This is a genomic window from Sinobaca sp. TMA16-18, from assembly GCF_059510535.1.
Map to the genome: position 1 here is coordinate 57,672 of NZ_JCAKFM010000009.1, position 54,274 is coordinate 111,945.

Consider the following 54,274-nt stretch of genomic DNA (forward strand, 5'->3'; position numbering starts at 1 on the left):
GACGGCGTCCAGGTCGGTCATCTTGCGTTAACCTCTTTCGGAGAGAGTACGGCTTCTGAATTTGAAGAACAGCTTGCCTCCCTGGAAGAAGAAGGCATGGAGGCGCTCGTTATCGATGTGCGCGGCAACCCGGGCGGCTTTTTAAATGCCGTGGAGGAAATAGGTGAGCTCGTTATCGCAAGCGACAAGCCGCTCGTGCAGATTGAAGACCGCAATGAGCAGGTGGAGGAATTTACGAGTGATCTTTCCGAACCGAAAGACTATCCAATTGTCGGGGTGATTGATGAAGGAAGCGTTTCTGCTTCCGAGATTCTGGCAGGTGCCTTAAAAGAAGCCGGCGGCTATGACCTGGTCGGCCAGAAGACGTACGGAAAAGGAACCGTTCAGCAGTCGATGGAGCTTGGGGACGGCAGTCAGCTGAAGCTGTCGATGTTTAAATGGCTCACACCTGACGGAAACTGGGTGGACGGCGAAGGCGTAGAGCCGACAATCGAAGCCGAACAGCCTGATTACTTTACTTCTGCGGCACTTGATCCGGAGAATCCATTGGAACCCGACCAGGTAGGCGAAGAAATCGAAACCGCCCAGTCGATGCTGCAGGGACTCGGCTATGAGCCGGGCCGCTCCGACGGGTATTTCAATGAGGAAACCGAAGCAGCCGTACAGGCTTTCCAGGAGGAAGAGGATCTGGAAGCAAGCGGCATTATTGATGAGGAGACAGCAGAAGCGCTGAACCAGGCCCTGCTCGAAAATATCCGTGATCCGGAAAACGACGATCAGCTTGAGCGTGCCCTGCAGGAAGCAGCCGAGCAGTCATCTGAATAAACAAACTGCAGGCAGGGCGTGTCCTGCCTGTTCTTTTCTTCATGAATACAGAAGGTTTACCAACTAAGTCAAAGGATAGGAAAGGAAGGTGCTTCATTGGACTGGACAATGTGGTTATGGGAAATAGCGAGGGCCATTGGCTGGTTTTTCGCCAATCCTCTTACATATGTGATTATCGGAGCGGCACTATTGATAGGTTCGAAAAGAGTAAAACAGGAACGGAAAGATTTTAAAACGAGGCTGTACCCACCGCTTTATGATGTGCTTGTTTCTGTCGGGCCGGGCATTCTTTACGGCCTGCTTATATCGGTGCTGATTCTTATTTCAGGGCTTTTCGTGCCATTGGAAGTACTTGTCCTGGCAGGGCTGTTATGGATTCTGTTTATTGTCACAGGTCTCCTGCGCTTTGCCACACCGGCTCACGTGTTTGGACTGAGCCTAATAGCCGCGTATGTGGTTCCGCTTGTCTGGAACCCGTCCAGCGGCTTCTGGGGCGGTGCAGTGTCGTCCCTGGAAGCAGCGGACCTGCGTCCGGTGCTCGTACTGATCGCACTGCTCGTTCTCGGAGAAGGGCTGCTTCTGCTTCGCACAAAGCGCCATCATACTTCTCCATATTTGTTTAAAACCCCGCGCGGAAAATGGCAGGGGGCCCACCGCTTAAAGCGTGTATGGCTGCTTCCTGCATTTATTCTCGTACCGGGAGACGCGCTTCAGGCCGCAGGCTGGTGGCCGTTGTTTCCTATAGAAGGAACCGGGCTGTCGCTGCTGTTGTTTCCGTTTGCTGCAGCCCTCAAGCTGAATATTATCGGAAGCGTTCCCCAGCAGGCGGTCCGCCGTACCGGCGGGAAAGTGCTGCTGTGGGGGTTTGTTCTTGCCGCCGCGGCCGGAGCCGGCTACCTGGTGGATTATCCGGTCTACATTGCCGCTGCAGCGGCGCTTCTCGGAAGAGAGTGGATTACCTGGTCCCAGAAGCGTCTGGAAACATCCAGCCGGCCGATTTATACCGTGCCGGACCGCGGCCTGCGCGTAGCGGGCATCCTTCCTTACTCCCCGGCTGAGAAAATGGATATCAAGCCGGGTGAAATTATTACGAGAGTAAACGGACAGACGGTTACGAATGAAAATGACCTGTATCAGGCAATTCAGCTCAATTCCGCCTACAGCAAAATCGGCGTCGTCGACCTGAATCAGGAGCTGCGCTATACGCAGATTGCCGTTTATGCAAACGAACATTATCTGCTTGGCTTATTGCTTGTAAAACAAGAGTAGGATGCTTATACTTTATAGAACCAGACGAAAAGACCATCTTCCGAAGATGGTCTTTTACGTCTTTAAGAAACGAACGTGCATTCGTTTTTTGCGTTTGGAAACCGCATATATGTGGTATAATAGAGCAGACTAATAGACGGGAAATAAAGAATAATATAGGAATATGGAGGCGGAGCACGCCATGAGCGAAGCATTTGAATTAGTATCCGAATACAAGCCGGAAGGCGATCAGCCGAATGCCATAAAAGCATTAAATGAAGGACTCCGTGAAGGGAAAAAGTATCAGACGCTGCTCGGAGCGACAGGAACGGGAAAGACATTTACCGTGTCGAATGTCGTGCAGGAGATTAAGAAGCCGACTCTGGTTATAGCCCACAACAAAACGCTGGCGGGCCAGCTGTACAGCGAATTCAAAGAACTCTTTCCGAACAACGCGGTGGAGTATTTTGTCAGTTACTATGATTACTATCAGCCGGAAGCCTACATTCCGCAGACCGATATGTTTATTGAAAAAGATGCCAGCATTAATGATGAAATTGATAAGCTCCGCCACTCCGCTACAAGCTCCCTGTTTGAGCGTGAGGATGTAATCGTCGTTGCAAGTGTGTCGTGCATTTACGGACTTGGTTCCCCGGAAGACTACCGGGAGCTTGTGCTGTCGCTACGCAAAGATATGGAAATGGAGCGCAATGAGCTGCTGCGCCGACTCGTCGATATTCAATACGACCGCAACGATATAAACTTTGTACGCGGAACGTTCCGCGTACGCGGCGATGTAGTGGAAATTTTCCCGGCGTCCCGTGATGAACAGTGCATCCGCGTGGAATTTTTCGGGGATGAAATTGACCGTATTACAGAAGTGAATGCACTTACAGGGGAAATCAACGGAGAACGCAGCCACGTCGCGATTTTTCCAGCCTCCCACTTCGTAACAAGAGAAGAAAAGCTTAACAAAGCGATTATCAATATAGAAAAAGAGCTCGAGCAGCAGCTGGCCGTATTCCGGTCCGAAGATAAACTGCTGGAAGCACAGCGGCTCGAACAGCGGACGAGGTACGATATCGAAATGATGCAGGAAATGGGATTCTGTTCCGGAATTGAAAACTACTCCCGTCACCTCACGTTCCGCAACCCGGGAGATTCACCGTATACCCTGCTTGATTTCTTTCCGGACGATTTTCTCATCGTTGTTGATGAGTCCCACGTCACGCTGCCTCAAGTGCGGGGCATGTACAACGGGGACCGGGCGAGAAAAGAAGTGCTCGTCAACCACGGGTTCCGTCTGCCGTCGGCCATGGACAACCGTCCGCTCAAGTTTGACGAATTTCAGGAACGCATTCATCAGGCGCTGTTTATCTCTGCGACTCCTGGAGCGTTCGAAGAAGAACATACGCCGGAAATGATTGAACAGATTATCCGTCCGACCGGTTTAATTGATCCGACAATCGACATCCGTCCGATTGAAGGGCAGATTGATGACCTGATCGGTGAAATCAACGAACGGGCTGCGAGGAATGAGCGCGTCCTGATCACAACGCTCACAAAGAAAATGTCGGAAGACCTGACCGATTATTTAAAAGAAGTCGGGATCCGCGTGAAGTATCTGCATTCCGATATAAAGACGCTGGACCGGATCGATATTGTCCGGCAGCTGCGCATGGGGCACTTTGATGCGCTCGTTGGGATTAACTTATTAAGAGAAGGGCTCGATATTCCGGAAGTATCGCTCGTTACCATTCTCGATGCAGATAAAGAAGGATTCCTGCGTGCCGAGCGTTCATTGATTCAGACGATGGGACGGGCTGCACGAAATGCCAACGGGCACGTCATCATGTACGCCAACCGAATTACGAAATCGATGGATATTGCTATATCCGAAACGAACCGGCGCCGCGAAATACAGCTGGCGTATAACGAAGAGCACGGCATTACGCCGAAAACGATCCAGAAATCCATCCCGGCATTAATTAAGGCGACTATTGTGACCGAAGATGGGGAAGAAGTGGAACAGGTACCAATGCTTTCGAAAATGAACAAAACCGAACGCCGGAAATATGCAGATGAGCTTGAGGCGGAAATGAAGCAGGCAGCAAGAGACCTGCAGTTTGAACGGGCCGCCGAGCTTCGTGACCTCGTTCTTGAATTAAAAGCGGAAGGATAGATAGAATGGCACTGGAAAATTTACAAATAAAAGGCGCACGCTCCCATAATCTAAAGAACGTGGATATTACGATCCCAAGAGATAAATTGATTGTATTTACAGGACTGTCGGGCTCAGGGAAATCCTCCCTGGCTTTTGATACGATATATGCGGAAGGGCAGAGACGTTACGTAGAATCGCTCTCCGCCTATGCCCGCCAGTTTCTCGGGCAGATGGACAAGCCGGACGTGGACTCTATTGAAGGGCTCTCTCCGGCCATTTCCATTGACCAGAAAACAACAAGCAAAAACCCCCGTTCCACCGTAGGAACGGTTACGGAAATTTATGACTACCTGCGGCTGCTGTTTGCCCGTATTGGCCGTCCGGTTTGTCCAAACCACGGGATTGAAATTGCCTCCCAGACTGTTCAGCAGATGGTGGACCGTATGATGGACTATCCGGAACGGACGAAAATGCAGATTCTCTCCCCGCTTATTTCGGGACGCAAAGGCGAGCATGTGAAAGTGCTTGAAGACCTGAAAAAAGAAGGTTATGTGCGTGTTCGTGTGGATGGAGAAATGCGTGAAGTCAGCGATGAGATTAAACTGGAAAAAAATAAAAAGCACAGCATCGAAGCTGTCATTGACCGGGTCGTTATTAAAGCCGATGTGGAAACAAGGCTTGCGGACTCGCTCGAAACGGCCCTTCGTCTCGGAGACGGCCAGGCAAAAATTGATGTCGTTGGGGAAGAAGAACTGTTGTTCAGCCAGCATCATGCCTGCCCGCAATGCGGATTTTCCATCGGCGAGCTGGAGCCGCGCCTGTTTTCCTTTAACAGCCCGTTTGGTGCCTGCCCGTCATGCGACGGCCTTGGAACAAAGCTGGAAGTGGACAGAGAACTGGTAATTCCCGATCCGGATCTGACGTTAAATGAGCATGCGATCGCCGCATGGAAACCGACCAGTTCCCAGTACTATCCACAGCTGCTTGAATCGGTATGCCGCCACTTTGGCATTAAGATGAACGTCCCGGTCAAGAAAATCCCGGAAAAGAAAATGGATATTCTGTTAAACGGAAGCACAGAGGAAAAAATGACGTTCCGGTATGAAAATGACCGGGGCGGGGTAAGAGAGCGCAAAATTTATTTTGAAGGCGTGCTGGAAAACATCAACCGTCGTTATCATGAAACAAGCTCCGACTACATCAGGGAGCAGATGGAACAGTACATGACGAGCAAGCCCTGCCCGACCTGCAAAGGCCACCGCCTCCGTAAAGAAAGTTTGTCGGTGAAAATTAACGATCACCACGTCGGCCAGGTAACCGATATGAGCATAAAGAACGCAATGGAATTTTTCGGCGAATCTCTTCATTTAACAGACAAAGAAAAAGAAATTGCGAACATGATTCTCCGCGAAATTGAAGAACGCCTCGGCTTCTTAAACAACGTCGGGCTTGATTACCTGACGCTGAGCCGTGCAGCGGGCACGCTTTCCGGCGGGGAAGCGCAGCGGATCCGCCTTGCCACCCAGATCGGTTCTTCCTTGATGGGTGTACTTTATATACTCGATGAGCCGTCGATCGGCCTTCATCAGCGCGATAACGACCGCCTGATTGCCACCCTGCAGCGCATGAGGGATCTTGGCAATACGTTAATTGTTGTCGAGCATGACGAAGACACGATGCTTGCCGCTGATCATATCGTTGATATCGGTCCGGGGGCAGGCATGCACGGCGGTTATATTATTTCGGAAGGCACGCCGGAAGAAATTATGGCAGACGAGAACTCCCTGACCGGACAGTATTTATCCGGTGCACGATTTATTCCGCTGCCGGCTGAACGCCGGAAGCCGCAGGACCGCTGGCTGAAAATTAAAGGCGCCTCCGAAAACAATCTAAAGCGGGTAAATGCTGACTTTCCGCTGGGGCTGTTTACCGCTATTACAGGCGTTTCCGGTTCCGGGAAAAGTACGCTGATTAATGATATCCTCTACAAATCGGTGGCTCAGAAGCTTTACAAAAGCAAGCACAAGCCGGGTGCCCATAAATCGGTGGAAGGACTCGACCAGCTGGAAAAAGTAATCGATATTGACCAGTCTCCGATCGGCCGTACCCCGCGTTCCAATCCGGCCACGTACACCGGTGTGTTTGATGATATCCGCGACGTATTTTCGATGACGAACGAAGCAAAGCTGCGCGGCTACAAAAAAGGACGCTTCAGCTTTAACGTGAAGGGAGGCCGTTGTGAAGCCTGCCGCGGCGACGGAATTATCAAAATTGAAATGCATTTCCTCCCCGACGTGTACGTGTCCTGCGAAGAATGCGAAGGCAGACGGTACAACCGGGAAACGCTTGATATTAAGTACAAAGGAAAAAACATTGCCGATGTGCTGGAGATGACGGTGGAAGAAGCCGTGGACTTCTTTGAAAACATTCCCAAAATTAAACGAAAGATCCAAACGTTATATGACGTCGGATTGGGGTATATAAAACTAGGGCAGCAGGCGACGACGCTCTCCGGCGGAGAAGCACAGCGTGTGAAACTTGCGTCCCAGCTTCATAAACGATCCACCGGCAAATCGCTCTACATTCTTGACGAACCGACTACCGGGCTGCACGTGGACGATATCGACCGCCTGCTGAAAGTACTGCAGCGTCTCGTAGACAACGGCGATACCGTCCTGGTTATTGAACACAATCTGGACGTTATTAAAACGGTGGATTATATTGTGGACCTCGGCCCGGAAGGCGGAGACAACGGCGGTATGATCGTCGCAAAAGGAACGCCGGAAAAAATAGCCAAAGTAGAGGAATCCTACACCGGCTATTATTTAAAACCGATTCTCGAACGGGAAGAAGAACGAATGAAAACCCGCCGTCTCCAGGCGGACCGGGTCGCAGAAACTTCTTCCTGAGTACCATCTTATTAAGATGAAACGTCCCTGCAGGTCTTTCGTAAATAAAGAATACAAGCCGTAAAGCTTCATTAATGAAAAGATACCTGAAAGGAAGGGTACAGCATGGAAGAAGAACGCAGACAAATATTACGCATGATTGAAGAGGGCAAGATTTCAGCAGAAGAAGGGGTCCGCCTTTTAGAAGCATTGTCCGCTGATAAAGGCAGCTCCTCCCGTTCCGGCAGAAAAAACGGCTCCACGCGGTTTAACCAGCGTTCCTCTGCCGGTTCCGGCTCTGATCCATTCAATATTTTCCGCGAGGCGGCCGGACGTGCGTTTCAGCGCAGAGACCGTCAGCCGCCATTCGACAGAGAGAAAAAAATGTTCCAGGAATGGTCGGACCAGGCAAGTTCCTTTGTAGATACAGCCGTTAAAAAAGTAAGGGAAATGGACCTTGATTTTAACTTTGGTCCTTATACAGAAGTAAGCCATACGTTTGAGCTGCAGCATCTAAGTGATAAAAACATCGAGTTTGCTCTTGAAAATGGTTCGTTTGAATGGAAAACATGGGACATGCCCGGTATTAAAATCGACTGCCGTGTGAAAGTGTATCAGGAGGAGTCGGAAGAACAGGCTTCCAGCCGCTTTCTAAACGATGCCGAATTTGGTTCGGAAGACGGCCGCCTGCTGTTCCGCACGAAATCCAAATCCATAAAAGTGGATGCGGTTGTGTATGTTCCATCCAAGCGGTACGAGTCTATTAAATGGCACACGTTTAACGGCCATTTAAAAGGGGAATCTATCGATACAGACCGCTTCTCCGCCAAGGCTTCAAACGGTTCCCTTTTCTTCCGGGACGTTCAGGCCTCCCGTATGTTTGTGGAAACGGGCAACGGTCCGATTACCCTTCAGGGAGGCAGTGTGGATCTTGCTACGCTGAAAACCTGGAACGGTTCTGTTATCTGCCGCGCAGAAGTTAAAGATCTCGAAGTGGAAGTGTTCAACGGTTCTGTTACCGGTATTCTTTCCTACAATGAAGATGCGAAAGCAGTCATTCAGGCCAAAACAGGCAATATTGATCTGGAGCTGGAACCTTCAGCCCGTACGGACGGCCATCTGGAAACAATGACAGGGACGTATCACAATGATCTAGCCGAAGTGGAAATACTGGAAGAACAAAAAGAGTTTGTCCAAAAATCAGTGCGGTTTATGTCGCGTCCAACTGCTTCTCCTACACTAAGGCTGGAGGCGTTGACGAAGACGGGCTCCATTACAGTGAAGCCAAAGGTATAACCCGCAGACAAGGAGATGTATGATGAAAAAATTGTATCGTTCCGAAACCGATAAAATGCTTGCAGGAATATGTGGGGGACTGGCGGATTATTTAAACGTTAATACGACCCTCGTGCGGGTCAGCACCGTCATTCTTTCCCTGCTCACGTCAGGGTTTCCTATTCTTATTATTTATATCGTATTAGCGTTCGTGCTGCCTAAAGAAGGAAGCCCGAGCTGATGCTGGGCTGTTTAACGCCTTTTCTCGTTAATACGCTGACGCTTATGGCAGTAGCGGGTATCTTTAATGGATTCCACCTTGAAGGTTTCGGCGCAGCGCTGATGGCGGGTATTATTCTGACGGTTGTTAACTTTTTCATCCGTCCGCTTCTCGTGCTGCTGACGCTGCCATTTACCGTTGTTACATTCGGTTTGTTTATATTCGTTATTAATGCGCTCATGCTTATGCTTACAGCCGCATTAATGGGCAGCGCTTTTGAAATTTCCGGATTCGGCATGGCCCTGCTCGCTTCTGTCATCATAGCCCTGCTGAACATGGTACTTTCCAATTTCATTGCGGATCCTTTAAGCAAAGGAAGCCGCCGCTGATATCCCTCTATACCTGACAGGATGCCGTCTTTCGGCATCCTGTTTTTCATAGGCAGGCAACGTTATCCTTTGCCTCCAAATCATGCTACAATGAAAAAAGTGACAGCGCCCGGATGGGCAAGAACGAGTGGAGGGAATAGCATGGCGAAGGTGACAGCAAAGGACCTGGTCGAGCATTTTGATTTTGAGGTGCTTGCCGGAAATGAAGGCGTGTATCGTGCAATTACAACAAGTGATATTTCCCGGCCGGGGATTGAGATGGCCGGTTATTTTACGTATTACCCTGCAAAACGGCTGCAGCTTCTCGGAAGAACGGAGCTTTCTTTTTACCAGCAGCTCAATGAGGAAGAAAAGCAGGAACGCATGGAAAAGCTGTGTACATATGATACGCCGGGCATTATTATTTCCCGGGATCTGACCGCACCGGATGAATTAATCAACAACGCCAATAAAGTCGGCGTGCCCCTGATGCGGGCAGACGTCACGACGACAAGGCTGAGCAGTCAAATCACCACGTTTTTGGAGACAAAGCTGGCCAAGTCAACAGCAATGCACGGCGTCCTGATGGACATTTACGGCATTGGCGTGCTTCTGACCGGAGCAAGCGGCGTTGGTAAAAGCGAAACAGCCCTGGATCTCGTGCGCCGCGGCCATCGTCTCGTCGCAGATGATTCCGTGGAAATCCGCCAGGAGCAGGGCAACACGCTCGTCGGACGCGCGCCTGATTTAATTCAGCATCTGCTGGAAATCCGCGGCCTCGGCATTATTGACGTTATGACTCTGTTCGGTGCCGGAGCGGTGCGTCCGTTTAAACGGATCGCGCTTACGATTAACCTGGAGCTCTGGGATGATAAAAAAGCCTATGACCGGCTGGGCATCGAAGAAGTAACGGTGAAAATTATTGATTCCGAAATACCAAGGCTGACTATTCCGGTCAGACCGGGAAGAAACCTCGCCGTTATCGTAGAGGTGGCAGCGATGAATTTCAGGTTGAAACGAATGGGAATAAACACCGCGCAGGAGTTTTCGGACCGCCTGACCGGTGTGATTGAAGAAGGCGACAAAGAAGATTTCTAAGAAGAGGTGACAAGCATTGTTATTTTCAATACAGCCCATCGACCGGACGGCCATTGAAATTGGGTCGCTGACGGTTTACTGGTATGGGATTATTATAGGACTCGGCGCTGTGCTCGGTTATATTATTGCCAACCGGGAAGCGAAAAAAAGAGGCCTGCCTGATGATATTATTGCGGACCTGCTTATCTTTGCAGTGCCGATCGCGATTATTTCCGCGAGATTGTATTACGTACTATTCAGCTGGGATTATTATTCGCAGAATCCCGGCAGCATTTTAGCCGTCTGGGAAGGCGGACTCGCCATTCACGGGGCGTTAATCGGCTCCGTAATCACAGCCGTTGTTTTTGCCCGCGTCCGGAAGATATCATTTTGGAAGCTGGCTGATATTACAGCACCAAGTATAATACTTGGTCAGGCCATCGGGCGCTGGGGTAACTTTATGAATCAGGAGGCCCACGGAGGCCCGGTAACGCGGGAGTTTCTGGAAGGCCTGTTTCTTCCCGACTTTATCGTAAACCAGATGTTTATAGATGGTATTTATTATCATCCGACCTTTTTATATGAATCCTTATGGAACCTGGCCGGGTTTGCAGTACTGATCTGGCTCCGCCGTTTCAACCTGCGCCGCGGGGAATTGTTCCTTTCTTATGTGATCTGGTATTCGGCCGGACGCTTCTTTATAGAAGGAATGCGCACAGACAGCCTAATGATCGGCGAGGTCCTGCGCACCGCTCAGGTAATTTCCATCGTGCTTATTGCAGCTGCATTTATTCTCATGTGGTACCGCCGTTGGAAAATGAACGTAACCGCGCACTATCTGGATGATGACGGCGGCGGCCTGGAAAAAGAAAAGCCGGCCGCAAAGAGTCCGTCGAAAAAACAAAAGAAAAAATAAGGAGGCTGACCATGGCCGTTAATACTATGCTGTTCGATTTGGACGGTACGTTAATTAATACGAACCCGCTGATTATTTCCTCTTTTGAATACACGCTGAATCACTATTATCCGGGGGCCTACAGCCGTGACGACATCATCGGAATGATCGGCACGCCGCTCCTGGAGAATTTCGAAGATATAGATGCCGCCCGTGCACCGGAGCTGGTAAAGACGTATCAAACGCACAATATGGAACATCATGATGCATTAATTGAAGAATATGCAGGAGTGAAAGAAGCGATTCACTCCCTTCATGAAAAAGGCTTCAAGCTGGGCATTGTGACAACTAAAAGACGGGAAGCGGCGCTTCGAGGCGCTGAAAAAATGGGGCTGCTTTCCTATTTCTCAACGATGGTGGCTATTGAAGACGTCGAGAACGCCAAGCCTCATCCGGAACCGGTTCAGCTCGCGATGGCGATTCTCGGTTCCGTACCGGAAGAAACGATTATGGTAGGCGACAGCCAGTATGACATTCTATCCGGACAGAATGCCGGCGTGAAAACGGCTGGTGTCTCCTGGACAATTAAGGGAGAAGAATGGCTGCAGATGTTTGAGCCGGACCATATGCTTCAGGATATGCGCGAACTGTTACGGCTTTATGATGGAGTGCATATCTAATGCGACGCACGGACCGTTACCCTGTTACTTCGTCGAACGCTCTGTGGCAGGTATACAAAACGGTGTCGTTCTGGAAAGTAATGAAAAATTTTATCGTCATCCAGATGGCCCGGTACACGCCGTTTCTTTCAATGAAAAACTGGCTGTACCGGACCTTTCTCGGGATGAGAGTCGGGGAGCAGACCGCATTTGCCCTGATGGTTATGGTGGATGTGATGTTTCCGGAAAAAATTACAATCGGGAAAAATACGATTATCGGCTACAACACGACGATCCTCACCCATGAATATTTAATTGATGAATACCGGCTCGGTGACGTGATTATTGGAAGCAATGTAATGATAGGGGCCAATACGACGATACTTCCCGGTGTCACGATCGGGGACGGAGCGGTCGTATCAGCTGCAACGCTTGTGTATAAAGATGTACCGGCTGGTGCGTTTGTCGGAGGAAATCCGATGGTCGAAATAAAGAAGCCATAAAGCCGGACACTCCGGCTTATAAAAAAAGATCCACACCCGCTGTTTTGCGGACAGCCAGAAGCTTCTTTTGCCAAAAAAGAAGCTTTTTTCTTTCCAGGTGGTTTTCTATTGACCCCTCCCTGAATTGTGTGTAAACTACAAAATATATTCTTTACCTTAGTAGTACATTAGCGAACTAAAGCAAATAGATGAGCAATTAAAGGAGAGTTACCATAAATGAGCCAGCCTTTTATGTTTGAAAAGCCCGTAGGAATGAGAGACAGGCTGCCTGGATATTTTCAGGCGAAAGATGCAATCCGCCGTTCGATTGCAGAAGAAATGGAAAAATGGGGATACTTAACCATCGAAACGCCGACGCTCGAATACTATGAAACCGTCGGAAATGCTTCAGCAATTCTTGATCAGCAGCTGTTTAAACTGCTCGATCAGCAGGGCGATACGCTTGTGCTTCGTCCGGATATGACAGCACCAATCGCAAGAGTGGCAGCTTCAAGCCTGCAGGATCAGGCGTTTCCACTCCGCCTTTCCTACCATACTAATTTATTCCGTGCCCAGCAGCGGGAAGGCGGCCGTCCTGCAGAATTTGAACAGGTCGGCGTCGAGCTGATCGGTGACGGCACGACGAGCGCCGACGGTGAAGTGATTGCCCTGATGGCAGCCGCACTGGAAGGAACCGGACTGAAAGATTTCCGCATTGCAGCAGGCCACATTGGATTTGTGAACGCACTGCTCGTGGATGTGCTTGGAAACGATGAGCGAGCAGATGAGCTGCGCCGCTTTTTATATGAAAAAAATTACGTAGGCTACCGCTGGCACGTAAAGCAGCTTCCATTATCGACAATTGATAAAAACAGGCTGCTCAGCCTCCTTAAGCTGCGCGGGGGAGAGTCCGTGCTCGAAGAAGCATCCGCCTTAAGCAGTCACCCGCAGGCAAAAAAAGCCATTGAAGACCTCCGCCAGCTGTTTGACGTGCTGAGAGCCTACGGCGTGAGCGAATTAGTTACGCTGGACCTTAATCTGGTCATGCACATGAGCTACTATACGGGCATCGTGTTTGAAGGATATGGCAGCAATCTTGGCGTACCATTATCAAGCGGCGGGCGCTACGATGAACTCCTGGAGAAGTTTGACCGTCCGGCCCAGGCAACAGGGTTTGGTATTCGCCTGGACCTTCTCGCAGAGGCGCTTCAGCCTTCTGAGAAATTTCCGGAGCCGTCGTGTATCGTGTTCAGCAAAGAGCGCCGCGCAGAAGCAATCGCAGAAGCAGTAAAGCGCAGAAAAAACGGAGAGCGTGTCGTGCTTCAGGACCTGCAGGGGGTAGAAAGCGTGGACCAGCTGAGTGAAGCTTACGCGGATCTGTATTATTACATTGGAAAAAAGAAAGAGGCCGGTACGCATGAGTGATTTTTTAACGATAGCAATGCCGAAAGGGCGTATCTTTGAAGAAGCAGTCGATCTGTTAAGAGAAGCGGGCTTTCCCATTCCGCCGGAGTTTGACGACTCCCGTAAACTAATTATAGACGCGCCGGAAGCGAATATGCGTTTTATTCTGGCCAAGCCGATGGACGTGCCCACTTATGTAGAGCACGGTGTCGCAGACCTCGGCGTAGCAGGGAAAGACACGATGATTGAAGAAGAGCGCGACGTATACGAAGTGCTTGATCTTCATATCAGTGCCTGCTATATGGCCGTCGCATCCCTTCCCGGCTATCAGAAAACAGATATCAACCCAAAAGTCGCGTCCAAATACCCGCACCTGGCAGCACAGTACTTCAAAAAACAGGGCGAACAGGTGGAAATTATTAAACTAAACGGTTCGATTGAGCTGGCTCCGATGATTGGGCTCGCCGACCGGATTGTAGATATTGTCTCCACCGGGCAGACGTTGAAAGAAAACGGCCTTGTGGAACTGGAAACGATTGTACCGATTACATCCAGACTGATCGTTAACCCGGTCAGCTATCGAATTAAAGACAAACAAATTGATGAAGTAGTGGAACGGCTCGCGAAAGTGGTAGAGGAGGAGTAATATGCAGATTCAGGAAATAGCCGGAAAGCCTCAGTTAAAGAGAGATGTGGAAACCGGAAACGAAAAGCAGCGTGAAGCGGTAGACGCGATTATTACACGCGTTCGTGAAGAGGGAGATAAAGCGCTCCGCGAACTGACCGAAATCTTTGACAATGTTGAAATAGACGAGCTTTTTGTTACAAAAGAAGAGATGGAGCAGGCGTATGAAGCCTTTGATCCGGAGCATCTGGCATCGCTGCGCCGCGCTATCGTCAACATCCGTGACTTCCATCAGCGCCAGGTGCAGCAGTCCTGGTTTGTCACAAAAGACGACGGAACGGTGCTTGGACAGAAGGTCACGCCGTTTGATTCTGCCGGCGTGTATGTACCGGGCGGAAAAGCGGCCTACCCATCGACGGTGATGATGAATGTAATCCCGGCCCAGACGGCAGGGGTAAGGCGTATTGTGATGGCCACTCCGCCGAACGAAGAGGGGGCAGTTTCTCCAACCGTTCTTGTCGTGGCAGCAGAGCTTGGCGTAGAAACAATCCTGAAAGCTGGAGGCGCCCAGGCTGTAGCCGCGCTTGCCTTTGGCACCGAGAGTGTGGAAGCCGTGGATAAAATTGTCGGTCCCGGCAATGTGTACGTAGCGCTTGCCAAACGCGCCGTGTATGGATGGGTCGATATCGATATGATCGCCGGACCGAGTGAGATTGTTGTACTCGCTGACGAAACAGCCCGCGCCGAGCTTGTCGCAGCCGATATGCTCTCCCAGGCTGAACACGATCAGATGGCCTCCTCCGTTCTCGTGACAACATCACGGGAACTTGCCGAACGAACGAAAGCAGAAATTGAAGAACAGCTTAAAGACCTTCCTAAAAAAGACATCGCCCAGGTTTCGATTAAAGACCACGGTGCGATTTATGTGGCTGATTCGATGGAGGAAGCCGTGCAGGCAGTAAATGATATTGCCCCGGAGCACCTGGAAATTATCACCGCTTTTCCATATGAAATCATGGGGAAAATCCGTCACGCAGGAGCTATTTTTCTCGGGCCTTACAGCCCGGAGCCGCTTGGCGACTATTTTGCAGGGCCGAACCATGTACTGCCGACAAACGGCACCGCCCGTTTTTCGAGTCCGCTCAGCGTGGATGATTTTGTGAAAAAATCAAGCGTTATTTCCTACAGCGAGCAGGCCTTTTTCAGAGATGCTGAAGACGTTACCGCTATTGCACGCATGGAAGGCCTGGAAGCGCACGCCCGGGCTGTGGATATACGTAAAAAGGGGGAGAAAGTCGAATGACGGAACGGAAAGCATCGATTACACGAAAAACAAATGAAACGAATATCACACTCGATTTTCAGGTGGACGGAACAGGAACGAGCCGGATCGAAACCGGCGTTCCTTTCATGACACATATGCTGGATCTGTTTACAAAGCACGGCCAGTTTGACCTGACCGTGGATGCAAAAGGCGACACCGACGTAGATGACCACCATACGACAGAAGATATCGGGATCTGTCTCGGCCACGTACTGAAAGACGCGCTCGGCGATAAAAAAGGCATCCGCCGCTACGGCAATGCCTTTGTACCGATGGATGAAGCGATGGCGCAGGTTGTTGTTGACCTGAGCAACCGGCCGCATCTGGAATTCCGCGGAGAATTTCCGGCTCAGAAGGTAGGAACGTTCGACGTGGAGCTTGTCCATGAATTTCTCTGGAAGTTCGCCCTGGAATCCAGAATGAACCTTCATGTAATTGTGCATTACGGATTTAATACGCATCATATGATAGAGGCTGTCTTTAAAGCATTGGCACGGGCGCTCGATGAAGCGACCCAGCTGGATGAACGCGTGAAAGGTGTACCTTCTACAAAAGGAATGCTGTAATAAACAATAGAGCCTGATTGATAGAAATAGACAAGGAGTGGACGTGCATGATTGGTATTATCGATTATGGAATGGGTAATCTTCACAGCGTAAGCAAGGCGCTTGAACGCCTGGACCAGCCTTACTTTATTTCCGAAGACCCCGAAGAGCTGAACAAAGCAGAAGGTCTGATCCTTCCAGGTGTCGGTTCGTTCAAAGATGCGATGACGCTGCTGAAAGAAAAAAACCAGGAAGACTTTATTAAAAAATGGGCGGCTGACGGCAATCCGCTGCTCGGCATCTGCCTTGGCATGCAGCTGCTGTTTGACGGCAGCGAAGAAAACGGCGATACTGCAGGCCTTGCCTTTCTTCCCGGCTATGCACGCCATTTTTCCAAGCGGAAAGACATGGATCCAGCTTTAAAGATTCCCCACATGGGATGGAATAAGCTCGAATTCCGACTGCCCGATCACGACGTGCTCCGGAATGTGGAAGAAGGCCATGTGTATTTCGTGCACTCCTATGTTATTGAGACAAAAGATGAGGACGTCCTGATCGCTGTTTGTGATTACGCAGGCGACGTGCCGGCTATCGTCGGACGCGGGCGCATTATCGGCACGCAGTTTCATCCGGAAAAAAGCAGTACAGTCGGCATGAGCATTCTTAAAAACTTCGTGACCGACGTAGCAAAGGGGCGGAACACGTATGAGTGATTTTGTATTATATCCGGCTATCGATATGAGAGACGGCAAATGTGTACGCCTTGTACAGGGCGATTACGATCAGGAAACGATTTACGGCGAATCGCCGGTAGATATGGCGCGCACGTTTGAGCAGTCCGGTGCCTCGTGGCTGCACATGGTGGACCTCGATGGCGCAAAGGCCAAAAAGCGGATCAATCATGAGCATGTGCTCCAGGCAGTGAAGCTGAGCATGCGTGTGCAGATCGGCGGCGGTATTCGTACAAAAGAAGATGTAGCCTACTACCTTGACCGTGGAGTCGACCGGGTTATTCTCGGAAGTGTAGCCATCAGCCACCCGGACTTTGCCAAAGAAATGCTTGCCGAATACGGAGAAAAAATTGCGATTGGCCTTGACGCAAAAGACGGCTATGTAGCGGTGAACGGCTGGCTCGAAACGTCTGAAATGACGGCGGTTAACGTTGGGAAAGAAATGGCCGCCCACGGAGCGAAAACGTTTATTTTCACGGACATTGCAAAAGACGGTATGCTATCCGGTCCGAACGTGGACGCCATAGCCGAGCTTGCCCGCGAAACCGGCCGGGAAGTGATTGCCTCCGGCGGTGTCAGCAGTATTGAAGATCTGCAGAAGCTCGCTTCGTACAAAGATAAAGGAATCAGCGGGGCTATTATTGGCAAAGCTGTCTACACAGGCCGGTTTACGATGAAAGATGCTTTAAGAAAGGTGGAGGGCTCATGCTGACCAAACGTATTATTCCGTGTCTGGATGTAAAAGAAGGAAGAGTAGTAAAAGGCATTCAATTCGTAGACCTCCGCGATGCCGGTGACCCCGTCGAACTGGCGGAGATATATGACGCCCAGGGAGCGGATGAGCTTGTTTTCCTTGATATTTCCGCATCGCATGAAGGACGTAAAACGATGGTGGAAGTAGTGGAGGAAGTCGCAGGGGCGCTCGCAATTCCGTTCACGGTCGGCGGGGGCATTCATACCCTCGAGGACATGCGCGCAATTCTACGGGCCGGAGCGGATAAAGTGTCAGTCAATACTGCCGCAGTCGATCGTCCAGAGCTGATCAACGAAGGCGCGGATCATTTTGGATCGCAGTGCATCGTGCTCGCCGTGGATGCCAAATACGAAGAAGCGCTCGGTTCCTGGCGTGTGTATACGCATGGCGGGAGAACACCGACAGACTGGGAAATTCAGGACTGGGTAAAAGAAGCCGTCCGCCGCGGAGCCGGGGAAATTCTCTTAACGAGCATGGATCAGGACGGAGCCAAAACCGGTTTTGATATTAAGCTTCTCCAAACGGTCAATGAAGTCGTAAACGTCCCGGTTATTGCGTCCGGCGGCGCCGGATTGAGCGAACACTTTGTAGGAGCATTTGAAGAAGGAAACGCGGATGCCGCGCTTGCCGCTTCGATTTTTCATTACAAAGAAACGTCCATTGAAGAAGTAAAAACATACTTACGAGAGAAAGGGGTCCGGGTACGATGAACAGCAACAACCTGACCTTTGATGAAAAAGGCTATATACCAGCGATCGTCCAGGATGCCGTGAGCAAAGAAGTTCTGACGCTCGCCTACATGAATGAAGAGTCTCTGCAGAAAACCATCGAAACGAAAGAAACCTGGTTTTACAGCCGTTCCCGCCAGGAACTGTGGCACAAGGGAGAAACGTCGGGCAACATTCAGAAAGTCGAAGACATCCGCTATGACTGCGATGCCGATTCTCTGGTTGTTCTCGTTCACCCGGCAGGTCCTGCCTGCCATACCGGCTCCTACAGCTGCTTTACCTCTTCTCTTCTCGGGGAACAGGTACCGGAGAAGCAGCCGGACCGTTTTGCGATCATTAATGAGCTCGAGCAGATTATAGCCGAGCGCGAAGCGGAAATGCCGGAAGGGGCGTATACGACGTATTTATTCACCGAAGGGGTGGATAAAATTTTGAAAAAAGTCGGAGAAGAGGCAAGCGAAGTTATTATTGCTTCCAAAAACCGCGATTCGGAAGAGTTAAAGTGGGAAACCGCCGATCTTCTTTATCATCTGCTTGTGCTGTTAAGAGAGCAGAAGCTTCCGCTTGATGACGTCCTGGACGTATTGGGCCAACGTCATAAAAAATAAGATTCTGCGCCCGCTGCCGAAAAGCAGCGGGCTTTTTTACGGGCGATTCCCGATAATAGCACTTTTCTTATCGTTTGAATAAATGATATACTACTCTTATTGCAATCGGGACCCCAATTGGAGGGAGAGAGTGAATGAAGTCATTAACAGAAAAAACCGGCAGAGTACTGCCGTTTCTGCAAAACGAAGAACATTACTTTAAACGCGGCATCCACGCTTTTCAAAAGCGAGAGCTGGATCGCGCGGTCAAATATTTGAAAAAAGCGATTGAAATGGATCCATCCCAGGGGGTGTTTCAATGCCAGCTGGCCGTCGTCTATTCAGACACCGGCGAGTACGAAGAGTCCAACCGCCTGCTCTGGCACGTGCTGGAAGACCTGGACAGCAGCCTGAGCGAATGCTATTTCTTTTTAGCCAATAATTATGTGTACCTTGGTTTATTTGATAAAGCGAAAGAAATGGCAGAAGCCTATCTGGCGATGCAGCCGGAGGGCGATTTTTCCAAAGACGCCCAGGATCTGCTGGATCTACTGCTCGAAGACGAAGAAGAAGAAAACAATCAGCAGGAAGAAGAGCTGATTATGAAATACGAAAAGTCGGAACGTTTAATGAAAACAAAGCAGTATGCGGAAGCAGATGAGCTTCTGGAAGAAATTATTGCCGACTACCCGGCCTATCTGCCGGCAAAATGCCAGCTTGCCCGGCTCCTGCACGAGCAGGACCGGACCGAAGAAGCGCTGGCGCTTGTAAAAGATATTGTTCAGGAGCATATGTACCTGCCGGCACTGTGCCAGCTCGCCGTACTTTATGCGGAAATGGGCAGGGAAACCGAAGCAAAACAGACAGCAGAACTGCTGCAGAACATTATTCCGCTTGATAAATCGCACCTTTTTTACTCGGCTTCTACGTTATGCCGGCTCGGGTATTACGAAGAATCCCGCCTGCTTTTTGAACGCTACATCAAACGGCATGCGCCGACCCAGGAAGGGTTCCATTTACTTTTCGGAGCATCGGCGTATCAGTCCGGAAGAGCAGTTCAGGCTGAAAAGCAGTGGAAGCAGAGCGTAAACAAAGACAACCAGACGGCCGCCGCCCTGTTGGCACATTGGCGTGGAGACAGTCTTTCCCGGGAAACCGTTCAGTCTGCAGTAAAAGAGCATTACAAGCTGTAAGCAGATTAGTGGACGCCGGTTGGAAAAACTCATACGATGAAACAGAACGATACAACATTCCGATAACAACGAGCAAACAATAAAAAAGGAACCAACCAAAAGGAGGACTTACGCGTGAGTGAAGAAAGAATTTATGATGTAATTATTGCCGGGGCAGGCCCGGCGGGAATGACAGCAGCAGTGTATACTTCTCGTGCAGAGCTTGACACACTTATGCTGGAGCGCGGGATCCCCGGCGGACAGATGGCCAACACCGAAGACGTCGAAAACTATCCCGGCTTTGAGCATATTCTTGGTCCCGACCTGTCCAATAAAATGTTTGAACATGCAAAGAAGTTCGGCGCAGAATATGCGTACGGCGATGTAAAAGAAATTATTGAAGGAAAAGAATATAAAACCGTTATTGCGGGAAATAAAGAATATAAAGCAAGAGCAGTTATTGTAACAACGGGCGCTGAGTACAAAAACCTGGGCGTTCCCGGTGAAAAAGAACTCGGCGGGCGCGGCGTATCCTACTGTGCCGTCTGTGACGGAGCGTTTTTCCGTAAAAAAGAAATTGTCGTAGTAGGCGGAGGAGATTCGGCTGTCGAAGAAGCGGTGTACCTTACCCGTTTTGCCGATAAAGTAACGGTTATCCACCGCCGCGATGAACTGCGCGCCCAGAAAATTCTTCAGCAGCGTGCTTTTGTTAACGATAAGATTGACTTTAAATGGAGCCACGTTGTAAAAGAAATCAACGGAGAAAATAATAAAGTATCAAGCGTGACGCTGACGGACCTGAAATCGGGCGAGGACTATGATTTCCCGACGGAAGGTGTATTCGTCTATGTCGGCATGCTGCCGCTTAACAATGCCGTAAAAAATCTCGGCATTACGAACGAAGAAGGCTATATTGTAACCAACGAAGAAATGGAAACGAAGATTCCCGGTATTTTTGCAGCTGGCGATCTTCGTGAAAAAACCCTGCGCCAGATCGTCACGGCCACAGGAGACGGCTCTCTTGCTGCCCAGACGGCTCAAAAGTATGTAGAAGAACTGAAAAACGCCGTCCAGGCATAATAAGGAAGATAATGTAAAAATATTTTAACCTTACTGTAATAGAGATGCAATAAATAGAGGGTATTGCATGAATAACACCACCCCCTTATTTTATTTTTAAGCACAGGCCGCTGAGCCTGTGCTTTTTTTTACAATAAAGCAGTCGGAATTGGGACCCGTTCTCTCTTTAGAAATGGTGATTTTCTATTTGTGGGAAAAGAAAAGGAATAGTATACTTAAGAATAGGCAATGTGAGGTGATGAGCATGCAGCGGATAACAAATTGTGTTATTCATGATGATAATGGAAAGATACTTATGCTTCAAAAGCCCAGCCGTTTGTGGTGGGTCGCTCCCGGAGGGAAAATGGAACCGGAGGAATCCGTTCAGACTTCCACGGTCAGGGAAATAAAAGAAGAAACAAATATATTAGTGAAAAATCCAAACATACGAGGGATTTATACGATGGTGATTAAAGACCAGGGGAAAACCATTTCGGAGTGGATGCTGTTTGCTTTTGAAGCATCGGAATGGGAAGGAACCGCCTGGGAATATTCACCGGAAGGCCTGCTGGAGTGGATCGATAAAAGCAGTGTGAGCGAATTGGATATGAATCCCGGTGATTATCATATTCTGCAGCATACGCTTTTTGGAAAAGGCGTGATGTACGGAACATTTTATTTTACACCGGATAATGAACTTATCTCTTACCAGTTACATGGGGGAGAACTGAATGAATCTGGAAATGAGAGAGGATGAAGATGCCGTGGGAAACCGTGAAAATGATTTAGATGTAGTTATCATTACGGGAATGTCAGGTGCGGGAAAGACGGTAGCTGTGCAAAGCTTTGAGGATTTAGGCTATTACTGTGTCGATAATCTTCCTCCTGCTATTATTCCAACCTTTATCGAACTGGTGGAATCCTCAGAAGGAAAAGTAAAGAAAATTGCGCTCGTTATTGACCTGCGCGGCAGAGAGTTTTTTGAACATTTATTTGAAACAGTGGATCATTTGTCTGCCAAGCAGAATCTGAATCTTCATATTCTCTATCTGGATGCAAAAGATAATGTCCTCGTGCAGCGCTATAAAGAAACAAGACGCTCCCATCCTCTTGCTGCAGAAGAAGCCCCGCTAGAAGGGATTCAGCAGGAGCGGAATATGCTCGCGGAGCTCAAAGGCCGATCGGCTCAGGTGATTGATACGAGTGAAATGAAGCCCAAACAGCTGCGGGAACGAATTATTCAGTACATTTCCGGGACGGCGAAAGATGTATTTTCTGTTAATATGATGTCTTTTGGGTTTAAATACGGTCTTCCGATCGACGCTGATCTTGTGTTTGATGTAAGATTTCTGCCAAACCCTCATTACGTAGAACTGCTGCAGCCGAAAACCGGCCTGCAGGAGGAAGTGTCTTCCTACGTTCTGAAATGGTCGGAAACACAGGAATTTTTAACAAAATTAATTGATCTTCTTGACTATATGCTGCCTCAGTACAAGAAAGAAGGAAAAAGCCAGCTCATTATTGCGATTGGATGCACCGGCGGAAAACACCGGTCTGTTACATTGGCTGAATACCTTTCTGCGCACTTTTCTTCCTCGTATGCTTTGTCTACGACGCACCGTGATATTGAAAAAGCAAAAGGCCTGCTTGTATGAAACGGTCTAACATTGTCGTCTTAGGCGGAGGGACAGGTCTGTCTGTATTACTGAGGGGATTGAAAACCTTTCCGGTCGATATCACAGCCATTGTTACCGTGGCAGATGACGGAGGAAGCTCCGGCCGTCTGCGGAAAGAAATGAACATTCCTCCGCCCGGGGACGTGCGAAATGTCCTTGTCGCCCTGGCAGAGGTGGAGCCTATGATTGAGCAGCTCTTTCAGCATCGGTTTACAACCGGTGAAGGACTGGTCGGGCATTCTCTCGGCAACCTGCTGCTTGCAGGCATGACTTCCATTACAGGTGATTTTGCCAAAGGAATCAGCGAGTTAAGCACCGTATTAAATGTACGCGGAAAAGTACTGCCTTCCTCAAACCAGAGCGTTGTGCTTCATGCAAAAATGATGGATGGAACAACGGTGGAGGGAGAATCAACCATTCCACGGGCTGAGAAGCAGATCCGTCACGTCTTTCTGCGTCCGGAAGGAATTAAAGCGCTTCCAGAAAGCATAAAGGCAATCGAAGAAGCCGATTTAATTGTGCTGGGACCGGGAAGCTTATACACTAGTATTTTGCCGAATCTTTTAGTACCGGGTATTATTGAAGCAATTCAGGATTCCAAAGCAAGAAAAGTATATATCTGCAACGTGATGACGCAAAAAGGAGAAACAGATAACTTCTCCGCATCAGATCACGTACAGGCTATTTTTAATCATACCCATGAGCAGTTCATTGAAACAGTCCTGGTGAACAATGGAGTGATTCCAGATGAGCTCATTGAAAAATATCAAAAAGAGGACGCCTATCCGGTTCCGTATGATGAAGAAAAAATGAGGGCCTTCGGCTGCCGTGTGGTAGAAGACGAATTCATCCGTTACGACGGGATGGTTCTGCGCCATAATGCAGTCAAAGTCGCTCAATCTCTTCTTATGGAGCTGTAGGCGAAGTAGAAAGAGGCGGTGAAAAGCCTATGTCGTCATTTGCAGCAATGACTAAAAAAGAATTAACACAGCTGGAACTAAGAGATTGCTGTGTGAAGGCAGAACTTGCTGCGCTTATTCGGATGAATGGAACGATGACATTTGGAAACGGCCTGCTGACGCTTGACGTTTCTACGGAAAATGCGGCGATTGCCAGGCGCATTTATACGTTGATCAAAAAAGGATTCAACGATATGCAGCTCGAAGTACTCGTTCGAAAGAAAATGCGCTTAAAGAAAAATAACGTTTATATTGTACGGATCAAAGAAAACACCCAGCAGTTTCTGGCGGATCTTCATATTATGGAAGAAAACTACCGGTTTGTCCGGTCTATATCTCCGGATATGATCAAGAAATCCTGCTGCAAACGGGCTTACCTGCGCGGGGCTTTTCTGGCCGGAGGATCGATCAATCATCCGGATACGTCTTCGTATCACCTGGAAATATTCTCAAATTACGAGGAGCACAATTATTCCCTCCGTCAGCTTTTTAAAGAGTTTCACATTCCTTCCAAAAGCCTGGAGCGGAAAAAAGGCTATATTCTATACGTGAAAGAAAGCGAGAAAATAACCGAATTTCTCAGTGTTATCGGTGCCCATCAGGCCCTCCTGTATTTTGAGGACGTCCGGATTATGAAAGATATGCGCAACTCCGTGAACCGTTTGGTGAACTGCGAAACAGCCAACCTCAATAAAACAGTAGGAGCGGCTCTTCGTCAGGTGGAAAATATCCGTCTGATTCAACGGGAAATCGGCCTTGAAAACCTTCCGCATAAAATCAGGGAAATTGCAGAGCTGAGAGTGGAGCACCAGGATGTTACGCTGAAAGAACTGGGCGAAATGGCCTCAGGCGGACCGGTCAGCAAATCAGGTGTGAACCACAGGCTTCGAAAAATTGATGAATTAGCTGAAAAAATCCGAAACGGGGAAACGGTTTCATAGTATAATAGAAGGCATAACTGGCAGCTGGAGGAGATAGACATGGTAGAAGAGAACGTAGAGGTTCAGTTGAAAACAGGTCTTCAGGCAAGGCCGGCGGCTTTGTTTGTACAGGAAGCCAACCGATTTCATTCGGATATTTCCATTGAAAAGGATGGAAAGGTCGTTAACGCCAAAAGCATCATGGGGATTATGAGTCTTGCCGTTCGAAACGGCGCCTCTATAAAGATAATGATCAATGGCAACGATGAAGCAGAAGCCATGAAGGCACTGGTGGACTATGTAAAGAAAGAATAAAGAGCTCTCTCCTCAAAAAAGGAGAGGGTTTTTTAAGGGAAAAAAAGCAAAAACGTGTATATTTTATACAAAAGCTTGTATAGGCGACGTTTGCTGCAGGCCATGCCTGGTTCATTCTTTGTATTTCTAAGCAGTCTTTCTTAAAGAAACGGCGGCACATATAGATGAGCTAATGAAACGGTTTCACCAAAAATCTAAAAAAACCCTCTCTCCATAAGCTGGAGAGAGGGTTTTTTGGATTATTTTTCGTAAACGGTGTCAATCAGGCCGTATTCTTTTGCTTCTTGTGCTGTCATGAAGTTATCACGGTCTGTGTCGCGCTGAATGACTTCAAGCGGCTGACCGGAACGATCTGCTAATATCTGGTTCAGCTTCTCGCGCATTTGAATAATGCGGCGGGCGTGAATTTCGATATCAGAAGCCTGACCCTGTGTGCCGCCGAGCGGCTGGTGAATCATTACTTCACTGTTTGGAAGAGCAAAACGCTTGCCCGGCTCACCGGCTGCAAGAAGAAATGCTCCCATAGAAGCTGCCATACCAACGCAGATAGTAGAAACTTTAGGCTGGATATACTGCATCGTATCGTAAATAGCCATACCTGCAGTGATAGAGCCGCCTGGGCTGTTAATGTAAATAGAAATATCCTTTTCCGGATCTTCTGCTGCCAAAAACAGCAGCTGGGCTACGATGGAGTTGGACACGTTATCGTCAATTCCAGAACCGAGCATAATGATGCGGTCTTTTAAAAGGCGGGAATAAATATCATATGCTCTTTCCCCGCGGCTTGTTTGTTCAATTACTGTTGGAATTAAGTTCATGTCTTATTTCCTCCTATTATATAAAATGTGTAAATACTGACTCCATAACAGGAAACAGCTGGGCTTCCTGTATTGTTGAGAATAGTTATATCATACTCGAATGGTCAATGTTGGTCAAATAAAAAGCGCTTATTTTTTATCTTTTTATTTTCCAGAGCCAATTCGCTTCTCTTACTATAACAAGAGTAAAGAGAACCTTTCAATCTTCAAAAGCGAAAATAAAAGAATAAGCAGTGCAGAGTGCCTAATAGAGAGTATAACCTATTTTCTGCCTCTTAAAACTATGGAAGATTATATGCCACAGGATAGTTTGGCTTCATGTACGTTTGCTACACTTAGTATGAAGGCCTAATTACATATAGACGATCATTTCACCTATGATATAATAAACGGTAGAAAGCGCTTACAAGAAAGAGGGGTCATTTTATATGAATTTAGAAATGGGATTGTTTCAAAAACAGACGATGAACCTCGTGATGACGCAGGAACTTCGCCAGGCCATTTCATTGCTTCAGCTCTCAACTCAAGAGCTTTCTGATTACATATCGGAGCAGGCTCTCGAGAATCCTCTTATAGAAACAGAAGAACCAGTTCTGGAAGAAAAGGAAACACCTATATACGACAGTCCAGTGATGTGGACGGATGATTATGGAGACGGATATGAAGCCTATGAGGGAAGGAACGAATCCTACCTGGATAGAATCCTGGCCTACGAAGAAGGGCTGGCTGACCATTTATACAGCCAGATCCGCTTTATGGATACAGCAGACCAGAACAGGGAGCTGCTGTTGTATCTGGCCGACAATGTGGATACAAACGGCTACCTGCAGGGAAGCTGGGAAGAAGCGGGCCGTTTCTACAGCATTACAGAAGAAGAATATGAGCAGGGTATCCAAATGCTGCAAAAGCTGGAGCCTGCAGGTGTTGGAGCAAGAAATCTCCAGGAATGCCTGCTTCTGCAGTTAAAAAGAAATCATGCATCTGATCTGCTTGTGATTGAAGTGGTGGAACATCACCTCGAAGACCTGGCAGCAAGAAGATGGAAGCAGATCGCAAAGGCGCTGCATATTTCCGTAGAGGACGTGCAGGGCATTTACGACGCGATTCAGCAGTTGACCCCGCATCCCTGCGCCTGCATTGGAAAAAGTGAATCCGCAGCGATTACGCCGGATGTGTATGTAGAAAAGAAACATGGAGCTTTTACTGTAGTGCTCAACAACGAAAGCCTGCCGAAAATAAGACTCAACAAACAATACCGGCACCTGCTTGAAAGCGGGGAAAAGGGAGAGGCGGGAGAATATGCCCGCAAAAAGTACAAGCAGCTTGTCTGGCTGTTAAAAAGCATTGACCAGCGGCAGACGTCGCTCCGCAAAATCACCGAAGCTATTCTCCGCTTTCAGGAACCGTTTTTTGAGAACGGTCCGTCCGGCATGAAACCGCTGACGCTCAGAGAGATTGCTGAAGAGGCGGAAGTGCATGAATCGACCGTATCACGGACGACTACAAACAAATACGTGCAGACGCCGCATGGATTGTTTGAACTAAAACATTTCTTTTCTGCAGGAATGAACAATGCAGAAGGAGAGCAGACGTCCACCAATGTCATTAAAGAAATAATGAATAAAATGGTGGAGAAGGAAAATAAAATCCGGCCGCTGTCCGACCAGAAGATAGCCGAGCTCATAAAGGAAGAACACGGTATTGCGATCTCCCGGCGCGCTATTGCGAAGTACCGCGGGGAGCTGCAGATTGCACCGTCTTCCAAAAGAAAACGATATGCCTGATGTTTTAAAAATGAAGGGACGGGAATAAGCAGGATATAGCTTAAACCGTCCTTTCTTTTTTATTGCTAAGTTATTTTATTCTTGGTATAATGAATTTATCAGAAGATTGAACCATCGCTTAGGGAAATCCCTAGGTATTATCTTTTGATAAAGTGGGACTTAAAATGTCTATATGGGACAAAAAGTGTCCCTGAGAGAAAACAGGTGAACCCTGAATGAGAGAACTACTCGAATGGCAGAAAAAACTGCAGCCCGACATTTTAGAAATTATGGGGAAACGCTATCGGATTCTTCAGTACCTTCGGCTGATGCAGCCGGTCGGCAGAAGAACACTTGCTGTCAGCCTGGATCTTTCTGAAAGAGTACTGCGGACCGAAGTGACATTCTTAAAGAACCAGGGATTGATTACGATCCATCCGTCCGGCATGACTCTCTCTGATGAAGGAGAAAAGCTTCTGGAGGGGATGGAAGCGGCGATGAAAATTGCTTTCGGACTTGAAGATCTGGAAAAGCAGGTAGCAGAAGTGCTGAACGTCGAGAAAGTTATTGTTGTTTCCGGAGACAGCGACGAATACAGCTGGGTAAAGAAAGAACTGGGACGTGCCTGCGTACAGCAGATGAAAAAACAGATAGTCCCCGGTGATATCATTGCCGTGGCCGGCGGCACTACGCTTGCAGCCGTGGCCGATATGGTCAGCCCATCTGAAAAGTGGAAAGACGCGGTTTTTGTACCGGCAAGAGGCGGACTTGGCGAAAAGGTGGAAATTCAGTCGAACACGATCAGTTCGACAATGGCTACCAAAGCCCGGGCGGCCTACAGGCTTCTGCACGTACCGGACCAGCTGAGCAGTGAAACAAGAGCTTCGCTGAGTCTGGAACCGGGCATTAAAGAACTGCTGGCTCTTATCCGTAAAGCAAAAATTGTGATTCACGGCATCGGCGAAGCTGAAATTATGGCGGACCGGCGTGAAACGAGCGACAGTGCCGTACAGCAGATTAAAGAAAAAGCGGCTGTCGGGGAAGCATTCGGCTATTATTTTGACCGTGAAGGACATATTGTTCATAAAGAGAGAACGATCGGCCTTCAGCTCAATGATCTGAATGAAGCGCAGACGATTATCACCGTCGCCGGAGGAAGCTCCAAAGCAGAAGCTATTTCTGCTTATATGAAATACCGTCCCAGCAATCTGCTCATAACAGATGAAGGGGCGGCGAAGGCAATTTTAAATCGATGACAGCTGATTTTTATAATCAGTTTTTCATATATAGTATTGATTAACGTGCACCATAATAAGAGGAGGAAATTAAACATGGCTACAAAGATTGGTATTAATGGATTTGGAAGAATTGGACGCGCAGTATTCCGTGCTTCTCTTGAAAATAACAACGTAGAAATCGTAAGCATTAACGACCTTACAGACGCTAATATGCTTGCTCACCTTTTAAAATATGACACAGTACACGGCAACCTAAAGCAGAGTGTATCTGTAAACGGCGACAACCTTGTTGTTGACGGCAAAGAAATCCGCATCACAGCTGAAAAAGATCCGGCACAGATTCCATGGGGACAAGCTGGAGTAGAAATCGTTGTAGAAGCAACTGGACGTTTCGCAGACGGCGAGAGCGCCGGCAAACACCTTGAAGGCGGAGCAAAGAAAGTTATTATCTCTGCACCTGGTAAAAACGTTGATGCAACATTTGTTATGGGTGTTAACGAAAACACGTATGACCCTTCGAAGCACAACGTTATGTCCAACGCATCCTGCACAACAAACTGCCTTGCGCCGTTTGCTAAAGTGCTTAACGACAAGTTCGGCATCAAGCGCGGCCTCATGAACACTGTTCACTCTTACACGAATGATCAGCAGATTCTTGACCTTCCGCACAGTGACTATCGTCGTGCACGTGCAGCTGCTGAAAACATCATTCCAACATCAACTGGAGCTGCAAAAGCAGTAGCCCTTGTTCTTCCAGAACTTGACGGCAAGCTTAACGGCGCTGCAATGCGTGTGCCTACTCCAAACGTATCTCTTGTTGACCTTGTAGCAGAGCTTGATACAAACGTTACTGCTGAAGAAGTAAATAACGTACTAAAAGAAGCAGCAGAAGGCGATCTTAAAGGCATTCTTGGCTTCAGCGACGAGCCGCTTGTATCCAAGGACTATAACGGCAACTCCAATTCTTCTACTATTGATGGTTTGTCTACAATGGTATTGGAAGACAACATGGTTAAAGTTATTTCCTGGTACGACAACGAGTTTGGTTATTCCAGCCGCGTTGTAGACCTCGTAGAATATATCGCAAAACAGCAAGCTTAATAAAGCAGATAAAGGGCAGGGGGAGAAGAAAAAGTATTTTCTTGCTCCCCTTTCCTATGCAGTTTCCTGCTACAATAGATATCGGGACAGCACGAATCAGCTGCAGCTCATGTTTGCTTTTTATCAGCGGCAGACCCGGCCTTCTCTAAATAAACGCGGAGATAATCAGCCGGGTTTACGCTTTTCTTTGTATTATAATTATACGTTCTTTTTTGCATCATTTAGGGAAAAGGATGAGGAACACAGAGGAAAAAAGGAGGCAGCACAATGAATAAGAAATCTATTAAAGATATCGATGTAAAAGGAAAAAAGGTTTTCTGCCGGGTGGACTTTAACGTCCCAATGGAAGATGGAAAAGTAACGGATGACAGCCGTATTAAAGCAGCCATTCCTACAATTGAATACTTAGTGGACCAGGGAGCCCGTGTTATACTGGCCAGCCACCTGGGCCGTCCAAAGGGAGAAGCAGTTGAAGAACTTCGTCTCGGACCGGTAAGCGTGCGTCTTGGCGAACTGCTCAGAAGAGACGTTCGTAAAGTAGATGAAGTCTACGGACCAGTAGTAAAGCAGGCGTCCAACTCTTTAATGGACGGAGAAATTCTTCTTATTGAGAATGTTCGTTTTGAAGCAGGAGAAGAAAAAAACGATCCAGAACTCGCAAAAGAATTTGCAGCACTTGCTGACATATACGTAAATGATGCATTTGGAGCGGCTCACAGAGCACACGCTTCTACAGAAGGCATTGCGCAGCACCTCCCAGCCGCTGCAGGACTTCTAATGCAAAAAGAACTTGATGTACTCGGGAAAGCACTATCTGACCCGGCACGTCCTTTCACCGCGATTGTCGGCGGTGCGAAAGTAAAAGACAAAATCGGCGTGATTGACAACCTGCTTGATAAAGTAGACAACCTCGTTATCGGAGGCGGTCTTGCCTATACATTCGTAAAGGCACAGGGCCATGAAGTAGGTAAATCCCTGCTTGAAAAAGATAAGCTTGACCTTGCAAAAGAATTTATGCAGAAAGCAAAAGACAAAGGCGTGAACTTCTATATGCCGGTTGATGTCACCGTAGCTGATGATTTTTCCGGTGATGCCAATATTAAAGTAGTGCCGATTGACAGCATTCCTTCCGATTGGGAAGCTCTCGACATTGGACCCGAAACAAGAAAAACGTACCAGGAGGTTATTGAAAGCTCCAAGCTTGTTATTTGGAACGGACCGATGGGCGTATTTGAAATAGATGCATTTGCATATGGAACGAAAGCTGTTGCAGAGGCACTCGCCGGAGCAACGGACACGTATTCTGTTATTGGAGGCGGCGACTCCGCTGCAGCTGTTGAGAAATTCGGCCTTGCCGATCAAATGGATCACATGTCCACAGGAGGCGGCGCTTCCCTTGAATTTATGGAGGGAAAAGAACTTCCCGGCGTCGCAGCATTGAACGACAAATAAACAAAGAAGAGGTGGAGCAATTTGAGAAAACCAATTATTGCAGGAAACTGGAAAATGAATAAAACCCACGGAGAAGCAGTCAGCTTTATCGAGGACATTAAAGCAAAAGTACCGGCTGGCAGCAAAGTAGACACGGTCGTCTGCGCCCCGGCCCTATTTCTTAAAAGCATGAATGATGCAGTAGAAGGAAGCGACGTAGCCGTCGGCGCCCAGACGATGCACTTTGAAGACAACGGTGCATTCACAGGTGAAATCAGCCCGGAAGCGCTGGCTGACCTTGCTGTTCCTTACGTGATTATCGGTCACTCCGAGCGCAGGGAAATGTTTAATGAAACAGATGACTCCGTAAACAAAAAGCTTCACGCCGCATTTAACCACAAGCTTGTGCCAATTATGTGCTGCGGAGAAACGCTTGAAGAAAGAGAAAGCGACAAAACGGAATCCGTTGTACGCGGCCAGGTCGAAAAAGGCTTTGCAGGTTTAAGCAAAGAGCAGGCAGCACAGGTTGTTGTGGCATATGAGCCTATCTGGGCTATCGGCACCGGCAAATCTTCCACAGCAGAAGATGCCAATGAAACGTGCGGAACGATCCGCCGCATTCTGTCCGAACTGTATGACCAGGAAACAGCAGAAGCTGTCCGCATTCAGTACGGCGGAAGCGTAAAGCCGGAAAATATCGGCGGCTATATGGCGATGGAACACATTGACGGCGCCCTTGTAGGAGGAGCCAGCCTGAAGCCGGATGCATTTCTACAACTAGTGGAGGCGGGATCCAATGAGCAGTAAAAACCCTGTCGCTTTAATTATCCTGGACGGCTTTGCCCTCCGCGATGAAACAAAGGGAAATGCAGTAAAGAAAGCAAACACGCCAAACTTCGATCGTTTCTGGAACAAATATCCGCATTCCCAGCTTACGGCAAGCGGAGAAGCTGTCGGCCTTCCGGAAGGGCAGATGGGCAACTCCGAAGTCGGGCATTTAAATATCGGGGCAGGAAGAGTAGTTTATCAAAGCCTGACCCGGATTAATAAAGATATTAAAGAAGGTACTTTTCAGGACAATAAAGCTCTTTTAGGAGCTTCCGAGCATGTACTCCAAAACGACGGCAGCCTGCACATTTACGGCCTGCTGTCTGACGGAGGCGTACACAGCCACATTCAACATCTATATGCTCTCCTGGAAATGGCCAAAAATAAAGGCATCAAAAAAGTCTATGTCCATGCTTTCATGGATGGGCGTGACGTGGGCCAGCGTACGGCAGAACAGTACGTGGAGGCCCTTGAAGGCAAAATGGATGAGCTTGGCATCGGAGAGATAGCGACGCTTCACGGCCGCTACTATTCAATGGACCGGGACAACCGCTGGGAAAGACTGGAGAAATCCTACCGTGCGATTGTCTATGGAGAAGGACCAAGCTATTCGTCTGCAAAAGATGCTATAAAGGCAAACTATGATAATGACGTCTGGGACGAATTTATTATTCCGGCTGTAATGACAAGAGAAAATGGCGAACCGGTTGCAGAGATGCAGGATGACGATGCTATTATTTTCTTCAATTTCCGTCCGGACCGGGCTATCCAAATGTCCCGTGTGTTCACCGATAACAGCTTTAACGACTTTGACCGCGGAGACCGTTTTCCGAAAAATATTCATTATGTTACGATGACTGATTACAGTGAAAAAGTAACAGCAAATGTAGCCTATCCTCCGCAGGAACTAAAGAACACGATGGGAGAAGCTGTTTCCAAAGCAGGGCTTAAGCAGCTCCGCATTGCCGAAACAGAGAAGTTCCCGCACGTTACGTTCTTTTTCAGCGGCGGCCAGGAAAAGGAATTTGATGGAGAAAAACGTATTCTTATTGATTCACCTAAGGTGGCAACGTACGACCTGCAGCCGGAAATGAGCGCCTATGGAGTAACGGATGCGCTTCTGCGGGAAATCAAAGAGGAGAATCATGACTTTATCGTTCTGAACTTTGCCAACCCTGATATGGTCGGACATTCCGGTGATATGGACGCCACGGTGAAAGCAATTGAAACCGTAGATGAATGTCTCGGGAAAATTGTAGACCTTCTTCACGAAAAGAATGGTACAGCTATTATTACCGCTGACCACGGAAATGCGGATGAGGTAACGACACCAGATGATAAACCAATGACCGCTCATACGACCAATCCGGTCCCGGTTATTGTGACAAAAGAGTCCGGCGAAATCCGCGAGGGCGGTATTCTCGCAGACTTGATTCCAACAGCGGTGGATCTTCTTGAAATGGAAAAACCGGAAGAAATGACAGGCACATCCTTATTAAAAAAATAGACACGACAAAGGAGCGATTTTTACAATGGGTATGATTACTGATGTTTATGCACGCGAAGTACTGGATTCCCGCGGGAATCCAACAGTTGAGGTAGAAATCATTACAGAAACAGGCGCTTTTGGACGCGCACTGGTACCAAGTGGTGCATCCACCGGTGAATACGAAGCAGTAGAACTACGTGACGGCGGCGATCGTTACATGGGTAAAGGTGTTCTTAAAGCAGTAGATAACGTTAACGNACGCGCACTGGTACCAAGTGGTGCATCCACCGGTGAATACGAAGCAGTAGAACTACGTGACGGCGGCGATCGTTACATGGGTAAAGGTGTTCTTAAAGCAGTAGATAACGTTAACGAAGAAATTGCACCTGAACTTCTTGGTATGGACGTAACTGACCAGACCGGCATTGATAAGCTTCTTATTGATCTGGATGGTACTGAAAACAAAGAAAAATTCGGTGCAAACGCGATTCTTGGTATTTCCATGGCTGCAGCCCACGCTGCATCAGACGAGCTTGGACTTCCGCTTTATCAGTATCTTGGTGGATTTAACGCGAAGACGCTTCCTGTACCAATGATGAATATCCTAAACGGCGGCGAGCATGCAGACAACAGCGTCGACATTCAGGAATTCATGGTTATGCCGGTTGGAGCAGAAAGCCTTGCCCACGCTGTACGTATCGGTGCAGAAATTTTCCACAACCTGAAAAAAGTACTAAAAGAACAGGGCCATAACACAGCTGTAGGTGATGAAGGCGGCTTTGCACCAAACCTTGGTTCAAACGAAGAAGCGCTTCAGACTATCATTACAGCCATCGAAAAAGCCGGCTACAAGCCGGGCGAAGAAGTAATGCTTGCAATGGATACAGCTGCTTCTGAAATGTACGAAGACGGCAAATATCACCTTAAAGGTGAAGGCGTCGTGAAAACAACGGAAGAAATGATCGCATTCTACGAGGATCTTGTATCGAAGTATCCTATCGTTTCCATTGAAGACGGCCTGGACGAAAATGACTGGGACGGATGGAAGAAGCTTACAGAAGCTCTTGGAGATAAAGTACAGCTTGTCGGCGACGACTTGTTCGTTACGAACACAACGAAACTTGCTGAAGGTATCAAAAAAGGCATCGGTAATTCCATTTTAATCAAAGTTAACCAGATCGGTACGCTTACAGAAACATTTGATGCCATTGAAATGGCGAAGCGCGCCGGCTATACTGCGGTTATTTCCCACCGCTCCGGTGAAACAGAAGATGCGACGATTGCAGATATCGCTGTAGCGTCAAACGCCGGCCAGATCAAGACAGGTGCTCCGTCCCGTACGGACCGTGTCGCTAAGTACAACCAGCTTATCCGTATTGAAGATGAGCTTGATAACACATCTGTCTTTTTGAAAAAAGACGCATTCTACAACATCAATAAATAAACAGCATTCAAAAGACAGCGGGCATCGGAATCCCGCTGTCTTTTGCTGTATAAAATAATATTCTGTTTATTCGAAGCGAACACGTCTCCTTCTATTGTAATTGAATACGTTTTATGTTAATTTTATATATGTGTGATTTGAACGTGGAGGTGGCGGAGATGCAAACAATATTGTATGTCCTATTGATTATTGTATCGATTTCATTGATAGCCGTAGTACTATTACAATCGGGAAGAAGCGCAGGTCTCTCCGGGTCTATTTCCGGGGGAGCGGAACAATTAGTCGGAAAGCAGAAGGCACGTGGAGTAGAAGCCTTTTTAAGCAAAATGACGATTATTCTAGCCGTTGTCTTTTTCGTACTAACGATTCTTCTTGCTTATTTTCTATAAGAAGAGACTGCGCGCCTATAGCAAATATGAAATGAAATCATGCAGCAGGACATGTATTAGTGTCTTGCTGCTTTTTTTCATACTTTTTACTAAATAGAATAGGGAAACAGGAGGCGTTCGGCTTATGATTGGGTGTCTGTGCCTGCACGGCTTTACAGGAGCACCATGGGAGCTAGAACCGCTTTCCAAAACACTTGCGGAAGAAACAGGATGGCTCGTCTACACACCTGTCCTTCCCGGTCACGATATGATGACGGATCTAAGCGAGCGTACATTTCGTTCCCAGTTTAAGAAATCAGACCATAAAACCTGGATTCATACAGCAGATCTGGCAGCAAAAGAACTATTTGAACGCTGTTCGAAAGTATATGTGATCGGTTTTTCGATGGGAGGTCTGTTGGCTGCGTACATTGCTGCGCGATATCCGGTAGAAAAACTGGTATTGTTAAATGCAGCGGCCCATTACGTTAATCCGTCCCAGCTTTCAAAGGATATGGCTGTCATTATAAAGAATATGATTAAAGGGCAGTTAAAAAAACAGCCGTGGTACCCAATATTCTGGTCAAAAATCCACACCCCGGTCCGATCCCTTTCCGAATTTCAGAAAGTGGTCCGCACGATTGAACCATTTATTAAAGAAGTGGAAGTACCCACGTTTATTGCCCAGGGTATGAAGGACAGCCTTGTCCGAAAAAGCAGTGCTCTTTTTTTATATAAAGAAATTGCTGCCAAAGAAAAACAGCTTTATTTTTATGAACAGTCCCATCATTTTATTGTACACAGCAATAATCAAACACAGCTGATTGAAGACGTAAAGCGATTTCTGCTGGCAGAAAAAATAGAGCCTGACGTTGTTTGGAAAAGCAGCGATCAGGTGTGATCTGGAATAGGAGTGGAAGAACATGAAAGTTGTGCCCCCCAAACCGTTTACCTTTGAAGGAGGCGACCGGGCCGTCCTGCTGCTTCACGGGTTTACCGGAAGTTCCGCAGACGTCAGAATGCTGGGACGCTACCTGCAGAAGCAGGGCTACACGTCGCATGCGCCGGTTTACAAAGGCCACGGGGTTCCGCCGGAGGAATTAATGGATTCCAATGCCACGGACTGGTGGAAGGATGTCGAAGCCGGGTGGAACCACCTTCGGGATCAGGGCTACGAAGAAATAGCAGTAGCCGGTCTTTCCCTTGGAGGACTAATGTCGTTAAAAGCAGGGTATACATTCGGAGCAAAGGGTATTATACCGATGTGTGCGCCGTTGACGACCATTGAAAACAAAGAGCGTCTGTACAAAGGCGTTCTGCAGTACGCAAAAGAATACAAACAGCTGGAAGGCAAAGAGGCCGGGCAGGTGGATGAAGAAATGGAAGCCTTTAAAAAACTTCCTCTTGATGCATTGGATTCCATTAACGGCACAATTAAAGAAGTGAAAAATTCCCTTGATATGATTTATGCTCCGATCAAAGTAGTCCAGGCCAAAAAGGATGAAATGGTTGAATTAAAAAGTGCAGAAATTATATATGAGGAAGTAGCTTCTTCTGTTAAATCCCTGGATTGGTATGAAGATTCCCCGCACGTGATCACACTGGGACCTGAGAAACAGGACCTGCATGAAAATATATATCAGTTTTTGGAAAATCTGGATTGGAGCACAAAATGACAGCACAAAATACAGCAGTACAAGTAGATAGAGAGGAGATGACAACAATATGACAGAAGAACAAAAGCAGCAGATGATGCAGTATCTTCAGGATATCGCTCAAAAGCCAATGTCTATTGAAGAATTACAAGAAGCGTACCATATGACAGAACCTGAACAGACGAAGGAACTCATGAAAGCCCTGGATGAACTGGAGGGAAGCGGGAAGCTGGTCCGTACGAGAAGCAACCGTTACGGGGTTCCCGAGAAAATGGATATTATCCGCGGCAGAGTGCAGATGCACCAGCGTGGATTTGCATTCATCCTGCCGGAAGAAGAGGGAGAGCCCGACGTATTTATCCCCGCGCCGGAAATGGGAGGAGCCATGCACAAAGACACCGTACTTGTGCGCGTCCAGCAAAAAGGAGGCGACTCCAAGCCGGAAGGTTCTATTATCCGGATTATTGAAAGAGGCACAACAAAAGTGGTCGGCACATATCTGGCCAATAAAAATTACGGCTTTGTCGAAGTGGATGACAAGCATATCAACCAGGATATCTTTATTCCCCAGCACAAACAGCACGGAGCAGTCGACGGCCATAAAGTGGTTGTGGAAATAACAAAATATCCCGAAAAGCGCTTCAGCGCTGAAGGGAAAGTAGTCAATATTCTCGGCCATAAAAACGACCCGGGTGTGGATATTTTATCCATCATCCATAAACATGAGCTGCCGGGCGAATTTCCGGAGGCGGCGATTACGCATGCCAATGAAGCGCCGGACAGCATTACGGAAAATGAGATCAGCAAAAGACGGGACCTGCGCGAAGAAACGATTGTGACGATCGACGGCGCCGATGCAAAAGACCTGGATGACGCAATTGGGGTTAAGAAGCTGTCAAACGGCAACTTCCAGCTCGGCGTGCATATCGCCGATGTGAGCTACTATGTACCGGAAGGTTCAGCCATTGACGAAGAAGCAGTCGAGCGCGGCACGAGTGTGTACCTGGTCGACCGTGTGATTCCAATGATTCCCCACCGCCTGTCCAACGGAATCTGCAGTTTAAACCCGCAGGTGGACCGTCTGACACTCTCATGCGAGATGGAAGTGACAGAAGACGGAGACATTGTAAATCACGATATCTTCGAAAGTGTAATCCGTACAAACGAAAGAATGACGTATAATGACGTTCGTTTGATTCTGGATGAAAGAGACGAAGAAACAAGAAAGAAATACGAAGAACTCGTGCCTTTCTTTGAGCGTATGGAAGAGCTTGCCGCGATTCTTCGCCAAAAGCGGTTCGACCGCGGCGCCATTGACTTTGACTTTAAAGAAGCCCAGGTGAAAGTCGACGAAAACGGCAAGCCGGAAGATATTCTTATCCGGGAGCGTTCCGTTGCCGAAAAGCTGATTGAAGAGTTTATGCTGGCAGCAAACGAAACTGTAGCTGAGCATTTTTCCAAAATGAAAGTACCATTTATTTACCGGATTCACGAAGATCCACATGAGGAAAAACTGCAGAAATTTATTGAATTTGTAGCTAATTTCGGCTACACCATTAAAGGAAAAGGCAGTTCGCTTCATCCAAGCGCCCTTCAAAAGATTCTTGCAGATGTAAAAGGAGAGCCGGAAGAAGCTGTACTCAGCACAGTTATGCTCCGTTCTATGAACCAGGCAAAATATGATCCGGAAAATCTTGGGCACTTTGGCCTGGCATCTGAGTACTACACTCATTTCACGTCACCAATCCGCCGTTACCCGGATTTGATCGTGCACCGTCTGATCCGTACGTATTTGATTAACGGAAAAACCGATCAGAAAACAAAGTCCAACTGGCAGAATAAGCTTCCTGATATTGCCAAGCATACGTCAGAAATGGAACGCCGGGCGGTTGACGCCGAGCGGGAAGTGGATGATTTAAAGAAAGCGCAGTATATGGAAGACAAAGTGGGCGAAGAGTATACAGGCGTTATAAGCGGTGTGGCTAACTTTGGACTGTTTGTAGAGCTCGAGAACACCATAGAAGGCATGGTGCACATCAGCTACCTTACCGACGACTATTACCACTTTGACGAAAAGCAGTATGCGCTGATAGGAGAACGTACGGCTAATATCTTCCGGATCGGCGATGAGCTGGATATCCGCGTGCTGAAAGTCAATGTAGAAGAAGCAGATATTGATTTTGAAGTAGTCGGTATGAAAGCCCCGGTTAAGCGGAAAAGAAAAGAAACACCGAAAGTGATCGACGGCAGGGGCGGATCAAAACGGCCGGGCAAAAGCGAAGCGAAGCCAACGGCTAAAAAAGGACGCCAAAAAGGAAAAACGGGAGCAAAAAAACCCGGAAAAGATAAGCCGTACTATGAGAACGTAGGAAAGAAAAAAGCTCAAAAAAGAAAATAACACAGTGCGCTTGAGAACAGGGGGGATGGACGCATGGCTCAGCAGACAGAGGGCAGAGTGCTTGCTCAAAATAAGAAAGCCCGCCATGACTTTTTTATCGAAGAAACGTATGAGGCCGGACTTGCGCTGAAAGGAACAGAAATAAAAGCGATTCGGGAAGGCCGCATGAACTTAAAAGACAGTTTTGGGAAGATTGATGGGGGAGAGCTGTTCCTCCATAATGCCCATATCGGTCTTTATGAACATGGCAACCAGTTTAACCATGACCCGCTCCGCACGAGAAAGCTGCTACTGCACCGGCGGGAAATCAGCAAGCTGATCGGCCAGAGCCAGCAGCCCGGGTATTCCATTATTCCGTTAAAGGTCTACATTAAGCGGGGAAAAGCGAAAGTGCTAATTGGTCTCGCTAAAGGTAAAAAGCAGTTTGACAAACGGGAAACATTGAAGCAAAAAGATGCGCAGCGCGAAATGGACCGGGCGATCCGTTCCCGCATGAAAGGCGAGTAATAAGGCTTTTCTATTGAAAAAAAAGCAGAAAAGTGATAATATAATTATCTAAGGAAAAGATTCATTTCTTTTCCTTATTCCTAATGGGGATGACTTGGCTTCGACAGGGATAGGTTGAGCTTGAGTTGCGAGCCGAGAGGCAATCTCGTAAAATGGCCACGCCAATAATAACTGGCAAAACTAACGAAAACCTCGCAGTAGCAGCATAATAACTGACTAATGCGGATCCCGCACTCGATCGCCCATGTCGAGTGATTTGGGGTCTCACCTAATAGTGGGCTACGCAGCTCCGATCTCCGCCTGAGGTCGGCTGAAGAGATTAATCAGGCTAGCTGTGCTGAAGCCTGTTGCTAGGCTGAAGCATAGGCGAAATATAATATAGCGACTACGCTCGTAGAAGCTCAAGTGGCGATATCTCTGGACGTGGGTTCGAATCCCACCATCTCCACCATACATAGTGAATACGTAAAGATGCCGGCAGCCGGCATCTTTTTTTGTTTTGCATTTGTGTTTTCGGGGAAGAGATCAACAGATATGAAAGGGGATGCAGCATGAAAAAAGCAGGACTATTTCTACTAACGGCAAGCCTTCCTTTTGCACTGGCAGCATGTGGTTCGGATGAAAGCGGACCGAGCATAGAAAGCCAGCCTTTAAGCGGGGACGATCCGGAACTGGAAGACGTTTGGTATGAAGGGCTGGTCTATACTTCTTTTAAAATGGAAGTAGATTACGAATATGGTGAATATGAAGTATCATACGATTACAATGATGGAGATCCGCAGGCGGAAATTTCAGACTCCCGCGGGGATGAAGAGAGAGAAGTAGACGATGAAGAGGCTCTTTCTGAACTGGGGCAGGTGCTTCCTAACCTTGCGATCACGCCCCAATCCAATGAACTGCAGCTGATGAATGAAAGTGTGAATAATTTCCATTTGGATGATAATTATCAGGAACTACAGATAGAAGTAGAGTTTGAAGAAGCGGATGACATTCGGGCAGAAGATAGAACCCAAAGCTGATCAATAGAAGACTGTGCGAACAGCATAGTCTTTTTTCTTTGATAAATTTTACCAATTCCTAAAATTATATTAATTATGTATAAAAAAGATTGAATATGGAAGAGGAAGGGTATCGTGTAGGACAACCGTTCTTTATCAAAAACAAAGTTAATATGTAAAAAGGACATGTGTCTATTTCATTTCAAGAGCAGGAGGAGATTACTATCGCAGGCCAGTCGAAAGCAAAAGCGTCCAATAAAAGCAGTGCTAAAAAGTTGAACGTGAAGCCTAAGTCAAACACAAAAAAAGAAACAGCTTCTATGGGTCAGGTTCTGGATACGATTCAGTCTTTTTTTACGACCAATATACTTCCCCCTTTTAAAATTACCTCCGTCGACTCTCATGAAGAAGGCTGGGATGTAGAGGTGGAAGTAATTGAAGAAAAAGAATACATGAAGAAATATGCAAAAGACATGCTTCTCGGCGTGTACGAAACAAAAATCAATAAAGATTTAGAAGTTATTTCCTACCAGCGTGTCAGCCTGCGTCCAAGAAGCAAGACATTGAAAAAAGAAGAATAACGACAGCTAAAACTAAACCAATAGTGAAAGAAGGAATATGTAATGAGTAAAAAAAGAGAAAACGCCATCGTAGAAATCACAAATGAGGATGATGAAAACGAACAAATAGATTTGGACACGCTTAGTGTAAAAGAATTAAAAGAGCTGGCAGAAAACAGCGGCCTGGAATTAAGCGCAAAAAAGAAATCGGACATTATCGATGAAATTATAGAGTTTGTCGAAGAACAAACATCCAGTGACAGCGAAGACGAAGAAGAAAACGAAGATACAGAAGAAGAAACTGCAGAAGAAACGGAGGAAGAGGAAGAGGAAGAAGACGAGGAAGAAGGCGAAGAAGAAGAAGAAGAGGAAGAAGGCGAAGACGAAGAAGAGGAAGAAGGCGAAGAAGAAGACGAGGAAGAAGAGGAAGACGAAGAAGAGGAAGAAGACGAGGAAGAAGAAGAGGAAGACGAGGAAGAAGAAGAGGAAGAAGAGGAAGAGGAAGAAGAAGAGGAAGAAGAGGAAGAAGAGGAAGAGGAAGAAGACGAGGAAGAAGAGGAAGAAGAGGAAGGCGAAGAAGAGGAAGAGGAAGAGGAAGAAGACGAGGAAGAAGAGGAAGAAGGCGAAGAAGAAGAAGAGGAAGAGGAAGAAGACGAGGAAGAAGAGGAAGAAGGCGAAGAAGAAGAAGAGGAAGAGGAAGAAGACGAGGAAGAAGAGGAAGAAGGCGAAGAAGAAGAAGAGGAAGAAGAGGAAGGCGAAGAAGAAGACGAAGAAGAGGAAAAAGAAAAAGATAAAAAGTCTCAACTGCCGGATAGTACGGTAAGTCAGCTTGTAAATGATATTAAAGAAGAGCTGAAAAATGAACTTAAAAAAGATATTCTGGAGCAGGTAAAACAAGATGTAATGGATCAAGTACGTCAAGAGCTGACAGATGAATACAAGCAGAAGCTTGTAAAAGATGTCCAAAAAGATTTAAAAAAGCAGATAAAAAAAGAAATGAAAAAAAGTAAGAAGTAAAGAAAACCCGCCGGGCAGTCCGGCGGGTTTTGTGTATTATTAAATAAAAAGTCCAAGCCAGATGGCTGTGGCCATAGCTAGAAGAAGCAGCCATTTTTCATCATTCGTTACCTGCTGCACATTATGAACGTTCATTTTCCAAACGAGCAGCAGGGACAGTGCAATAAACAGTGATGCCCCGGCGGCCGCCCATATCCGGTCGCCGCCAATCCAAACAACACAGGCGGCTGCCAATAGTAAATAAATAAGCGCCGGAACTTTCGCCGCCGCCGGCCCAAAACGGGAAGCGGCCCATACGACAGTGGTATTTTTAACCGGATCAGCCTGTTTATCGGCTTTTTGGTCCGGAATATGATGAACCATTACCCAGGCCAGACATAATAGAGCATTCACTGCGGCGTTTTGATACCCCCATTCCGGAACGGATCCGAGAATAAGCCATGGTCCGGCTAAACCAAGAACAAAGATCGAAGGAAACAGGCTCAGCCATTCCCCGGCCAAAGGACGGTAGCTGAATTGAAAAGGAGGAAGAGAATAAGAGGCGGCCGCCCACACGCCAATAACCAACAGCACGGCCACGGGAATAAATCCAAGCAGAGCCGCTGCCAGGGCACCTGCCAGCAGAAGGGCTCCCAGCACTTTACCAAGTGTTAAAAGAGCTTCCGGAGAGATACGCCCTTCCTGAATCACCCGGCTTCCTCCTGAGAGGAGTGCAGGGCTCAGCGTATCCGTTCCAGAGAGATGATCACTATAATCATTAAAAGCATGTGTTAACACGCCGTGGATGGCAAAGGCTCCCACCAGTAAAAAAATAGTCGTAAAAAGTAAAGAAGAAAAAGAAAAAGCATAATAGATAAATAGTGGCAGCATCGTAGACAGAACGGCGACTGCACTGGAAGAGACGACGGCTACTGCTCTCATAAGCTGGAGAAGTATCTGATAGATCGAGGTCGGAGAAGAATTCAATGGCAGTCAACCCTTTCTACATGTACTTTACATGGCTTTTCTCCAGTATGAACGAGAAAGGATCCAGTGGAAAGAAAAAAGAGAAACCGGTTTGATAGAAATAAAAGAAGCAGTTGTATTATACTGGAAAGATAAATAAAAAAGATAAAGGAGCAGATGATGCCTCGTTATTTCGTGATCGTATATACAGCAGTCTTTCTCGGACTGGCCGGCTGTTCTTTTGAAGCAGGAGAACCGGTGGAAGAAGAACCACCCGCAGACTGGGGCCAGTCGGACCGGGAAAACGTAATAGAAACCGCTGCTTCACAAATAGGAAAAACAGAATATGAATTCGGCGCCGGCAGAAATCAAACAGAGCGGAAAGAAGGTCTGTTTGACTGCTCGAGCTTTGTGCACTGGGCATTTGAACAAGAGGGAATGAAGCTTGGGTCCATGCGCGGTGTATCAACAGATACGTTGAAACACAAAGGCGAGGAAGTACCGCCTGAAGAAATGCAGATTGGTGATCTTGTGTTTTTTGATACGTATAAAGAAGACGGCCATGTAGGCATTTATGTCGGAAACGGCGAGTATATTGGTGCCCAGGAAAGCACGGGGGCAGCAGTGGAAAGCCTGGAGGAAGGCTATTGGAATGACGTGTTTAACGAGCACGTGAGACGCATTTAATATAAATGTTTAAGAGAAGGGAGGAGGGGAACATAAACAGAAAGAAGAAAAAGGGTGGAGTGCTATGAAAACAGCAGAATGTGTAGTAGATGCAAAGGCAGAACTTGGCGAAGGACCAAGCTGGAATGCAGAACTGGAAGTATTGTACTGGGTTGATATTGAAGGGAAAAAGTTAATGATCTATGACCCGGCTGCAGATAAAAATGAAACCATTTCCCTGGAGCAGTACATAGGGGCCGCGGTGCCTAAACGGGACGGCGGTCTAATATTTGCGATGCAGCACGGGTTTTATGAATTTGATTTAAATAGTAAAAAGTTAAAAGCGATTCATGATCCAGAAGAAAATAAGCCGAATAATCGATTTAATGATGCCAAATGTGATCCTTTCGGCCGTCTTTGGGCAGGAACAATGTCCTTTGACCAGGAAGAAGGCGAGGCGTCTCTTTACCGTCTCCATTCAGATCATTCGGTTTATACGGTAGTAAGCAATCTAACCATCTCCAACGGGTTGGCCTGGTCAGCAGACGGAGCTGTCATGTACTTTATCGACACGCCGGCGAAGACGGTTTATACGATGAATATTGATCCATTAACAGGAGTGGCGGATGAGCCGGTAACAGCGTTCGTTGTACCGGATGAAGAAGGTCCGCCCGATGGCATGACGATCGATTCTGAAGGAAAGCTGTGGATTGCCCATTTTGGTGAAGGACAGGTAATCCGCTGGGACCCTGAAAACGGAAAGGCTCTGGAGAAGGTAAAAGTACCTGTTTCCATTACGACTTCGTGCACATTTGGAGGAAAAGACCTGAAAGATTTATACATCACGACAGGAAACGGTCCTTTAGATGAGGAACAGAAAAAAGAACAGCCCCAGGCGGGTGGTCTTTTTAAAGTCCGGGTCGATGTAAAAGGAACACCAACTTATTATTTTGCAGATTAACACATGAGGAAGGCTGCCGGCTGGCAGCTTCTTTTTTTTATGGAATTTTCTTTAAAATAAGCAAAAACATACAAAGCTATTGACAGGGGATAAAAATAAGATAGAATGAAAAGTGTTCCTAATTGATAATGAATATCATTATTAATGAAAAACATAGACTAAATACAGGACATTGTATGTACGTAGAAAGTTTGATGGCATGAAAATATGGTACTTAGTTGCGGCACTGCTTGTTTTATCGTTTATCTCTTTATTTATCGGAGTGAGTGACCTGACTCCGCTTGACCTGTTCTCCATGACGGAAGACCAATGGCAGACATTGACCGTCAGTAGAATTCCCAGGCTTGCAAGTATTATTATCGCCGGCATGAGCATGAGTATCTGCGGATTGATCATGCAGCAGCTGACGAGAAATAAATTTGTTTCTCCAACTACTGCAGGAACGCTTGATTCAGCAAGTCTCGGCATCCTGGTGTCGCTGATGTTTTTCACCGCGGCCAGCCCGCTTTTTAAAGCAGGCATTGCATTTTTATTCGCTTTGGCCGGAACGTTTATATTTATGAAAATTCTTGAAAGAATCCAGTCCAAAGACCCCATTTTTATTCCGCTCGTCGGCTTGATGTTCGGAAGTATTATTGGATCGGTGACGACCTTTTTTGCCTACAGAAACGACCTGATTCAAAATATGAATTCCTGGATGTTCGGTGACTTTTCCTTAATCATCGGCGGGCAGTATGAATTGATTTATCTGGCTCTTCCTGTACTGGGAATCGCTTATTTTTTTGCCAATCGGTTTACGGTCGCCGGCATGGGCGAAGAATTTGCAGTGAATCTGGGTTTGAACTACAGGCAGGTTATTAACATCGGACTCGTTATTGTAGCAATGGTTACTTCCGTTATTGTACTGATTGTCGGGGCTATCCCTTTTCTGGGTTTAATTATTCCGAATATCGTCACTATATACTTAGGAGATCATTTAAAGAAAAGCCTCCATCATACCGCACTGCTCGGAGCGGTGTTCGTTCTGTTCTGCGATGTGCTTGGAAGGCTGATTATCTATCCGTATGAAATATCAATTGGGTTGACTGTCGGTGTGATCGGCAGTGCTGTATTTATTTACCTGCTGGTGAGGAGAAGGCATTATGGGTTATAAAATAAAACTAGCCATCCTTGCTGTATTAGCTTTAGTTCTGATTGTCTTGTTTATGGTAGTGGGAGCCAATGGAAATTGGGATTATATTCTCCCCAGCCGTGGGAAAAAACTTTTCGCTATTGTATTAACAGGGGCGGCTATAGCTTTTGCCACGATGGTTTTTCAAACGATTACGAATAACCGGATTTTAACACCGAGCATACTCGGACTCGATTCCCTGTATATGCTGCTTCAGACATCTTTTATCTTTTTTCTCGGCTCCACGAGTCAGGCCCTGTTAAACCGGGAGCTTAACTTTCTGCTTTCGGTCGGGATGATGGTTCTCTTCTCGTTTCTGCTTTATAAATTATTATTCAAACGGGAAGGGCCGAACGACATATACTTTTTGCTGTTGATCGGCATTATCTGCGGCACTTTCTTTTCCAGTTTGTCTTCGTTTATGCAGATGGTCATTGACCCGAATGAGTTCATGACGATACAGGACCGCATGTTTGCGAGCTTTAACAATGTAAATACAGACATTCTCGGACTGTCTGCTTTATTGCTTCTGCTCTGCAGCCTGTATTTTCTCCGCTTTTCCAAGTACCTTGATATTCTGTCTCTCGGCCGGGATCATGCCGTAAACCTCGGGGTCCCTTACGATCGTGTCATAAAAAGGCTCCTGGTCATTATATTTATACTAATTGCTATTGCTACCGCGCTGGTCGGACCGATTACGTTTCTCGGGCTTCTCGTAGCAAACGTCGCCCACGAATTTCTGAAAACGTACAAACACGGAGTGCTTATTATCGGCTCGATTCTTATCAGCATCATTGCTCTTGTAGGAGGCCAGTTTATTGTAGAACGGGTATTTACTTTCTCTACGACCGTCAGCGTTATTATTAACTTTATCGGAGGCATCTACTTCATTTATTTATTACTGAGGAGGAACAAAGAATGGTAGAAGTTCAGGATATTACAAAGCAGTACGGCGGAAAAAATGTGATTGAAAACATTTCGCTGAAAATACCAAAAGGCAAAATCACCTCCTTTATCGGTCCAAACGGAGCAGGGAAAAGTACTCTGCTTTCCGTTATCAGCCGCCTGATTAAAGCGGACGAAGGAAACGTATGGATTGATGACAAAGAAGTGAGCGCATGCAACAGCAATGAGCTTGCAAAAAAGGTGTCCATTCTTAAACAGGCCAATTCCATTAATATCCGTCTGACCGTGAAAGAATTAGTCTGCTTTGGACGGTTTCCTTATTCGCAGGGTCGGTTAAAAAAAGAAGACTGGCTTCATATAGAGGAAGCTATTGAATATATGGAGCTCAAGGACATGGAAGACATGTATCTGGACCAGCTGAGCGGAGGCCAGAAGCAGCGTGCGTTTATTGCGATGGTTATTGCCCAGAACACAGAGTATATTCTTTTGGATGAACCGTTGAACAATCTGGATATGAAACACTCCGTTCAGATTATGAAAGTGCTGCAGCGCCTCGTAAAAGACCTTAACAAGACAGTGGTTATCGTCATTCACGACATCAATTTCGCTTCCTGCTACTCGGATTATATCGTCGCTTTGAAAGAAGGCAGAGTGATCAGCGAAGGACCGAAGGAGGCAATGATGCAAAGTGATGTACTTAAAAACATTTATGAGATGGAGATGCCGATCCAGACCATTAATGATAATAAAATCTGTGTGTACTTTTCCTAGAATCTGCGAGTCAGGGAAAGCCGAAAGGAGGGAGCACGATACAGGCTTGTAAAACACAGTTGAAAAGTTCATGCAAACATACTATACAGGGGGAAATAAAAATGAATAAAAACATATTTCTAGTTATGATGCTGGCTTTTGCCGCTGCATTCATGGCAGCATGCGGAAGCGGTTCGGCAGAAGGGAATACAGATGGAAACAACACAGAGGAAGAGAGTGAAGCATCCGGAGCAGAAGAAGTAACCGTCACACATGAACTTGGAGAAACAACAGTCGAAGGAACACCGGAAACCGTTGTTGTGTTTGATTATGGGGTACTTGATTCATTAGACAAGCTTGATATTGAAGTAGCCGGCGTAGCAAAAGACAGCCTTCCTTCCTACCTGGAGAAATATGAAGGGGATGAATATGAAAACGTTGGTTCGCTGAAAGAGCCCGATTTCGAGAAAATCAATGAAATCGATCCGGACCTGATCATTATTTCCGGCAGACAGGCAGAAGCCTATGAAGAACTTGAAGGAATCGCACCTACGCTTTATTCGGCTGTAGATGCTGCCAATTATATGCTTTCGTTCGAAGAAAGCATGACCAATCTTGGCCGGGTATTTAACAAAGAAGCAGAAATAGAAGAAGAAGTCACAGCTATTCAGACTCAGATTGAAGAAGTAAAAGCGCAGACGGAAGAAACCGAAGGAGAAGCGCTCGTGGTGCTGGCTAATGATGGCAGTCTGAGCGCCTTTGGACCAGGCTCCAGATACGGCTTAATTCATGACGAATTTGGTTTCACTCCAGCTGATGAGAATATTGAATCAGACACACGCCACGGTCAGAACGTATCGTTTGAATACGTAGCAGAACAGGATCCGGAACATTTATTTGTTGTCGATAGAGGAGCTGTTGTTGGAGGAGAATCGTCTTCCGAACAGGTGCTTGATAACGATCTAATGCAGGGCACACAGGCAGTAGAGAATGACAATGTAACGTACCTTGATCCGGAAGTCTGGTATTTGAGCGGCGGTGGATTAACCTCCGTATCGATGATGGCTGATGAAATTCAGGAAGGTATTTCTGAATAACTATAAGTAACTGAGTCCTCTTATGGGGACTCAGTTTTTTAACAGCATAAAAAAAGCAAAAAATATGGCTGATTCATACAAAAACTTGTACAGGTGGCGCTTTCCGCAGGCCGAGCCTTAAGCTAAAGAGGAAAAACCGACCTCTTTATCTTCCCTTATGGCTGTTCTGCCGGAGTCACCGCCTGGTTCATTCTTTGTATTTCTAAGCAGCCTTTCTTAAAGAAGCGGCGCGATGGATAGATAGGTTAAATAAAACGGTTTCCCGACAATTTAGAAAAAGGAACCTTCTATCGCAGAAGGTTCCTTTTTGCAGCACTTATTTTTTGGAAAGCAGCAGGGCTGCCGTGATGATAGAAAAAGCGCCGAACGCCAAAAGCGGAATCGTAATAAATCCCAGCATATTAATATATTCGCCGGAGCACGGCACGCCATCCGAACAGGAGGCGAGGCTCGCGAAATAAGGAATTTTCTGCTGGGCATAATGAAAAAGTGAAGCAGCGATCCCGAGTACTGCGAAAGGGAGCGCATAAATCTTTACGGCCCGGTCGTCCCGGAATAAGCCGATACCGAGCAGAACGGGGAGCGGGTACATTAAGATTCTTTGGTACCAGCACCATTCACAAGGCACAAACCCGCGAACTTCACTGAAATACAGGCTGCCGAGTACCGCAATAATAGAAACAATCCAGGCAAGGAGAATTCCCCTACTCATTCGAGGCTTCCTCTACCATTTCACGCAGTTCTTCAAACGAACCGCCTTCAAACTGTTCGCCGTTTACAAACAGCGTAGGAGTGCTCTGCACACCAAGTTCGGCTACATAATCGGTATCCACTTCAAGCGCATCTTCATATTCCCCGGCCTGAAAAGCTTCGGACACCTGAGAAGCCTCTTCTTCTGATACAATGCCTTCGAGAATAGTGTCGAGACGTTCTTCTGTGAAAAAGTCCTGGGATTCTGCTTCCGGGTCCTGTTCGGCAAACAGCTGATCGTGGAATTCCCAAAAGGCGTCATTTCCAAGTTCCCCGTAAACCGTTTCAGCATAAAGCGCCGCCCGGCTGGAATCTACATTCAAAAATGGATAATGCATGTAGGTAAAGGACGCATCCCCGGTTTCTACAAGCTCCTGCTCAATCATAGGCACCATGGATTCGTGAAAGTTTTTGCAGGCCGGACATTTATAATCGCCGAACTCTACAATGGATACAGCATCTTCTTCTCCTTGAACCGGCTGGCCTTCAAGATCAATATCCCCGGCAGGAGAAGGCTCAATATTTCCGACAAATAGGATAGCTGCCATGACGACAGCCAATGCGGCAATGATAAGAATAAGAAGCTTTGGGGATCGTTTTGACTTAGTTGAAGCAGATGTGTTTTTTTTAGCCACTGCATGTCTCTCCTTTTAAAAAATGAAAGGACCGTCAGAAAAACTATCCTCTGACGGACCCTGCATTCAACGTATTACAAGTCCAAATCGGTAACGGCGCCTTTGGCACTGCTTGAAACAAGTTTTGCATATTTGGCAAGGGTGCCGGTTCTGGCTGGAAGTTCAGGCGTTTTCCAGGCTTGTTGGCGTTTTTCAAACTCTTCGTCGGTAATCTTAAAGTTGATTTCCTGCGTATCGCTGTCGATCGTTACGATATCGCCTTCCTGCAGAAGACCAATTGGACCGCCGGTGTGTGCTTCAGGAGCTACGTGACCGATAACAAACCCGTGTGATCCTCCGGAAAAACGACCATCTGTCAACAGCGCCACTTTACCACCGAAACCTCGTCCAACAATCATGGAAGTGATGGAAAGCATTTCAGGCATTCCTGGTCCGCCTTTTGGTCCTACGTGGCGGATAACGAGAACATCGCCTTCTTTAATATCGTTATCCATAATTGCTTTTGTTGCATCATCTTCTGAGTCATATACGCGGGCAGGGCCCTCAAACCGGCTGATTTTCTGACCGGACATTTTGGCTACTGCTCCCTCGGGGGCAAGGTTTCCTTTTAATACGACAAGCGGGCCGCTTGGTTTCAACGGATTGTCGAAAGGTCGGATAACGTCCTGCCCTTCCGTGAGGTCAGGCGCTTTTGCCAGGTTTTCAGCAAGCGTTTTGCCTGTTACAGTGAGGCAGTCGCCGTGAAGAAGTCCATTTTCCAAAAGAATCTTCATTACGCCGGGTACGCCGCCTACTGCATAAAGGTCCTGCATGACATAGCGTCCACTTGGTTTCAGGTCCGCCAGATGAGGTACGTGTTTACGTACTCTTTCAAAGTCATCGTAGGATAAGTCAACGCCGGCAGAATGGGCGATAGCAAGAAGGTGAAGGAAAGCATTGGTAGAACCGCCAAGTGCCATAACGACCGTAATCGCATTTTCAAACGCTTCTTTTGTCATAATATCTTTTGGATAAATATCTTTCTCAAGCAGCTGAATTACCATTTCTCCAGCCTGCAGGCACTCTGTTTCTTTGTATTGATTGATAGCAGGAGTAGAAGATGAACCTGGAATACTCATACCAAGTGCTTCTACTGCAGCGGCCATCGTATTCGCGGTATACATGCCTCCGCACGCACCGGCTCCCGGACACGAGTTGCACTCGACTTCATGAAGTTCCTCGTCATTGATAATGCCCTGCTGATGCTGGCCTACAGCTTCAAAGGAGGAAACAATATCAACGTCTTTTCCGTTCAGCTTTCCAGGCTGAATCGTGCCGCCGTATACGTAAACACTTGGAAGGTTAAGGCGGGCTAATGCAATGAGGGAAGCTGGTGTTGTTTTATCACAGCCGCCGATTGCTACTACGCCGTCCAGACGTTCCGCACTGGTCACAGTTTCCATGGAATCTGCGATGATTTCACGGCTTGGCAGGGAATAGTGCATCCCTTCGTGGCCCATCGCGATACCATCTGATACCGTAATTGTATTAAATATCATTGGAGCGCCGCCGGCCTGGGCTGCGCCTTTTTTTGCTTCCCTGGCAAGGCCATCGATATGTATATTACAAGGGGTGACCTCACTCCATGTGCTGGCAATGCCAATCATTGGCTTTTTAAAATCTTCATCTTTGAATCCTACAGCACGAAGCATGGCACGGTTTGGCGTGCGGTTTGCTCCTTCACTGATTACTTTACTGCGGATTCGGAGGTCTTTCTTATCTCCCATTTTTATACATCCTCTCTCATCTGTTGTCAGAAAACTATGGCAATACTACTTATCATACTAGGAAATGACAGAACTCGCAATATAGAAAAAGAAGCAGCCGAGACGGCTGCTTCTGATGATTATTTTTCCATTGATAAACGCTGCTTGAGTTCTGATTCAAGTTCTCTGTATTCTTTAAGCTTATCAGTAGTTTCTGAGATATTACGAAGGCTATTATAAAATCTTCTTTCGTTGTATTCAAATATGAAAGGAGTGATATAGCCGCGGGCAACCATTCTCGCGAAATTCCAGCACATTTCATGATTTTCTCCGGCCACCGACTCTGTAAGAAGAGTTAATGCTTCTAGTACATCATTCGTAATAATCGGATCTTCTTTTGCATAGTCACTGATATGGGCAAATGCGGCATACAGATAATAATCAAAGGATTCGTCTTCGATAATAATACGAAGGTCATTGTTTCTATCGGTTAAATATGGAGTGAAGCGGGTGATCTTGGAAATGGAAAGCAGCAGGTCGGTAAGCTGGTAAATTGCATTGGATGCCGTATTCGGATCATCGTTTCCAATCGATTTAATGGCTATTTCTTTCAGCTTGTTAATACCAAACTCGATATCCTGCACTTCCGTTTTTTTCGATCCGAGAAAAATAAGTTGACGCAGGGCACTTTCATCCACCGCGGTACTGTCTTTTTTCCAATAGCTGATAACTGGAATTCCCGTGAGCACAAAATCACCAATACGTTTTTCTATCTTGACGACAAGATTATGGGATTCTGCGTAGGCGATCATCCGCCGGTAATCAATAATCTGCACAAAGCCGGCTTCATCGGCGGCAATATACATTTTGTCGTCCTCTGCTAATTCATCGGCGGACGTGTTCGGTTCTTTCGTACGGTAAGGCTCAAGGTCCTCCACTAACGTAGCTAAAATCCGCTCCTGGGATTCGCTTTTCATGTTTAACGTAAGGTTGGGCACCTGCATCCATTTGACTGCATGATTAAGGAAGTAAATAAATGTTGCCAACCCGAGAAACATAAAGAAGATGGTCAGCGTAGGAAATGCAACATAATTGGCTACTTCGGCATTAATTAAGAAAAACGCCATTAAAATAAATACGAATACCAGGTTAAACAATCCGAGCACATGCTGGGTCCGCTTATCTGATATAAATGTAACGAGCATCCGCGGCGTAAACTGCCCGGAGAAGTTCGTAAGTACAACGAGAATAGAGTTCAGTGTGAACGCATTCAGTGTAATACTTCCGGCAATCAGCGAGCTGACAATCAAACTCGTCAAGTCATAGCTTGCCGTAAAAAAGGCAGGAGCTGTATCCCCGAGCTGCATGGAAATATCAATCCAGTAGGCGATACCCGCGATACCTATTCCTATAAGTGCATATATGACACAGATAAACCATAGGTTTGATCTTATTTCATATTTTAGTTGATGTTTCGATAAGCTTAACAGCTTACGAATAGGTCTTGGCATAAATCGTTGCAAATTCATATATCATCCCCGCATTCTATTTTTGGTGCAAGATGTACTGTACCACTTTTTTCATTGTTTTACACTTCTAATGACAAAAGAAAAGTACGATAACCTAGTACAATAGTAAAATAGATTAAAAAAAACAAAAAAAAAGACTGCTGCGGGGAGGTCAACCGCAGCAGTTTATTTATGATTTTGTTGTAGAAGTGGTAGTGGATGGGATGTCTGTTAGTTTCACAGGTTGTGGGATGATTGGCTTGACGTTCTCGCGGTTGGCCAGGAATTCCGGACGCGGCGGCTGCCCGGAGAACGGGTGGGTGAGTTGGTTTTCCATCGAGTTGAACACGAAAAACACGTTGCTGCGTGCATATGGGGAAATATTCCCGGACGAGCCGTGCATGGTGTTGCAGTCAAAAAACAGCACCGAGCCGGCCGGACCGGTGGCCCGGTCAATGCGGCCGCCGGCTTTATCGACGAGCCAGCTCATGCTGTCGTTATCCGGCACGCCGCTTTCCTGCTTCTGCAGCGACGACTTGTAGTTGTCCTTCGGCGTCTCGCCCGGGCAGGAAATGTACCATTTCTGCGAGCCCGGGACGAGCATCAGCGGGCCGTTGAACTCGTA

The 54,274-nt window shown here is 47.1% G+C and carries 54 protein-coding genes and 1 other RNA gene (1 of these 55 running past the window's edge); 48 read left to right on the forward strand and 7 right to left on the reverse strand.

The window, feature by feature from the left end; translation table 11 throughout:
* The 26 genes from AC5W14_RS14570 to AC5W14_RS14695 form a co-directional block, all read left to right on the forward strand.
* Window positions 1–825: the 3' portion of a S41 family peptidase gene (locus tag AC5W14_RS14570; protein WP_496194893.1), read on the forward strand. Its footprint begins 630 nt before the window's first position; the window shows 825 of its 1,455 coding nt (coding positions 631–1,455); its start codon lies off the left edge, out of view; it ends in the stop codon at window positions 823–825.
* 96 nt (window positions 826–921) lie between these two features.
* Complete coding sequence (locus tag AC5W14_RS14575; protein WP_496194894.1) at window positions 922–2,094, forward strand: PDZ domain-containing protein; 1,173 nt, start codon at window positions 922–924, stop codon at window positions 2,092–2,094.
* A gap of 181 nt (window positions 2,095–2,275) precedes the next feature.
* Window positions 2,276–4,255 carry an excinuclease ABC subunit UvrB gene (uvrB, locus tag AC5W14_RS14580; protein WP_496194895.1) on the forward strand — a complete coding sequence of 660 codons (1,980 nt, stop codon included), beginning with the start codon at window positions 2,276–2,278 and terminating at the stop codon, window positions 4,253–4,255.
* A gap of 5 nt (window positions 4,256–4,260) precedes the next feature.
* Window positions 4,261–7,146: an excinuclease ABC subunit UvrA gene (gene uvrA / locus AC5W14_RS14585; RefSeq protein ID WP_496194896.1), complete on the forward strand. Its 2,886-nt coding sequence runs from the start codon at window positions 4,261–4,263 to the stop codon at window positions 7,144–7,146.
* A gap of 105 nt (window positions 7,147–7,251) precedes the next feature.
* On the forward strand, window positions 7,252–8,421 hold the full coding sequence (locus AC5W14_RS14590) for a DUF4097 family beta strand repeat-containing protein (protein WP_496057470.1): 1,170 nt from the start codon (window positions 7,252–7,254) through the stop codon (window positions 8,419–8,421).
* Window positions 8,422–8,443: 22 nt separating this feature from the next.
* Window positions 8,444–8,641 carry a PspC domain-containing protein gene (locus AC5W14_RS14595; protein ID WP_496194897.1) on the forward strand — a complete coding sequence of 66 codons (198 nt, stop codon included), beginning with the start codon at window positions 8,444–8,446 and terminating at the stop codon, window positions 8,639–8,641.
* Window positions 8,641–9,009, forward strand: a complete 369-nt coding sequence (locus tag AC5W14_RS14600; protein ID WP_496057468.1) for a phage holin family protein — start codon at window positions 8,641–8,643, stop codon at window positions 9,007–9,009. Before AC5W14_RS14595 ends, AC5W14_RS14600 begins: the two co-directional genes overlap by 1 nt.
* A gap of 141 nt (window positions 9,010–9,150) precedes the next feature.
* A complete protein-coding gene (gene hprK / locus AC5W14_RS14605) occupies window positions 9,151–10,086 on the forward strand; it encodes an HPr(Ser) kinase/phosphatase (protein ID WP_496057467.1) in 936 nt (311 codons plus the stop codon).
* 16 nt (window positions 10,087–10,102) lie between these two features.
* The gene (lgt, locus tag AC5W14_RS14610) at window positions 10,103–10,981 is read left to right on the forward strand and encodes a prolipoprotein diacylglyceryl transferase (RefSeq protein WP_496194898.1); all 879 of its coding nucleotides are present in this window, start codon (window positions 10,103–10,105) and stop codon (window positions 10,979–10,981) included.
* A gap of 11 nt (window positions 10,982–10,992) precedes the next feature.
* Complete coding sequence (gene ppaX / locus AC5W14_RS14615; protein WP_496194899.1) at window positions 10,993–11,640, forward strand: pyrophosphatase PpaX; 648 nt, start codon at window positions 10,993–10,995, stop codon at window positions 11,638–11,640.
* On the forward strand, window positions 11,640–12,122 hold the full coding sequence (locus tag AC5W14_RS14620; RefSeq protein ID WP_496194900.1) for an acyltransferase: 483 nt from the start codon (window positions 11,640–11,642) through the stop codon (window positions 12,120–12,122). Before ppaX ends, AC5W14_RS14620 begins: the two co-directional genes overlap by 1 nt.
* Before the next feature lie 216 nt (window positions 12,123–12,338).
* Window positions 12,339–13,526 carry an ATP phosphoribosyltransferase regulatory subunit gene (locus AC5W14_RS14625; RefSeq protein WP_496194901.1) on the forward strand — a complete coding sequence of 396 codons (1,188 nt, stop codon included), beginning with the start codon at window positions 12,339–12,341 and terminating at the stop codon, window positions 13,524–13,526.
* Window positions 13,519–14,151: an ATP phosphoribosyltransferase gene (hisG, locus tag AC5W14_RS14630; RefSeq protein ID WP_496057462.1), complete on the forward strand. Its 633-nt coding sequence runs from the start codon at window positions 13,519–13,521 to the stop codon at window positions 14,149–14,151. Before AC5W14_RS14625 ends, hisG begins: the two co-directional genes overlap by 8 nt.
* A gap of 1 nt (window position 14,152) precedes the next feature.
* Window positions 14,153–15,433, forward strand: coding sequence for a histidinol dehydrogenase (gene hisD, locus AC5W14_RS14635; RefSeq protein ID WP_496194902.1), 1,281 nt, complete (start codon window positions 14,153–14,155; stop codon window positions 15,431–15,433).
* Window positions 15,430–16,020 (forward strand): imidazoleglycerol-phosphate dehydratase HisB, encoded by a 591-nt coding sequence (gene hisB, locus AC5W14_RS14640; RefSeq protein ID WP_496057460.1) that lies wholly within the window; start codon window positions 15,430–15,432, stop codon window positions 16,018–16,020. The genes hisD and hisB overlap by 4 nt, the downstream gene beginning before the upstream one ends.
* A gap of 47 nt (window positions 16,021–16,067) precedes the next feature.
* Window positions 16,068–16,712, forward strand: a complete 645-nt coding sequence (hisH, locus tag AC5W14_RS14645) for an imidazole glycerol phosphate synthase subunit HisH (protein ID WP_496057459.1) — start codon at window positions 16,068–16,070, stop codon at window positions 16,710–16,712.
* Window positions 16,705–17,442: a 1-(5-phosphoribosyl)-5-[(5-phosphoribosylamino)methylideneamino]imidazole-4-carboxamide isomerase gene (gene hisA / locus AC5W14_RS14650; protein ID WP_496057458.1), complete on the forward strand. Its 738-nt coding sequence runs from the start codon at window positions 16,705–16,707 to the stop codon at window positions 17,440–17,442. The genes hisH and hisA overlap by 8 nt, the downstream gene beginning before the upstream one ends.
* Window positions 17,436–18,194, forward strand: a complete 759-nt coding sequence (hisF, locus tag AC5W14_RS14655; RefSeq protein WP_496194903.1) for an imidazole glycerol phosphate synthase subunit HisF — start codon at window positions 17,436–17,438, stop codon at window positions 18,192–18,194. Before hisA ends, hisF begins: the two co-directional genes overlap by 7 nt.
* The gene (gene hisIE / locus AC5W14_RS14660) at window positions 18,191–18,820 is read left to right on the forward strand and encodes a bifunctional phosphoribosyl-AMP cyclohydrolase/phosphoribosyl-ATP diphosphatase HisIE (RefSeq protein WP_496194904.1); all 630 of its coding nucleotides are present in this window, start codon (window positions 18,191–18,193) and stop codon (window positions 18,818–18,820) included. Before hisF ends, hisIE begins: the two co-directional genes overlap by 4 nt.
* Window positions 18,821–18,954: 134 nt before the next feature.
* A complete protein-coding gene (locus AC5W14_RS14665; protein WP_496057455.1) occupies window positions 18,955–19,992 on the forward strand; it encodes a tetratricopeptide repeat protein in 1,038 nt (345 codons plus the stop codon).
* A 114-nt stretch (window positions 19,993–20,106) separates the two neighbouring features.
* The gene (gene trxB, locus AC5W14_RS14670; RefSeq protein ID WP_120191955.1) at window positions 20,107–21,051 is read left to right on the forward strand and encodes a thioredoxin-disulfide reductase; all 945 of its coding nucleotides are present in this window, start codon (window positions 20,107–20,109) and stop codon (window positions 21,049–21,051) included.
* Window positions 21,052–21,295: 244 nt separating this feature from the next.
* Window positions 21,296–21,787: an NUDIX domain-containing protein gene (locus AC5W14_RS14675; protein WP_496057454.1), complete on the forward strand. Its 492-nt coding sequence runs from the start codon at window positions 21,296–21,298 to the stop codon at window positions 21,785–21,787.
* Window positions 21,762–22,685: an RNase adapter RapZ gene (rapZ, locus tag AC5W14_RS14680; RefSeq protein ID WP_496194905.1), complete on the forward strand. Its 924-nt coding sequence runs from the start codon at window positions 21,762–21,764 to the stop codon at window positions 22,683–22,685. Before AC5W14_RS14675 ends, rapZ begins: the two co-directional genes overlap by 26 nt.
* Window positions 22,682–23,626: a gluconeogenesis factor YvcK family protein gene (locus tag AC5W14_RS14685; RefSeq protein WP_496057452.1), complete on the forward strand. Its 945-nt coding sequence runs from the start codon at window positions 22,682–22,684 to the stop codon at window positions 23,624–23,626. Before rapZ ends, AC5W14_RS14685 begins: the two co-directional genes overlap by 4 nt.
* Before the next feature lie 29 nt (window positions 23,627–23,655).
* Window positions 23,656–24,606 (forward strand): DNA-binding protein WhiA, encoded by a 951-nt coding sequence (gene whiA, locus AC5W14_RS14690; protein ID WP_496057451.1) that lies wholly within the window; start codon window positions 23,656–23,658, stop codon window positions 24,604–24,606.
* 39 nt (window positions 24,607–24,645) lie between these two features.
* A complete protein-coding gene (locus AC5W14_RS14695) occupies window positions 24,646–24,900 on the forward strand; it encodes an HPr family phosphocarrier protein (protein ID WP_496057449.1) in 255 nt (84 codons plus the stop codon).
* 239 nt (window positions 24,901–25,139) lie between these two features.
* Here the strand turns inward: AC5W14_RS14695 and clpP are convergent, their stop codons facing one another.
* The gene (clpP, locus tag AC5W14_RS14700; protein WP_496057447.1) at window positions 25,140–25,718 is read right to left on the reverse strand and encodes an ATP-dependent Clp endopeptidase proteolytic subunit ClpP; all 579 of its coding nucleotides are present in this window, start codon (window positions 25,716–25,718) and stop codon (window positions 25,140–25,142) included.
* Window positions 25,719–26,146: 428 nt separating this feature from the next.
* Here clpP and rpoN point away from each other — a divergent pair, with 428 nt between their 5' ends.
* The 16 genes from rpoN to AC5W14_RS14780 all read left to right on the forward strand — a co-directional run bounded on the left by rpoN (window position 26,147) and on the right by AC5W14_RS14780 (window position 42,515).
* A complete protein-coding gene (gene rpoN, locus AC5W14_RS14705) occupies window positions 26,147–27,502 on the forward strand; it encodes an RNA polymerase factor sigma-54 (protein ID WP_496057446.1) in 1,356 nt (451 codons plus the stop codon).
* 215 nt (window positions 27,503–27,717) lie between these two features.
* The gene (locus AC5W14_RS14710) at window positions 27,718–28,737 is read left to right on the forward strand and encodes a sugar-binding transcriptional regulator (RefSeq protein WP_496194906.1); all 1,020 of its coding nucleotides are present in this window, start codon (window positions 27,718–27,720) and stop codon (window positions 28,735–28,737) included.
* Window positions 28,738–28,812: 75 nt separating this feature from the next.
* Window positions 28,813–29,820 carry a type I glyceraldehyde-3-phosphate dehydrogenase gene (gene gap, locus AC5W14_RS14715; protein ID WP_496057444.1) on the forward strand — a complete coding sequence of 336 codons (1,008 nt, stop codon included), beginning with the start codon at window positions 28,813–28,815 and terminating at the stop codon, window positions 29,818–29,820.
* Between the two features lie 267 nt (window positions 29,821–30,087).
* Window positions 30,088–31,272, forward strand: coding sequence for a phosphoglycerate kinase (locus AC5W14_RS14720; protein ID WP_496057443.1), 1,185 nt, complete (start codon window positions 30,088–30,090; stop codon window positions 31,270–31,272).
* Window positions 31,273–31,293: 21 nt separating this feature from the next.
* Entirely contained in the window at window positions 31,294–32,058 is a 765-nt protein-coding gene (gene tpiA / locus AC5W14_RS14725) for a triose-phosphate isomerase (RefSeq protein WP_496057442.1), read from the forward strand.
* On the forward strand, window positions 32,048–33,586 hold the full coding sequence (gene gpmI / locus AC5W14_RS14730) for a 2,3-bisphosphoglycerate-independent phosphoglycerate mutase (RefSeq protein WP_496057441.1): 1,539 nt from the start codon (window positions 32,048–32,050) through the stop codon (window positions 33,584–33,586). Before tpiA ends, gpmI begins: the two co-directional genes overlap by 11 nt.
* 25 nt (window positions 33,587–33,611) lie before the next feature.
* Entirely contained in the window at window positions 33,612–35,012 is a 1,401-nt protein-coding gene (gene eno / locus AC5W14_RS14735) for a phosphopyruvate hydratase (RefSeq protein ID WP_496194907.1), read from the forward strand.
* A 158-nt stretch (window positions 35,013–35,170) separates the two neighbouring features.
* Window positions 35,171–35,401 carry a preprotein translocase subunit SecG gene (secG, locus tag AC5W14_RS14740; protein WP_496057439.1) on the forward strand — a complete coding sequence of 77 codons (231 nt, stop codon included), beginning with the start codon at window positions 35,171–35,173 and terminating at the stop codon, window positions 35,399–35,401.
* Window positions 35,402–35,525: 124 nt separating this feature from the next.
* Window positions 35,526–36,281 carry an alpha/beta hydrolase gene (locus AC5W14_RS14745; protein WP_496057438.1) on the forward strand — a complete coding sequence of 252 codons (756 nt, stop codon included), beginning with the start codon at window positions 35,526–35,528 and terminating at the stop codon, window positions 36,279–36,281.
* Between the two features lie 22 nt (window positions 36,282–36,303).
* A complete protein-coding gene (locus AC5W14_RS14750; protein ID WP_496194908.1) occupies window positions 36,304–37,056 on the forward strand; it encodes an alpha/beta hydrolase in 753 nt (250 codons plus the stop codon).
* A gap of 49 nt (window positions 37,057–37,105) precedes the next feature.
* Window positions 37,106–39,433, forward strand: coding sequence for a ribonuclease R (gene rnr / locus AC5W14_RS14755; protein WP_496194909.1), 2,328 nt, complete (start codon window positions 37,106–37,108; stop codon window positions 39,431–39,433).
* Between the two features lie 33 nt (window positions 39,434–39,466).
* Window positions 39,467–39,940 carry an SsrA-binding protein SmpB gene (gene smpB, locus AC5W14_RS14760; protein WP_496057435.1) on the forward strand — a complete coding sequence of 158 codons (474 nt, stop codon included), beginning with the start codon at window positions 39,467–39,469 and terminating at the stop codon, window positions 39,938–39,940.
* A gap of 85 nt (window positions 39,941–40,025) precedes the next feature.
* Window positions 40,026–40,391, forward strand: a transfer-messenger RNA (tmRNA) gene (ssrA, locus tag AC5W14_RS14765).
* Between the two features lie 100 nt (window positions 40,392–40,491).
* Window positions 40,492–40,959, forward strand: coding sequence for a YusW family protein (locus tag AC5W14_RS14770; RefSeq protein WP_496194910.1), 468 nt, complete (start codon window positions 40,492–40,494; stop codon window positions 40,957–40,959).
* A 167-nt stretch (window positions 40,960–41,126) separates the two neighbouring features.
* Window positions 41,127–41,519: a gas vesicle protein GvpO gene (gene gvpO / locus AC5W14_RS14775; protein WP_496057433.1), complete on the forward strand. Its 393-nt coding sequence runs from the start codon at window positions 41,127–41,129 to the stop codon at window positions 41,517–41,519.
* 42 nt (window positions 41,520–41,561) lie between these two features.
* A complete protein-coding gene (locus tag AC5W14_RS14780) occupies window positions 41,562–42,515 on the forward strand; it encodes a hypothetical protein (RefSeq protein WP_496194911.1) in 954 nt (317 codons plus the stop codon).
* Window positions 42,516–42,554: 39 nt separating this feature from the next.
* Here AC5W14_RS14780 and AC5W14_RS14785 read toward each other — a convergent pair whose 3' ends face one another.
* Window positions 42,555–43,481: a prenyltransferase gene (locus AC5W14_RS14785; protein WP_496057431.1), complete on the reverse strand. Its 927-nt coding sequence runs from the start codon at window positions 43,479–43,481 to the stop codon at window positions 42,555–42,557.
* A 174-nt stretch (window positions 43,482–43,655) separates the two neighbouring features.
* Between AC5W14_RS14785 and AC5W14_RS14790 the strand changes: the two genes are divergently transcribed.
* The 6 genes from AC5W14_RS14790 to AC5W14_RS14815 all read left to right on the forward strand — a co-directional run bounded on the left by AC5W14_RS14790 (window position 43,656) and on the right by AC5W14_RS14815 (window position 49,011).
* A complete protein-coding gene (locus AC5W14_RS14790) occupies window positions 43,656–44,147 on the forward strand; it encodes a C40 family peptidase (protein ID WP_496057430.1) in 492 nt (163 codons plus the stop codon).
* A gap of 64 nt (window positions 44,148–44,211) precedes the next feature.
* Window positions 44,212–45,087, forward strand: coding sequence for an SMP-30/gluconolactonase/LRE family protein (locus tag AC5W14_RS14795; protein ID WP_496057429.1), 876 nt, complete (start codon window positions 44,212–44,214; stop codon window positions 45,085–45,087).
* Window positions 45,088–45,286: 199 nt separating this feature from the next.
* Window positions 45,287–46,240, forward strand: a complete 954-nt coding sequence (locus AC5W14_RS14800; protein ID WP_496057428.1) for an ABC transporter permease — start codon at window positions 45,287–45,289, stop codon at window positions 46,238–46,240.
* The gene (locus AC5W14_RS14805) at window positions 46,230–47,183 is read left to right on the forward strand and encodes an iron chelate uptake ABC transporter family permease subunit (RefSeq protein ID WP_496194912.1); all 954 of its coding nucleotides are present in this window, start codon (window positions 46,230–46,232) and stop codon (window positions 47,181–47,183) included. The genes AC5W14_RS14800 and AC5W14_RS14805 overlap by 11 nt, the downstream gene beginning before the upstream one ends.
* On the forward strand, window positions 47,177–47,935 hold the full coding sequence (locus tag AC5W14_RS14810; protein WP_496057426.1) for an iron ABC transporter ATP-binding protein: 759 nt from the start codon (window positions 47,177–47,179) through the stop codon (window positions 47,933–47,935). Before AC5W14_RS14805 ends, AC5W14_RS14810 begins: the two co-directional genes overlap by 7 nt.
* A 101-nt stretch (window positions 47,936–48,036) precedes the next feature.
* Window positions 48,037–49,011 (forward strand): siderophore ABC transporter substrate-binding protein, encoded by a 975-nt coding sequence (locus AC5W14_RS14815; RefSeq protein ID WP_496194913.1) that lies wholly within the window; start codon window positions 48,037–48,039, stop codon window positions 49,009–49,011.
* A gap of 316 nt (window positions 49,012–49,327) precedes the next feature.
* Here the strand turns inward: AC5W14_RS14815 and AC5W14_RS14820 are convergent, their stop codons facing one another.
* The 5 genes from AC5W14_RS14820 to AC5W14_RS14840 all read right to left on the reverse strand — a co-directional run.
* On the reverse strand, window positions 49,328–49,723 hold the full coding sequence (locus tag AC5W14_RS14820) for a disulfide oxidoreductase (RefSeq protein WP_496057424.1): 396 nt from the start codon (window positions 49,721–49,723) through the stop codon (window positions 49,328–49,330).
* The gene (locus AC5W14_RS14825; RefSeq protein ID WP_496057423.1) at window positions 49,716–50,396 is read right to left on the reverse strand and encodes a DsbA family protein; all 681 of its coding nucleotides are present in this window, start codon (window positions 50,394–50,396) and stop codon (window positions 49,716–49,718) included. Before AC5W14_RS14825 ends, AC5W14_RS14820 begins: the two co-directional genes overlap by 8 nt.
* Before the next feature lie 74 nt (window positions 50,397–50,470).
* Entirely contained in the window at window positions 50,471–52,162 is a 1,692-nt protein-coding gene (gene ilvD, locus AC5W14_RS14830) for a dihydroxy-acid dehydratase (RefSeq protein WP_496057422.1), read from the reverse strand.
* Between the two features lie 119 nt (window positions 52,163–52,281).
* On the reverse strand, window positions 52,282–53,670 hold the full coding sequence (locus AC5W14_RS14835; RefSeq protein ID WP_496194914.1) for a DUF2254 domain-containing protein: 1,389 nt from the start codon (window positions 53,668–53,670) through the stop codon (window positions 52,282–52,284).
* A gap of 169 nt (window positions 53,671–53,839) precedes the next feature.
* The coding region (locus AC5W14_RS14840; protein WP_496194915.1) for a phytanoyl-CoA dioxygenase family protein at window positions 53,840–54,274 on the reverse strand (435 nt) is incomplete at its 5' end.

Excerpts from the sequence above, each read along its gene's own strand:
- AC5W14_RS14600 (WP_496057468.1), top strand. The coding sequence starts at position 8,641 with ATGCTGGGCTGTTTAACGCCTTTTCTCGTTAATACGCTGACGCTTATG.
- AC5W14_RS14695 (WP_496057449.1), top strand. The coding sequence starts at position 24,646 with ATGGTAGAAGAGAACGTAGAGGTTCAGTTGAAAACAGGTCTTCAGGCA.
- rpoN (WP_496057446.1), top strand. The coding sequence starts at position 26,147 with ATGAATTTAGAAATGGGATTGTTTCAAAAACAGACGATGAACCTCGTG.
- AC5W14_RS14810 (WP_496057426.1), top strand. The coding sequence starts at position 47,177 with ATGGTAGAAGTTCAGGATATTACAAAGCAGTACGGCGGAAAAAATGTG.
- hisH (WP_496057459.1), top strand. The coding sequence starts at position 16,068 with ATGATTGGTATTATCGATTATGGAATGGGTAATCTTCACAGCGTAAGC.
- AC5W14_RS14835 (WP_496194914.1), bottom strand. The coding sequence starts at position 53,670 with ATGAATTTGCAACGATTTATGCCAAGACCTATTCGTAAGCTGTTAAGC.
- ppaX (WP_496194899.1), top strand. The coding sequence starts at position 10,993 with ATGGCCGTTAATACTATGCTGTTCGATTTGGACGGTACGTTAATTAAT.
- AC5W14_RS14770 (WP_496194910.1), top strand. The coding sequence starts at position 40,492 with ATGAAAAAAGCAGGACTATTTCTACTAACGGCAAGCCTTCCTTTTGCA.
- rnr (WP_496194909.1), top strand. The coding sequence starts at position 37,106 with ATGACAGAAGAACAAAAGCAGCAGATGATGCAGTATCTTCAGGATATC.
- AC5W14_RS14820 (WP_496057424.1), bottom strand. The coding sequence starts at position 49,723 with ATGAGTAGGGGAATTCTCCTTGCCTGGATTGTTTCTATTATTGCGGTA.
- AC5W14_RS14685 (WP_496057452.1), top strand. The coding sequence starts at position 22,682 with ATGAAACGGTCTAACATTGTCGTCTTAGGCGGAGGGACAGGTCTGTCT.
- AC5W14_RS14620 (WP_496194900.1), top strand. The coding sequence starts at position 11,640 with ATGCGACGCACGGACCGTTACCCTGTTACTTCGTCGAACGCTCTGTGG.
- AC5W14_RS14665 (WP_496057455.1), top strand. The coding sequence starts at position 18,955 with ATGAAGTCATTAACAGAAAAAACCGGCAGAGTACTGCCGTTTCTGCAA.
- gap (WP_496057444.1), top strand. The coding sequence starts at position 28,813 with ATGGCTACAAAGATTGGTATTAATGGATTTGGAAGAATTGGACGCGCA.
- clpP (WP_496057447.1), bottom strand. The coding sequence starts at position 25,718 with ATGAACTTAATTCCAACAGTAATTGAACAAACAAGCCGCGGGGAAAGA.
- hisB (WP_496057460.1), top strand. The coding sequence starts at position 15,430 with ATGACGGAACGGAAAGCATCGATTACACGAAAAACAAATGAAACGAAT.
- AC5W14_RS14710 (WP_496194906.1), top strand. The coding sequence starts at position 27,718 with ATGAGAGAACTACTCGAATGGCAGAAAAAACTGCAGCCCGACATTTTA.
- hisF (WP_496194903.1), top strand. The coding sequence starts at position 17,436 with ATGCTGACCAAACGTATTATTCCGTGTCTGGATGTAAAAGAAGGAAGA.
- AC5W14_RS14750 (WP_496194908.1), top strand. The coding sequence starts at position 36,304 with ATGAAAGTTGTGCCCCCCAAACCGTTTACCTTTGAAGGAGGCGACCGG.
- AC5W14_RS14780 (WP_496194911.1), top strand. The coding sequence starts at position 41,562 with ATGAGTAAAAAAAGAGAAAACGCCATCGTAGAAATCACAAATGAGGAT.
- gpmI (WP_496057441.1), top strand. The coding sequence starts at position 32,048 with ATGAGCAGTAAAAACCCTGTCGCTTTAATTATCCTGGACGGCTTTGCC.
- hisG (WP_496057462.1), top strand. The coding sequence starts at position 13,519 with ATGAGTGATTTTTTAACGATAGCAATGCCGAAAGGGCGTATCTTTGAA.
- hisD (WP_496194902.1), top strand. The coding sequence starts at position 14,153 with ATGCAGATTCAGGAAATAGCCGGAAAGCCTCAGTTAAAGAGAGATGTG.
- AC5W14_RS14800 (WP_496057428.1), top strand. The coding sequence starts at position 45,287 with ATGAAAATATGGTACTTAGTTGCGGCACTGCTTGTTTTATCGTTTATC.
- AC5W14_RS14745 (WP_496057438.1), top strand. The coding sequence starts at position 35,526 with ATGATTGGGTGTCTGTGCCTGCACGGCTTTACAGGAGCACCATGGGAG.
- uvrB (WP_496194895.1), top strand. The coding sequence starts at position 2,276 with ATGAGCGAAGCATTTGAATTAGTATCCGAATACAAGCCGGAAGGCGAT.
- AC5W14_RS14795 (WP_496057429.1), top strand. The coding sequence starts at position 44,212 with ATGAAAACAGCAGAATGTGTAGTAGATGCAAAGGCAGAACTTGGCGAA.
- secG (WP_496057439.1), top strand. The coding sequence starts at position 35,171 with ATGCAAACAATATTGTATGTCCTATTGATTATTGTATCGATTTCATTG.
- smpB (WP_496057435.1), top strand. The coding sequence starts at position 39,467 with ATGGCTCAGCAGACAGAGGGCAGAGTGCTTGCTCAAAATAAGAAAGCC.
- AC5W14_RS14720 (WP_496057443.1), top strand. The coding sequence starts at position 30,088 with ATGAATAAGAAATCTATTAAAGATATCGATGTAAAAGGAAAAAAGGTT.
- ilvD (WP_496057422.1), bottom strand. The coding sequence starts at position 52,162 with ATGGGAGATAAGAAAGACCTCCGAATCCGCAGTAAAGTAATCAGTGAA.
- hisA (WP_496057458.1), top strand. The coding sequence starts at position 16,705 with ATGAGTGATTTTGTATTATATCCGGCTATCGATATGAGAGACGGCAAA.
- uvrA (WP_496194896.1), top strand. The coding sequence starts at position 4,261 with ATGGCACTGGAAAATTTACAAATAAAAGGCGCACGCTCCCATAATCTA.
- AC5W14_RS14805 (WP_496194912.1), top strand. The coding sequence starts at position 46,230 with ATGGGTTATAAAATAAAACTAGCCATCCTTGCTGTATTAGCTTTAGTT.
- rapZ (WP_496194905.1), top strand. The coding sequence starts at position 21,762 with ATGAATCTGGAAATGAGAGAGGATGAAGATGCCGTGGGAAACCGTGAA.
- AC5W14_RS14595 (WP_496194897.1), top strand. The coding sequence starts at position 8,444 with ATGAAAAAATTGTATCGTTCCGAAACCGATAAAATGCTTGCAGGAATA.
- AC5W14_RS14675 (WP_496057454.1), top strand. The coding sequence starts at position 21,296 with ATGCAGCGGATAACAAATTGTGTTATTCATGATGATAATGGAAAGATA.
- hprK (WP_496057467.1), top strand. The coding sequence starts at position 9,151 with ATGGCGAAGGTGACAGCAAAGGACCTGGTCGAGCATTTTGATTTTGAG.
- hisIE (WP_496194904.1), top strand. The coding sequence starts at position 18,191 with ATGAACAGCAACAACCTGACCTTTGATGAAAAAGGCTATATACCAGCG.
- AC5W14_RS14590 (WP_496057470.1), top strand. The coding sequence starts at position 7,252 with ATGGAAGAAGAACGCAGACAAATATTACGCATGATTGAAGAGGGCAAG.
- AC5W14_RS14815 (WP_496194913.1), top strand. The coding sequence starts at position 48,037 with ATGAATAAAAACATATTTCTAGTTATGATGCTGGCTTTTGCCGCTGCA.
- AC5W14_RS14625 (WP_496194901.1), top strand. The coding sequence starts at position 12,339 with ATGAGCCAGCCTTTTATGTTTGAAAAGCCCGTAGGAATGAGAGACAGG.
- whiA (WP_496057451.1), top strand. The coding sequence starts at position 23,656 with ATGTCGTCATTTGCAGCAATGACTAAAAAAGAATTAACACAGCTGGAA.